At 70.4% G+C, this 55,966-nt stretch carries 52 protein-coding genes and 1 tRNA gene (2 of these 53 only partly in view); 22 read left to right on the forward strand and 31 right to left on the reverse strand.

All coding sequences use genetic code 11. The annotated features are described in order from the left end of the window. The 12 genes from ACFZ8E_RS06505 to coxB all read right to left on the reverse strand — a co-directional run. Positions 1–2,513 carry the 5' portion of an EAL domain-containing protein gene (locus ACFZ8E_RS06505; RefSeq protein ID WP_405042372.1) on the reverse strand. The gene continues 358 nt to the left of window position 1, outside the view, so the window shows 2,513 of its 2,871 coding nt (coding positions 1–2,513); the start codon lies at positions 2,511–2,513; its stop codon lies off the left edge, out of view. A 211-nt stretch (positions 2,514–2,724) separates the two neighbouring features. After that, the gene (locus tag ACFZ8E_RS06510) at positions 2,725–4,020 is read right to left on the reverse strand and encodes a pitrilysin family protein (protein WP_147841369.1); all 1,296 of its coding nucleotides are present in this window, start codon (positions 4,018–4,020) and stop codon (positions 2,725–2,727) included. Further along, positions 4,017–5,429, reverse strand: a complete 1,413-nt coding sequence (gene thrC, locus ACFZ8E_RS06515) for a threonine synthase (RefSeq protein WP_243945789.1) — start codon at positions 5,427–5,429, stop codon at positions 4,017–4,019. The genes ACFZ8E_RS06510 and thrC overlap by 4 nt, the downstream gene beginning before the upstream one ends. Before the next feature lie 69 nt (positions 5,430–5,498). After that, entirely contained in the window at positions 5,499–5,912 is a 414-nt protein-coding gene (locus ACFZ8E_RS06520; protein WP_243945788.1) for a DUF4864 domain-containing protein, read from the reverse strand. A 63-nt stretch (positions 5,913–5,975) separates the two neighbouring features. Next, positions 5,976–6,668: an SURF1 family protein gene (locus tag ACFZ8E_RS06525; protein ID WP_405044332.1), complete on the reverse strand. Its 693-nt coding sequence runs from the start codon at positions 6,666–6,668 to the stop codon at positions 5,976–5,978. A 74-nt stretch (positions 6,669–6,742) separates the two neighbouring features. Continuing rightward, on the reverse strand, positions 6,743–7,114 hold the full coding sequence (locus ACFZ8E_RS06530) for a DUF983 domain-containing protein (protein ID WP_243945786.1): 372 nt from the start codon (positions 7,112–7,114) through the stop codon (positions 6,743–6,745). A gap of 153 nt (positions 7,115–7,267) precedes the next feature. After that, entirely contained in the window at positions 7,268–8,125 is an 858-nt protein-coding gene (locus tag ACFZ8E_RS06535; RefSeq protein ID WP_147725199.1) for a cytochrome c oxidase subunit 3, read from the reverse strand. 166 nt (positions 8,126–8,291) lie between these two features. After that, entirely contained in the window at positions 8,292–8,894 is a 603-nt protein-coding gene (locus ACFZ8E_RS06540; protein WP_405042373.1) for a cytochrome c oxidase assembly protein, read from the reverse strand. Further along, complete coding sequence (locus tag ACFZ8E_RS06545) at positions 8,894–9,037, reverse strand: hypothetical protein (protein WP_243945782.1); 144 nt, start codon at positions 9,035–9,037, stop codon at positions 8,894–8,896. Before ACFZ8E_RS06545 ends, ACFZ8E_RS06540 begins: the two co-directional genes overlap by 1 nt. 35 nt (positions 9,038–9,072) lie before the next feature. Next, a complete protein-coding gene (locus ACFZ8E_RS06550) occupies positions 9,073–10,017 on the reverse strand; it encodes a heme o synthase (protein ID WP_147725226.1) in 945 nt (314 codons plus the stop codon). A gap of 237 nt (positions 10,018–10,254) precedes the next feature. Next, positions 10,255–11,883, reverse strand: coding sequence for a cytochrome c oxidase subunit I (gene ctaD / locus ACFZ8E_RS06555; protein ID WP_147725193.1), 1,629 nt, complete (start codon positions 11,881–11,883; stop codon positions 10,255–10,257). An 82-nt stretch (positions 11,884–11,965) separates the two neighbouring features. Then, positions 11,966–12,802 (reverse strand): cytochrome c oxidase subunit II, encoded by an 837-nt coding sequence (gene coxB / locus ACFZ8E_RS06560; RefSeq protein WP_147725192.1) that lies wholly within the window; start codon positions 12,800–12,802, stop codon positions 11,966–11,968. Between the two features lie 285 nt (positions 12,803–13,087). Here coxB and fdhD point away from each other — a divergent pair, with 285 nt between their 5' ends. Further along, complete coding sequence (fdhD, locus tag ACFZ8E_RS06565; protein WP_243945780.1) at positions 13,088–13,963, forward strand: formate dehydrogenase accessory sulfurtransferase FdhD; 876 nt, start codon at positions 13,088–13,090, stop codon at positions 13,961–13,963. Positions 13,964–13,970: 7 nt separating this feature from the next. On the opposite strand, the gene ACFZ8E_RS06570 is transcribed toward fdhD, so the two are convergent. After that, positions 13,971–14,960, reverse strand: a complete 990-nt coding sequence (locus ACFZ8E_RS06570; RefSeq protein ID WP_405042374.1) for a hypothetical protein — start codon at positions 14,958–14,960, stop codon at positions 13,971–13,973. A gap of 806 nt (positions 14,961–15,766) precedes the next feature. Here ACFZ8E_RS06570 and gltB point away from each other — a divergent pair. From gltB to ACFZ8E_RS06595, 5 genes are all read left to right on the forward strand, one after another. Continuing rightward, positions 15,767–20,467: a glutamate synthase large subunit gene (gene gltB / locus ACFZ8E_RS06575; RefSeq protein WP_405042375.1), complete on the forward strand. Its 4,701-nt coding sequence runs from the start codon at positions 15,767–15,769 to the stop codon at positions 20,465–20,467. 25 nt (positions 20,468–20,492) lie between these two features. Then, positions 20,493–20,762: a BrnT family toxin gene (locus ACFZ8E_RS06580; RefSeq protein WP_243945773.1), complete on the forward strand. Its 270-nt coding sequence runs from the start codon at positions 20,493–20,495 to the stop codon at positions 20,760–20,762. Continuing rightward, positions 20,725–21,015, forward strand: a complete 291-nt coding sequence (locus ACFZ8E_RS06585) for a BrnA antitoxin family protein (RefSeq protein ID WP_147725183.1) — start codon at positions 20,725–20,727, stop codon at positions 21,013–21,015. The genes ACFZ8E_RS06580 and ACFZ8E_RS06585 overlap by 38 nt, the downstream gene beginning before the upstream one ends. A gap of 100 nt (positions 21,016–21,115) precedes the next feature. Continuing rightward, positions 21,116–21,727, forward strand: coding sequence for a glutathione S-transferase family protein (locus ACFZ8E_RS06590; protein ID WP_405044333.1), 612 nt, complete (start codon positions 21,116–21,118; stop codon positions 21,725–21,727). A gap of 48 nt (positions 21,728–21,775) precedes the next feature. Next, entirely contained in the window at positions 21,776–23,209 is a 1,434-nt protein-coding gene (locus ACFZ8E_RS06595; protein WP_147725179.1) for a glutamate synthase subunit beta, read from the forward strand. A gap of 16 nt (positions 23,210–23,225) precedes the next feature. On the opposite strand, the gene ACFZ8E_RS06600 is transcribed toward ACFZ8E_RS06595, so the two are convergent. From ACFZ8E_RS06600 to ACFZ8E_RS06610, 3 genes are all read right to left on the reverse strand, one after another. Further along, positions 23,226–24,623, reverse strand: coding sequence for a DUF459 domain-containing protein (locus tag ACFZ8E_RS06600; RefSeq protein ID WP_405042376.1), 1,398 nt, complete (start codon positions 24,621–24,623; stop codon positions 23,226–23,228). A gap of 82 nt (positions 24,624–24,705) precedes the next feature. Then, positions 24,706–26,058, reverse strand: a complete 1,353-nt coding sequence (locus ACFZ8E_RS06605) for a transposase (protein WP_405041836.1) — start codon at positions 26,056–26,058, stop codon at positions 24,706–24,708. 303 nt (positions 26,059–26,361) lie between these two features. Beyond that, positions 26,362–28,044 (reverse strand): methyl-accepting chemotaxis protein, encoded by a 1,683-nt coding sequence (locus ACFZ8E_RS06610; RefSeq protein ID WP_405042377.1) that lies wholly within the window; start codon positions 28,042–28,044, stop codon positions 26,362–26,364. Between the two features lie 281 nt (positions 28,045–28,325). Between ACFZ8E_RS06610 and ACFZ8E_RS06615 the strand changes: the two genes are divergently transcribed. Continuing rightward, positions 28,326–29,333 (forward strand): PAS domain-containing protein, encoded by a 1,008-nt coding sequence (locus ACFZ8E_RS06615; protein WP_405042378.1) that lies wholly within the window; start codon positions 28,326–28,328, stop codon positions 29,331–29,333. A 347-nt stretch (positions 29,334–29,680) separates the two neighbouring features. On the opposite strand, the gene ACFZ8E_RS06620 is transcribed toward ACFZ8E_RS06615, so the two are convergent. Together ACFZ8E_RS06620 and galE are read right to left on the reverse strand one after the other, a co-directional pair. Beyond that, positions 29,681–30,904, reverse strand: coding sequence for a lytic murein transglycosylase (locus ACFZ8E_RS06620; protein WP_405042379.1), 1,224 nt, complete (start codon positions 30,902–30,904; stop codon positions 29,681–29,683). A gap of 4 nt (positions 30,905–30,908) precedes the next feature. Beyond that, entirely contained in the window at positions 30,909–31,901 is a 993-nt protein-coding gene (gene galE / locus ACFZ8E_RS06625) for a UDP-glucose 4-epimerase GalE (protein ID WP_405042380.1), read from the reverse strand. 161 nt (positions 31,902–32,062) lie between these two features. Between galE and ACFZ8E_RS06630 the strand changes: the two genes are divergently transcribed. Next, a complete protein-coding gene (locus ACFZ8E_RS06630) occupies positions 32,063–32,929 on the forward strand; it encodes a UTP--glucose-1-phosphate uridylyltransferase (protein WP_147727372.1) in 867 nt (288 codons plus the stop codon). A 500-nt stretch (positions 32,930–33,429) separates the two neighbouring features. Here ACFZ8E_RS06630 and ACFZ8E_RS06635 read toward each other — a convergent pair whose 3' ends face one another. After that, positions 33,430–34,332 (reverse strand): N-formylglutamate amidohydrolase, encoded by a 903-nt coding sequence (locus tag ACFZ8E_RS06635; RefSeq protein WP_147841821.1) that lies wholly within the window; start codon positions 34,330–34,332, stop codon positions 33,430–33,432. Between the two features lie 213 nt (positions 34,333–34,545). Between ACFZ8E_RS06635 and cpdR the strand changes: the two genes are divergently transcribed. The 4 genes from cpdR to ACFZ8E_RS06655 all read left to right on the forward strand — a co-directional run bounded on the left by cpdR (position 34,546) and on the right by ACFZ8E_RS06655 (position 36,583). Next, on the forward strand, positions 34,546–34,902 hold the full coding sequence (gene cpdR, locus ACFZ8E_RS06640; RefSeq protein ID WP_147727374.1) for a cell cycle two-component system response regulator CpdR: 357 nt from the start codon (positions 34,546–34,548) through the stop codon (positions 34,900–34,902). A gap of 86 nt (positions 34,903–34,988) precedes the next feature. Continuing rightward, on the forward strand, positions 34,989–35,258 hold the full coding sequence (gene grxC, locus ACFZ8E_RS06645; protein ID WP_147727375.1) for a glutaredoxin 3: 270 nt from the start codon (positions 34,989–34,991) through the stop codon (positions 35,256–35,258). Further along, the gene (locus tag ACFZ8E_RS06650) at positions 35,251–36,108 is read left to right on the forward strand and encodes a carbon-nitrogen hydrolase family protein (protein ID WP_147841822.1); all 858 of its coding nucleotides are present in this window, start codon (positions 35,251–35,253) and stop codon (positions 36,106–36,108) included. The genes grxC and ACFZ8E_RS06650 overlap by 8 nt, the downstream gene beginning before the upstream one ends. 4 nt (positions 36,109–36,112) lie before the next feature. Further along, positions 36,113–36,583 (forward strand): DUF1178 family protein, encoded by a 471-nt coding sequence (locus tag ACFZ8E_RS06655; RefSeq protein ID WP_243949578.1) that lies wholly within the window; start codon positions 36,113–36,115, stop codon positions 36,581–36,583. A 53-nt stretch (positions 36,584–36,636) separates the two neighbouring features. On the opposite strand, the gene ACFZ8E_RS06660 is transcribed toward ACFZ8E_RS06655, so the two are convergent. Both ACFZ8E_RS06660 and ACFZ8E_RS06665 read right to left on the reverse strand, forming a co-directional pair. Further along, positions 36,637–37,125 (reverse strand): disulfide bond formation protein B, encoded by a 489-nt coding sequence (locus ACFZ8E_RS06660; RefSeq protein WP_243949579.1) that lies wholly within the window; start codon positions 37,123–37,125, stop codon positions 36,637–36,639. Then, the gene (locus tag ACFZ8E_RS06665) at positions 37,126–37,707 is read right to left on the reverse strand and encodes a YqaA family protein (protein ID WP_147727379.1); all 582 of its coding nucleotides are present in this window, start codon (positions 37,705–37,707) and stop codon (positions 37,126–37,128) included. A 156-nt stretch (positions 37,708–37,863) separates the two neighbouring features. On the opposite strand from ACFZ8E_RS06665, the gene ACFZ8E_RS06670 reads away from it, so the two are divergent. Then, positions 37,864–37,948: transfer RNA gene (locus ACFZ8E_RS06670), tRNA-Leu, on the forward strand. Positions 37,949–37,954: 6 nt separating this feature from the next. Here the strand turns inward: ACFZ8E_RS06670 and ACFZ8E_RS06675 are convergent. The 3 genes from ACFZ8E_RS06675 to ACFZ8E_RS06685 form a co-directional block, all read right to left on the reverse strand. Beyond that, positions 37,955–38,125 carry a hypothetical protein gene (locus ACFZ8E_RS06675; protein WP_405042381.1) on the reverse strand — a complete coding sequence of 57 codons (171 nt, stop codon included), beginning with the start codon at positions 38,123–38,125 and terminating at the stop codon, positions 37,955–37,957. Then, positions 38,080–38,646 (reverse strand): type 1 glutamine amidotransferase, encoded by a 567-nt coding sequence (locus ACFZ8E_RS06680; RefSeq protein WP_405042382.1) that lies wholly within the window; start codon positions 38,644–38,646, stop codon positions 38,080–38,082. The genes ACFZ8E_RS06675 and ACFZ8E_RS06680 overlap by 46 nt, the downstream gene beginning before the upstream one ends. Positions 38,647–38,710: 64 nt before the next feature. Continuing rightward, positions 38,711–39,892 carry a ceramide glucosyltransferase gene (locus ACFZ8E_RS06685; protein ID WP_405042383.1) on the reverse strand — a complete coding sequence of 394 codons (1,182 nt, stop codon included), beginning with the start codon at positions 39,890–39,892 and terminating at the stop codon, positions 38,711–38,713. 120 nt (positions 39,893–40,012) lie between these two features. Here ACFZ8E_RS06685 and ACFZ8E_RS06690 point away from each other — a divergent pair, with 120 nt between their 5' ends. Beyond that, a complete protein-coding gene (locus tag ACFZ8E_RS06690; RefSeq protein WP_405042384.1) occupies positions 40,013–40,963 on the forward strand; it encodes an NAD(P)/FAD-dependent oxidoreductase in 951 nt (316 codons plus the stop codon). Beyond that, positions 40,960–41,865, forward strand: coding sequence for a histone deacetylase (locus ACFZ8E_RS06695; protein ID WP_405042385.1), 906 nt, complete (start codon positions 40,960–40,962; stop codon positions 41,863–41,865). The genes ACFZ8E_RS06690 and ACFZ8E_RS06695 overlap by 4 nt, the downstream gene beginning before the upstream one ends. Here the strand turns inward: ACFZ8E_RS06695 and ACFZ8E_RS06700 are convergent. Further along, positions 41,859–42,437, reverse strand: a complete 579-nt coding sequence (locus tag ACFZ8E_RS06700) for a TetR/AcrR family transcriptional regulator (RefSeq protein ID WP_405042386.1) — start codon at positions 42,435–42,437, stop codon at positions 41,859–41,861. The two genes, ACFZ8E_RS06695 and ACFZ8E_RS06700, sit on opposite strands and share 7 nt — an antisense overlap. Before the next feature lie 124 nt (positions 42,438–42,561). Here ACFZ8E_RS06700 and ACFZ8E_RS06705 point away from each other — a divergent pair, with 124 nt between their 5' ends. The 3 genes from ACFZ8E_RS06705 (at position 42,562) to ACFZ8E_RS06715 (ending at position 47,848) form a co-directional block, all read left to right on the forward strand. Then, complete coding sequence (locus tag ACFZ8E_RS06705; protein WP_405044334.1) at positions 42,562–43,614, forward strand: efflux RND transporter periplasmic adaptor subunit; 1,053 nt, start codon at positions 42,562–42,564, stop codon at positions 43,612–43,614. 83 nt (positions 43,615–43,697) lie between these two features. Beyond that, positions 43,698–44,780, forward strand: coding sequence for an efflux RND transporter periplasmic adaptor subunit (locus tag ACFZ8E_RS06710; protein WP_405044335.1), 1,083 nt, complete (start codon positions 43,698–43,700; stop codon positions 44,778–44,780). Positions 44,781–44,782: 2 nt separating this feature from the next. Continuing rightward, positions 44,783–47,848 (forward strand): efflux RND transporter permease subunit, encoded by a 3,066-nt coding sequence (locus ACFZ8E_RS06715; RefSeq protein WP_313899104.1) that lies wholly within the window; start codon positions 44,783–44,785, stop codon positions 47,846–47,848. Here the strand turns inward: ACFZ8E_RS06715 and ACFZ8E_RS06720 are convergent. From ACFZ8E_RS06720 to tsaA, 3 genes are all read right to left on the reverse strand, one after another. Further along, positions 47,835–48,374, reverse strand: coding sequence for a MarR family winged helix-turn-helix transcriptional regulator (locus ACFZ8E_RS06720; protein ID WP_210246686.1), 540 nt, complete (start codon positions 48,372–48,374; stop codon positions 47,835–47,837). The two genes, ACFZ8E_RS06715 and ACFZ8E_RS06720, sit on opposite strands and share 14 nt — an antisense overlap. A gap of 200 nt (positions 48,375–48,574) precedes the next feature. Then, positions 48,575–49,276, reverse strand: coding sequence for an SGNH/GDSL hydrolase family protein (locus ACFZ8E_RS06725; protein WP_243949586.1), 702 nt, complete (start codon positions 49,274–49,276; stop codon positions 48,575–48,577). Beyond that, a complete protein-coding gene (gene tsaA / locus ACFZ8E_RS06730) occupies positions 49,273–49,812 on the reverse strand; it encodes a tRNA (N6-threonylcarbamoyladenosine(37)-N6)-methyltransferase TrmO (protein WP_405042387.1) in 540 nt (179 codons plus the stop codon). Before tsaA ends, ACFZ8E_RS06725 begins: the two co-directional genes overlap by 4 nt. 113 nt (positions 49,813–49,925) lie before the next feature. Between tsaA and ACFZ8E_RS06735 the strand changes: the two genes are divergently transcribed. Continuing rightward, the gene (locus tag ACFZ8E_RS06735; protein WP_405042388.1) at positions 49,926–51,419 is read left to right on the forward strand and encodes an AMP nucleosidase; all 1,494 of its coding nucleotides are present in this window, start codon (positions 49,926–49,928) and stop codon (positions 51,417–51,419) included. A gap of 9 nt (positions 51,420–51,428) precedes the next feature. Here the strand turns inward: ACFZ8E_RS06735 and ACFZ8E_RS06740 are convergent, their stop codons facing one another. Beyond that, positions 51,429–52,589, reverse strand: a complete 1,161-nt coding sequence (locus ACFZ8E_RS06740) for an alpha/beta hydrolase (protein WP_244030311.1) — start codon at positions 52,587–52,589, stop codon at positions 51,429–51,431. 362 nt (positions 52,590–52,951) lie between these two features. Then, positions 52,952–53,332: a helix-turn-helix domain-containing protein gene (locus ACFZ8E_RS06745; RefSeq protein ID WP_147841832.1), complete on the reverse strand. Its 381-nt coding sequence runs from the start codon at positions 53,330–53,332 to the stop codon at positions 52,952–52,954. Between the two features lie 159 nt (positions 53,333–53,491). Between ACFZ8E_RS06745 and ACFZ8E_RS06750 the strand changes: the two genes are divergently transcribed. The 3 genes from ACFZ8E_RS06750 (at position 53,492) to ACFZ8E_RS06760 (ending at position 54,960) form a co-directional block, all read left to right on the forward strand. After that, entirely contained in the window at positions 53,492–53,860 is a 369-nt protein-coding gene (locus tag ACFZ8E_RS06750; protein WP_405042389.1) for a DoxX family protein, read from the forward strand. Between the two features lie 80 nt (positions 53,861–53,940). Continuing rightward, entirely contained in the window at positions 53,941–54,321 is a 381-nt protein-coding gene (locus ACFZ8E_RS06755; RefSeq protein ID WP_405042390.1) for a glutathione S-transferase N-terminal domain-containing protein, read from the forward strand. A 63-nt stretch (positions 54,322–54,384) separates the two neighbouring features. Beyond that, positions 54,385–54,960: a hemerythrin domain-containing protein gene (locus ACFZ8E_RS06760; protein ID WP_147728280.1), complete on the forward strand. Its 576-nt coding sequence runs from the start codon at positions 54,385–54,387 to the stop codon at positions 54,958–54,960. An 83-nt stretch (positions 54,961–55,043) separates the two neighbouring features. On the opposite strand, the gene ACFZ8E_RS06765 is transcribed toward ACFZ8E_RS06760, so the two are convergent. Next, positions 55,044–55,966 carry the end of a PBP1A family penicillin-binding protein gene (locus ACFZ8E_RS06765; RefSeq protein WP_405042391.1) on the reverse strand. Its footprint extends 1,540 nt past the window's final position, so only the last 923 of its 2,463 coding nucleotides appear in the window; its start codon lies off the right edge, out of view; the stop codon is at positions 55,044–55,046.

Here is a 55,966-nt window from a genome sequence, read left to right on the forward strand (position 1 = left end):
TCGGGGTTCTCCATCACCAGGCTCTCGGTGAGCTCGAGCTTGAGCGAGCCCGGGATCACGCCGGAGCGGGCGAGCACCGTCTTCACGTCGTGCAGCAGGTCGTGCCGCAGCAGCTGGCGCGACGAGACGTTGACCGAGGCGAAGATCGGCGGGTCGACCTCGAGCGAGCGCTGCCATGCGGCGAGCTCCAGCGCGGTCCGTTCGAGGGCGAAGATCCCGAGGTTGACGACGAACCCGCTCTCTTCCGCGACCGGCATGAAGGTGGCCGGCGGGATGCGCCCGAGCTTGGGGTGATCCCAGCGCAGGATCGCCTCGAAGCCGGCCACCGTGCGGTCCTCCAGGCGGACGACCGGCTGGAACAGCACCTTCATCTCGTTGCGCTCGAGCGAGCGGCGGAGGTCGCTCTCCAGCATCAGCCGGTCCGAGCGCTCGGCGCGCATGTCGGCGCGGAACACCTCGATGCGGTCGCCGCCGCCGCGCTTGGCCTGGACCATCGCGGTCTCGGCGTTCTTGAACACCTCGTCGCGCTTGAGGCTGGCGCCGGTCTCGTGCAGCGCCAGGCCGATCGAGACGGTGAGGAAGATCTCGCGGTCGGCATAGGTGATCGGCGTCGCGATGGCGCGGCGGATCATCTCCGCGAAGGCCAGGATGCGGTCCGAATCGCGTTCCGACAGCAGGATGACCGCGAACTCGTCGCCGGCCACGCGCGCCAGCGTGTCCTGCGGCCGCAGCAGGCGGCCGAGGCGGCGCGACAGGGTGAGCAGGATCGAGTCGCCGGCCGAGAGGCCGATCGCGTCGTTGATGCCCTTGAACCGGTCGATGTCGAGGACGATCACCGTCGGCTTCAGCCGCGGGTCCTGGCTCGCGAAGGCGATCGCGGCATCGAGACGGTCGCCGAACAGCTCGCGGTTCGGCAGGCCGGTGAGGCTGTCGTGCACGGCGTCGTGCAGGAGGCGCTCCTCGGCGGTCTTGATCTCGGTGACGTCGGCGATGGTGCCGACGATGCGGATCACCTCGCCGTCGTTGCCGATCACCGGGCGGGCCTTGAGGCGGTACCAGTAATAGGCCCCGCCCGAGGTGCGCAGGCGAAAATCGTGGACGATGCGGCCGCGCCGCTCCTCGATCATGGTGTCGAGGGTGGCCGAGTAGCGCTCGATGTCGAACGGGTGCAGCAGCCCGAGCCAGTTCGCGGCCGGCCCCTCCAATGCGCCGCGCTTGAGGCCGAGCTGGACCTCGATCTCCTGGCCGGCGAAGACCCGGTCGCCCGGCACGTCCCAGTCGAACACCACGTCGCCGGCGCCGGTGAGCGCCAGCGCCCGCCGCTCGGTGTCGGAGACGAGGGCGTGGGTGAGGCCGCCGCCGGCGAAGGCGTGCTGCATCACCGTGAAGCCGATCAGCATGACGATCAGCACGAGGCCGCCGATCAGCGCCGGCTGGGTCAGCTCGCTGCCGATCTGGCCGGTCACCGCGAAGCCGGCGGCCGTGACCCAGACGACGAGCAGCGTCCAGGTCGGGACGAGCAGGATGGCGCGGTCGTAGCCGTTATGGGCGGCGAGGTAGGCGATCAGCAGCAGCCCGACCCCGGCGACCGCGGCGATCGAGATGCGCGCGACGCCCGCCGCCACCGGCGGATCGAACAGGGCGAGGCCGACGAGCCCTGCCAGGAAGGTCAGCCAGAAGAACGCGACGTGGCTGTAGCGCACGTGCCAGCGCGAGAGGTTGAGGTAGGCGAACAGGAACACCAGCAGCGTCGCGGCCAGCACCGCCTCCGCCGAGGCGCGGTAGACCCGCTCCGCCAGCTCGGTGACCGGGAAGACCCGCTGCAGGAAACCGAAATCGATGCAGGCATAGGCCAGGACCGACCAGGCGAGCGCGGCCGCCGCGGGGAAGATGATCGCGCCCTTGACCACGAAGACGATGGTGAGGAACAGCGCCAGCAGGCCGCTGATGCCGATGATGATGCCCTTGTAGAGCGTCAGGCCGGCGGCCTTCTTGCGGTAGGCGTCCTGATCCCAGAGGTGCACCTGCGGGATGTTCGGGCCGCGCAGCTCGGCGACGTAGGTGATCGTCGTGCCGGGATCGAGGGTGATGACGAACTCGTCGGCTTCCGGGTTCTCGTTGCGCTCGGGCCGGATGCCCTGGCTCGCGGTGATCGCCGCGATGCGCGAGCCGCCGAGATCGGGCCAGACCACGCCGGAATCGACCAGCCGGAAATGCGGCGCGACGAGGATGCGCTCGATCTGCTCGTCGGTGTCGTTGGTGAGCGCGAACACCATCCAGTCGGGCCGCGCGCCGGCATCGCGCGCCTTCACGACGATGCGGCGGACGATGCCGTCCTTGCCCGGTGCCGTCGAGATCTGGATCAGGTCGCCGTCCGAGCGGTAGCGCTCGATCGCCGTCGTCAGGTCGATCACCGGCGCGTCGAGGGTGACCCGCACCGCCTCCACGGCCCGAGCGGAACCGCTGAGCAGAAGGCCGCAGAAGAGTGCCAGATAAAGGGCGGGGATGCGCAACGGGCGAGTGTTCCGGCCGGGTACGGCGGCGAGTACGGCTCAGGTTCCGCGCAGTGGTAGAGGCGGGATTAACCTGGAGCAAGGCGGCAGAGGCCCGGCGGCCGGCGTCACCCACCGCTGGCATACGCGATCGTCCGGGCCGGGGATCGCCCGCTTTTGCGGCCAAAACAAGTTTTCGGTCGCAGCGCGGGCGTGTCGTCCCCAGTCTCGCTCAGGCGGCGCGCAGCACCGCCGTGATCCGGTCGAGGGACGGGAGCTTCTTGATCGGGCCGATGGCGGCGAGCGTCGGCGCCCCGGCGAGGACCGCGAGGCCGGCCGCGCGCACGTGGTCCACCGTGACGGCGTCGACCTTGGCGATCACCTCCTCGGCCGGGATCACGCGGCCCCAGGCGAGGATCTGGCGCGCGTTGCGCTCGATCCGGCCGCCGGGCGTCTCCAGCGCGGAGAGCAGCGAGACCTTCAGCTGCGCCTTGGCGCGGGCGATCTCGACGGTGTCGAGGTCGCGTGCCGCGCGCGCGGTCGCCGACAGCGTCACCTCGACGAGCTCGGGCAGGTCCGCGCCGGAGGTCGCCGCGCCGATGCCGAACAGCCCGCAATCGGAGAACGGCCAGTGAAACGCCTGGATCTCGTAGGCGAGGCCACGGGTCTCGCGCACCTCCTGCCAGAGCCGCGAGGTCAGCCCGCCGCCGAGCACCTGCGAGAACATGTGCAGCGCGTAGTAGGCGTCGTCGCGGAACGACAGGCCGGGCAGGCCGATCACCACGTTGGCCTGCTCGAGCTTCTTCGGCATGCGCCGCTCGCCGCCGGCATAGGTCCCGGGGATCGCCTCGGGCGCGCTCGACCTCGGCATGGCGCCGAAATGGCGCTCGGCCGACGCGACGAAGGCCTCGTGCTCGACGGCGCCGGCGGCGGCGACCACGAAGCGGTCGGGGGTGTATTCGCGGGCGAGGTAGGCGCGGATGCCGGCCTCGTCGAAGCTCCGGATGGTCTCCGGCCGGCCGATGATCGGGCGCCCGATCGGCTGCCCGGGGAAGGCGGCCTCGGTGAAGGCGTCGTAGACCACGTCGTCCGGCGTGTCCTCGATCCCGGCATGTTCCTGCAGGATCACGCCCTTCTCGCGGGCGAGCTCGCCCGCGTCGAACACGGAATCGGTCAGGATGTCGCCGAGCACGTCGAGCGCGGTGCCGACATCCTCGCCGAGCACCCGCGCGGTGTAGCTCGTGCCCTCGGCCGAGGTCGCGGCGTTGATCTCGCCGCCGAGGTTCTCGATGTCCTCGGCGATGGCCCGGGCCGAGCGCGTGCGCGTGCCCTTGAACGCCATGTGCTCGATGAGGTGGCTCAGGCCGTTCTCGTCTGGGCGCTCGTGGCGCGATCCCGCCCCGACCCAGACGCCGAGCGTCGCGGTGGCCACGCCCGGCATCGCTTCGGTCGCGACGGTGACGCCGTTGTCGAGGGTGGTGATGCGCAGGCCCGGAGAGGCGGCGTGGGTGGCGAAGTGCTGGTTCATGCGCCCCTCGTGATGCGCGCGCGGTCGCGGATCAGGGCCTCGACCGCGGCCTGGTCGTTGCCGACCCGCGTCATGCGCTCGGGCCGGTCCATCAGGTCGGCGAGATGCGGGGGGAGGGCGGGGCGAAGGCCGCCGGTGGCGCGGCTCACCGCGTCGGGGAACTTGGCGGCGTGCGCGGTCGCCAGCGCCACCACCGGGGTCGCCGGGTCCTGCCGCAGCAGGCGGCGGGCGGCCCGCACGCCGATGGCGCTGTGGGGATCGAGCACGTGCCCGGTGGCGGCGTGGGTCTGGGCGATCTCGTCCATCACGTCGGGCTCCGACACGGCGGTGGCGTCGAACTCGGCACGCACCTTGGCGAGCACTCCCTCGTCGAGGCTGAAGCCGCCGGACTGCTTGAGCCCGGACATGAGGCGGCCGAGCGAAGCGGTGTCGCGATCGAGCGCCTCGAACAGCAGCCGCTCGAAGTTCGACGAGATCTGGATGTCCATCGAGGGCGAGGTCGTGGCCTGGACGCCGCGCAGCTCGTAGACGCCGTGCTCGAGGGTGCGCGCCAGGATGTCGTTGGCGTTGGTGCCGATCATCAGGCGCTCGATCGGCAGCCCCATGCGCTTGGCGACCCAGCCGGCCAGCACGTCGCCGAAGTTGCCGGTCGGCACCGCGAACGACACCTTGCGGTGCGGCGCGCCGAGCGCGACCGCGCTGGTGAAGTAGTACACGGCCTGCGCCGCGACGCGGGCCCAGTTGATCGAGTTGACGCCCGAGAGCTTCACCGCGTCGGCGAAGTCGGCGTGCTGGAACATGGCCTTCACCATGTTCTGGCAGTCGTCGAAGTTGCCGTCGACCGCGAGCGCGTGGACGTTCGGCGCGTCGACCGAGGTCATCTGCCGGCGCTGCACCTCCGAGACGCGGCCGTGCGGGAACAGGATGAAGATGTCGACCTGGTCGAGCCCGCCGAAGGCCTCGACCGCGGCGCTGCCGGTGTCGCCCGAGGTCGCGCCGACGATGGTGGCGCGGCTGCCGCGGGCGCGGAGCACGTGGTCCATCAGCCGCCCAAGCAGCTGCATCGCCACGTCCTTGAACGCGAGCGTCGGGCCGTGGAAGAGCTCAAGCAGGAACAGGTTGTCGTCGAGCTGGGTCAGCGGGCAGATCGCCGGGTGGCGGAAGGTGGCGTAGGCCTCCTCAATCATCCGGTCGAGGTCGGCATCCGCGATCTCGCCGTCGATCAGGGGGCGCAGCACCAGCTTGGCGGCGTCGGCGTAGCGCTTGCCGGCCAGCCCCGCGATCTCGCTCGCGGACAAGGTCGGCCACGCCTCCGGCACGTAGAGGCCGCCGTCGCGGGCGAGCCCGGCGAGCAGGGCATCGGAGAACGAGAGCGGCGCGGCGGATCCGCGGGTCGAGACGTGCAGCACGGGGGCCTCCGGGGAAGGCGCCCCCTCTACACGATGCGGTCGGGCGTGTCGAAGACCGCCGAGGCGGGTTCAGGCATTCGTGCCCTCGGCCTTGACCAGCCGGCAGCCGCTGATGCGCCACGCTCCGTCGGCGCCGCGCTCGAGGCTGTAGACGGCGGTCCAGTCGACGCCGTCCTCATCCTGGATCGCAACGTCCTGCGAAAGCGCCCCGTCGCCGAGGTCCTGCATCTGCCCGAACACGAAGGTGCGGTGCCGATAGACCGGCCGGTAGTTGTTGCGCACCATGCCGAGGAACACGTCGGCGGTCGGAAACATGCCCTGGATCGCCGGGGCGGCCTGGGCGTAGGCGGTGGCGGCGTCGTCGCGCACCAGCGCCTCGGCCTGCCGGGTGATCGCCGCGCGGGCCGCCTCGCGGGCGCCGTCGTCGGCGGCGTGCGCCGACGTCAACGCGAGGGCGAGGAACAGGGCGAGCCAGCTGCGCATCGGATCACTCCGCCATGGGACGCAGCGAGTGTAGCCGGCGTCGCCGCCGCCGCAAGCCCGGCCTCAGGCGCCGGAAGGCGCGTCCGGCTCGTGCAGGCGCTTCCAGGCAAACACGGAAAAGACGCCGAGCAGGCAGGCGGCGATGCCGAACCAGGTGAAGGCGTATTGCAGATGGTTGTTGGGCAGGTCGACCCGGAGCTGCCCGCCGCGCGGCCAGGTCCGGCTGCCGGGCGCGGCATCCGCCTCGATCAGGTAGGGGGCGGCCTCCGGGAAGCCGCGCGCCGCGGCGATGCCCGGCACGTCGCGGTTGAACCACTCGTTGCGCACCGGATCGGGCGCCGGCACGAACATCGTCCGTGGCTCGCTGCCGCGCATCAGGCCGACGATCGTGGTGTCGCCCTCGACGAGCCCGTCGCGGCGGTCGGCCTGGTTCTTCAGCTCGGTCGGCACGAAGCCGCGGTTGACCAGCACCATCGAGCCGTCGTCGCGCCGGAACGGCGTGATCACATAGTAGCCCTGCTGCGCGCGGCCCGGCGTCTCGCCGGCCGCGAGCCCGTGGACCAGCGTCTCGCGATCGTTGAGGAAGCGGCCGCCGACGCGGACATGCTCGAACTCGTCGTGCGCCGGGTTCCAGTCGGCGGGCGGCGGCACCGGCTCGGCCTGCGAGCGCGAGACGATGCGGGCGATCAGCGCCTCCTTCTCGCCCTTGCGCTCGAGCTGCCACACCCCGAGGCCGAGGAGGATCGCGAGTGCCATCAGCGTCGCGAGCGCCGGCGGGACAAGGTCGCGGATCGCGCCGGGGCGCGTCCGCGAGGCGGTCTCGGCCGCGGTCACGGCTCGAAGCGTCCCTGCTCGGCCTTGTTGGTGTATTGCAGGGCCAGCAGCATGCCCTTCAGCGGGCGGACCAGGATCAGGCTGAGGCCGATCGAGAGCGATCCGGCCACCAGCGCGTGGACCCACATCGGCGGCTGGTAGGTGATCTCCATCCACAGGGCGAGGCCGACCACGAGGATGCCGACGATCGACATCACGAAGAAGGCCGGCCCGTCGCCGGAATCGAACGCGCCGTAGTCGAGGCTGCAGACCTCGCAGGCGGGGGCGACGGTGAGGAACCCCTTGAACATGTGGCCTTCGCCGCAGCGCGGGCAGCGGCCGCGCAGGCCGGTCGAGATCGGTGCTTGTGGCGTGTAGGTCCGGGCCAAGCTCAGGTTCCTTGCATGACGTGAAGCCCCGCAGCGATGCACCACGTGTCGGCTTCACCGAGGATATGGGTGCCCGGACACGAAAAAGGGCGGCCGGAGCCGCCCTTCGACGCATGTCCCCCCTGCGTCACAGGGGATCCTGCCCGATCGCGCTTAGTGCGCCGCGTGCCCGGCGCCCGAGCCCCAGACGTATATCGCCGCGAACAGGAACAGCCACACCACGTCGACGAAGTGCCAGTACCAGGCGGCGAACTCGAACCCGAGATGCTGCTTGACCGTGAACTGGCCGAGATAAGCGCGGTACAGGCAGATCCCAAGGAAGATCGTGCCGATGAGGACGTGCGCGCCGTGGAAGCCCGTCGCCATGAAGAAGGTCGACGAGTAGATGCTGCCGGCGAAGCCGAAATGCGCGTGGCCGTACTCGTAGGCCTGGCAGGCGGTGAACAGCACGCCGAGGATCACGGTCAGCCACAGGCCGTACTTCAGGCCCTTGCGGTCGTCGTGGAGCAGCGCGTGGTGGGCCCAGGTCACGGTGGTGCCGGAGGTCAACAGGATCAGGGTGTTGAGCAGCGGCAGGTGCCAGGGGTCGAACGCCTCGATCCCCTTCGGCGGCCAGACGCCGCCGGTGAAGCCGACGCGCGAGGCCTGGATCGGGTCGGCGGTGTAGAGCGCCGCCTCGAAATAGGCCCAGAACCACGCGACGAAGAACATCACCTCGGAGGCGATGAACATCATCATGCCGTAGCGGTGATGAAGCTGCACCACGCGGGTGTGGTCGCCTTGGTTGGCCTCGTGGACCACGTCCTTCCACCACGAGAACATGGTGTAGAGCACGCCGAGCGAGCCGGCGCCGAAGATGTAGGGGCCGGGGGTGAGCGTGCCGATCTGCAGGCTCTTCATCCAGAACACGGCGCCGAAGGCCATCACGAAGCCGGAGAAGGCGCCGATGAGCGGCCAAGGGCTCGGTGCGAGGATGTGGAAGTCGTGATTCTTGGCGTGCGCCTCGGCCATCTTACCCGTCTCTCCTCGACCCCGTCGGTCCTGCGCCGTCGCCGGCTCGCGGTCCGCTTACCCTGAACGCCGAATTCGGGCCATCCGGCCCGTCCGGTCTACCCGCACCCTTAGCGGAGGCGGGCGCGTGTTGTCACGCTTCGCGCACCGGGAAATCCCGGCGCGGTCAGAAATCCCGCTTGTTTCCGGGTGTGCTCGTGTTGGCGACCGCAGCCGTGACCGGCTCGCCGTTCTTCGAGGCGAAATAGGTGTAGGACAGCGTCATCTCGGAGAGATGCGCGGTGTTCGTATCCTTGCGCATCTCGGGATCGATGTAGAACACCACCGGCACGTCGAGCGTCTCGCCCGGCTGGAGCGTCTGCTCCTTGAAGCAGAAGCACTCGATCTTGACGAAGTAGCTGCCCATCAGCCCGGGCTGCACGTTGAAGGTCGCCACGCCGGTGGACGGCGTCGTGCCGGTGTTCTTGACCTGGAAGAAGACGGTCTTCGTCTCGCCGAGATGCGCCTCGACCCGGCGCGACTCGGCCTTGAACCGCCACGGCAGCGAGGAAGACACGTTGGTGTCGAAGTGGACGACCATGCTGTCGTCGGTGGCGACGCCGGCGGTGAGCGCCGGGCCCTGGCGCGGCGTGCCGTCGTAGCCGGTCGCCTTGCAGAACGCGTCGTAGAGCGGCACCGACGCGAAGGCGAGGCCGATCATGCCCACGGCCATGCCGCCGCAGGCGAAGGCGGTGCGCAGCATCGTCCTGTCGGTGTTCGGTGTGCTCATCAGAGCGGCCGGTTCAGGATCTGCGGCCCGAGCTTGGCGATCGTCAGGACGAAGAACAGCAGCACCATGGCGCCGAGCGCCAGGGCGATCGCGATCGAGCGCTTGCGCCGGCGCGCCTCCTCCTCGGGGGTGAGGGGGCGCATCTCGATTTTGGGAAAGCCGTGCGGATCGTATTCCATCAGGCGAAGACCGGGCGGAACAGGCCGAGGCTCTGCTCGGCGAGCAGCGCCGAGAACAGAACGAAGAGGTAGAGGATCGAGAAGCCGAACATCCCCATGGCGGCCTTCTTCTCGGCCTCGCCCTCGCGGTTGCGATAGACCTGCACGCTGAAGGCCAGCATGCCGAGGCCGCCCAGCACGCCGACCACCGCGTAGAGCAGGCCGGCGAAGCCGAGCCAGACCGGCAAGAGGCCGAGCGGCGCGAGCAGCAGCGTGTAGTAGATGATCTGGCGGCGGGTCGAGGTCGGGCCGGCGGTGTTCGGCATCATCGGGATTCCGGCCTTGGCGTACTCGCCGGCCTTCACCAGGGCCAGCGCCCAGAAGTGCGGCGGCGTCCAGATGAAGATGATCGCGAACAGAACCAGCGATTCGACGCCGACCGAACCGGTCACCACCGCCTGCCCGATCACCGGGGGGAGGGCACCGGCGGCGCCGCCGATGACGATGTTCTGAGCGGTCGCCCGCTTGAGCCACATCGAGTAGATCACCGCGTAGAACACGATGGTGAAGGCGAGCAGCCCGGCCGAGAGCCAGTTCGCGGCGAGCCCGAGCACCATCACCGAGCCGACCGAGAGCACGAGGCCGAAGGCTAGGGCTTCGTTCGGCTGGATGCGGCCGTCGGGGATCGGGCGCTTGGCGGTGCGCGTCATGATCGCGTCGATGTCGGCGTCCCACCACATGTTGAGGCAGCCCGAGGCGCCGGCGCCGATGGCGATCATCAGCAGCGAGATCACCGCGACGGCCGGCGGCACGTGGCCGTGCGACACCACCATGCCGACGAGGGCGGTGAAGATCACCAGCACCATCACCCGCGGTTTCAGCAGGGCGAAGTAGTCGGGCACGTCTCCGCCGACGACCGAGACCGGCGTCGCGCCGGCGGGCAGGCTGTTCGACAGGGTGGTCATGGACACCGCAACCATTCTGCTTTTCGCGCTCGGGCCCGCGCGGCGGGAGCGCTCGATCCGGCACGGGAAGTCGCGAACCGGAACAGTTCCAAACGTCCGGGCGTCGCACGCCCGGAAAAAGGGGGGATCCTGCCGAGCGCCGCTCAGACCGGACCGTCGCACCGCCCTTGCCGGGACCCTTCGCGGGAAGGATCCGGGGAAGGGCGGGGGCCGCGCGATGCGGCCCCCGCGAAGTGGTTAGTGGTGACCCGGCTCGTCGACGATGCGGGGCAGCGTCTCGAACTGGTGGAAGGGCGGCGGCGACGACAGCGTCCACTCCAGGGTGGTCGCGCCGGGACCCCAGGGGTTGTCCGCGGCCCGCTCCTTCGAGCGGAAGGCGAGGATGACGCCGATCACGAACACCATCATGCCGAGGCCGAAGATGTGGCCGCCGTAGGTCGAGACCTTGTGCCAGCCCGCGAACGCCTCCGGGTAGTCGGCGTAGCGACGCGGCATGCCGGCGAGCCCGAGGAAGTGCATCGGGAAGAACAGGATGTTCGCGCCGATGAAGGCCAGCCAGAAGTGCAGCTTGCCGGCCCATTCGGGGATGATGTGGCCGGTCATCTTCGGGAACCAGTAGTAGATGCCGGCGAAGATGATGAACACGGCGCCGAGCGAAAGCACGTAGTGGAAGTGCGCGACGACGTAGTAGGTGTCGTGCAGGTACTTATCGACCGCCGAGTTCGCGAGCACGACGCCGGTGACGCCGCCGACCGTGAACAGGAAGATGAAGCCCACCGCCCAGTGCATCGCCGCGGTGAAGCGGATCGAGCCGCCCCACATCGTCGCGATCCAGGAGAAGATCTTCACGCCGGTCGGCACCGCGATCACCATGGTGGCGAACACGAAGTAGGATTGCGTCTGAAGTGACAGGCCGACGGTGTACATGTGGTGCGCCCACACGACGAAGCCGACGACGCCGATCGCGACCATCGCGTAGGCCATCGCGAGGTAGCCGAAGACCGGCTTGCGCGAGAACGTGGCGATGATGTGCGAGACGATGCCGAAGGCCGGCAGGATCATGATGTACACTTCGGGGTGACCGAAGAACCAGAACAGGTGCTGGTACAGGATCGGGTCGCCGCCGCCGGCCGGGTCGAAGAAGGTCGTGCCGAAGTTGCGGTCGGTGAGCAGCATGGTGATCGCGCCGGCGAGGACCGGGAGCGACAGCAGCAGCAGGAAGGCGGTGACGAGCTCGGCCCAGGCGAAGAGCGGCATCTTGTGCAGCGTCATGCCGGGGGCGCGCATGTTGAGGATGGTCGTGATGAAGTTGATCGCCCCGAGGATCGAGCCGGCGCCGGAGAGGTGCAGCGCGAAGATCGCGAAGTCGACGGCCGGGCCGGGATGGCCGGCGGTGGAGAGCGGCGGGTAGACGGTCCAGCCGGTGCCGGCGCCGGACGCGCCGGGCGCGCCCTCGACGAACAGCGAGCAGATCAGGCTGCAGAAGCCCGCCACCGTCAGCCAGAACGAGATGTTGTTCATGCGCGGGAAGGCCATGTCCGGCGCGCCGATCATCAGCGGCACGAACCAATTGCCGAACCCGCCGATCAGCGCGGGCATCACCATGAAGAATACCATGATGAGGCCGTGGCCGGTGACGAAGACGTTGTAGGTCTGCGGATTGGAGAAGTACTGGAGGCCGGGCGCCTCCATCTCCATCCGGATGCCGAAGGACAGGAACGCACCGATCATGCCCGCGCAGAACGCGAACAGCAGGTAGAGCGTGCCGATGTCCTTGTGGTTCGTCGACAGGAACCAGCGGGCGAAGAACGAGGGTTTGTGGTCGTGGGCCTCGTGGGCCCCTGCATGCGCTGCGGCGGTTGCCATCTGAGCTGAGCCTTGTGCGTGTCTCTCGAGATCTCGGTGGGTCGGGCCGGCGCCGTCGCGGCGCCGGCCCGAGGCGCGCCCGCTACCGGGCGTCGGCGAGCTTGGACCCGTCGTCGATGCGGGCGTACTTGGTCTTGGCCTCGCCGAGCCAGGCTGCGTAGGCCTCGTCGTTCACGACGCGGACGACGATCGGCATGTAGGCGTGGCGCTGGCCGCAGAGCTCGGAGCACTGGCCGTGATAGGTGCCCTCGCGGTCGGCCTTGAACCAGAACTGGTTGAGGCGGCCGGGAACGGCGTCGATCTTGAAGCCGAAGGACGGCATCGCCCAGGAATGCATGACGTCGGCGGCGGTGACCTGGATCTTGACGATCTTGTTCACCGGAACGACCATCTCGTTGTCGGTCTGCAGCAGCCGCGGCTGCTTGTCCTCGTCGATGTTGGCGTCGAACGAGAAGCCGCCGCCCTGGTCGGCGGGGTACTCGTAGGACCAGTACCAGGCGTGGCCGGTGACCTTGATCATCACGTCGGACTTCGGATCCGACAGCTGCACGCGCAGCAGGCGGAACGACGGGATCGCGACGGCGACGAGGATGAGCACCGGGACGATGGTCCAGGCCACCTCGATCAGGGTGTTGTGGGTGGTTTTCGAGGGCGTCGGGTTCCGCTTCTCGCTGAAGCGGTAGATGCACCACAGGATCAGGCCGAGCACGAACACGCAGATGGCCAGCGACAGCCAGTGCACCCACGACTCGAACTGGAGGATGTCGCGGGCGTTCTCGGTCACGGGGACCTGGCGGTCCATCTGCCAGGGCTCGGGCTGGCCGATGCCGGCGGCCAGGGCCTGCGACGACGTCAGGAGCAGCGCGCCGAACGCGGCGAGCCCCCTCATGGAGCGGTGTTTCGTCTGCGCCGTCCGCATGTGCCTCTCGTGGCTCCCCTTGGTCACGTTACGCTCCGTCGACCGCCCGCATCTTGCTTGAACGAGGTTTGCGGTGTCGCTCGACGGAATGGACGCCCCGAAGGCGCGAGGCCCGGGTATCCGATCGCGGTGTCAGACCACAAGGTCGTGAAAGGCGCAACCGCACAAGCGTCGCATCGCACGCTTTCCGGACGCTCCGCTCCGTCACCCGGGCGATCGCCGCAGGGGCGGCTCGGCCCGCGGCCTGCTATAGGGCGTGCTCGGGTCGAGCGGCGGGAACAGCCCATGACGGACGGACGGCGGCCGGTTCAGGCCACTTCGGAGACGGGCCTGCGTGAGACGGCCTTGCAGGAGACGGCCTTGCAGGTGGCGACCCGCGTCGTCGCCTACGCCGCGCCGGAGCCGCGCGACGATCACCGCGCGCTCGCCGTCGAGATGCCGGTGAACCTCGTCTACGGCAGCGTGCCCTATGCGGTGATGATGGCGACGCCGGCCGACCTGGAGGATTTCGCCTACGGCTTCAGCCTGACCGAAGGCATCGTCGCGGCGGCCGACGAGATTCGCGGCGCCGCGGTCGAGCCGGGCGACGGCGGGCTGCGCCTGCTGGTGGATTTGGCGCCCGGGCGCCTGCGCGAGCATCTCGCCCGCAAGCGCGCGATCAGCGGGCGCACCGGCTGCGGCGTCTGCGGGATCGAGGATCTCGCCGCCCTGCCGCGGGCCGAGACCCGGGCCGCGTCGGGCCGCGTGCGCGTCGGGACGGAGGCGATCGCGCGGGCCTTGTTGGATCTCGGCGATTCCCAGGTGCTCGGGCGCGAGACGCGGGCCGTGCACGCCGCCGCCTGGGCGCGCCTCGACGGGAGCCTCGTGGCGGTCCGCGAGGATGTCGGCCGGCACAACGCGCTGGACAAGCTGATCGGGGCGCTGATCCGGACGGGAACCGACCCGGCCGCGGGCTTCCTGGTGATCACCAGCCGGTGCTCGTTCGAGATGGTCGAGAAGGCTGCGCATTTCGGCGCGTCGGTCCTGGTCGCGATCTCGGCCCCGACCTCGCTCGCGATCGAGCGGGCGCGCCTGCACGACATGACGCTCTGCGCCATCGCCCGGGCCGATTCGTTCACGCTGTTCTGCGGGGAAGAGCGCGTGGTCGGCCGCGCAGGGTAGCGGCCGATCAGGGTGTCGGCGCGTCCTTGTCCGGCGCGCCCGGCACGAGGGTCGCGCCACCGATGACGCGGACGTTGCGCTTGGCCTCGGGCGGATTCTTCCAGCTCTGGTCGGCGGGTTTGACCTCCGAGGTCTTCACGTCCGCCGGCTTCGATTCGCCCGGCTTCGATAGGACTGACTTGGCCAAGGTCCTGTCGGCGGGCGGCTGGACCGCTGCCGGAGTCGGCGTGACGCCGGGAACCGGCGCGGCCTTCGGCTGATCCACGGCGGCGACGGGAGCCTCCGGCTTCGCCTCGGGCTTGGCGGCGTCCACCGGGCGGAGCTTGGGCGCCTCGGGAACGGTGCGCGCCTGCGCTTTTCCTTCGATCGCCTTGCCATCGCGCGCCTTCTCGTCGAGCGCTTTGGTCTCGGACAACCGGGGCGGGTTGGCGACTCGGGCGAGCTTGCGCGGCGATTCGGCGGGGCCGCGCCGATCGGGGTTGATGCCCTGCGGGTTCGGGTCCGCGAGCGTGCGCCCCGGCATGCCGTTCGATCCGTCGGGTCGGGTATAATCGGCCTCGGCCGGCGCACGGCGCAGGGGCATTCCGCGCGCCTCGGGCAACGGGATGTCGGCCGGCGGGAGCAGGCGCTCGGCCTGCCGCATCGGCTGGCGCGGCATCTCGTCCTCTTCGGTCCAGCCGTAGCCGGGCGCCGGGCGGGCAAGGGCGTTCGGGCCGTCGTCGAGGCGCTGGCGGCCGAGGATCGCGCCGTCCCGGGCATCGACGAACAGGCGCACGCGGGCACCCATCGGGTTGAAGGCCTCGACGATGTAGGCGCGTCCGTCGAAGCGCGGGCGGCTCATGCCGCTGAAGCCGCGCTCGCTCAGGCGCCATGCGACGGCGCGCGGCGGCATGATCGCCTCGTCGTACGCGTATTGCGCCCGCGCCGCGTCGGCGGCACCGATCAGCAGGGCGCAGGCGGCGAGGCCCGCACGGAGACGACGATAGGATCGGTTCACGGCTGACCTCCCGGTCGCATTCTCAAGATCGCCCGATTCTCCGCAGGCGCTCGCCCCGCGCCGGGGAGTCCCGATCGGGACCTGCCGACGATCCGGCCCGGGCCCCGCGCCGAAGGACCGCGTCCCGCGTGTCCTTCGGCCATTCCGGCAGGGTCGTTGCCCCGCATGCCGCTTGTGCTCGGCGCTCGCCTTTGAGCGGAGGATTTGGGCGCAATTGCGGGAGAAAGCGGGCAGCGAAGGGCCGATCTCGACGCCGATCCACCCGTTCGCATCGCCCCTCGCACGACGGGGAATTGGGTCGCCTGCCGATCCGGCGTGGGGGCGGACGTGGGACCGGACATGGGATCCGTCATGGGATGCGGCATGGGATGCGGCATCGAAACGCCGCTTTTGGTCCCGCGGGGCCCTTGCTGGAATTTTTGAAATCTGCCAGTTTGCAGTGTTAGGACAGTATGACTGTCCCATTTCCGGTGCGCGCGTGCGAACGATGCCGCGCGGTGGGGCCGTTCAGGCCTGGGCAGAGGGTTTCGGGACGTGACCATCGTGACGTCGAAACGAGATCGCGAGCCGGTCGTCGCAGAGGCGATCCGGGCCCACGCCGGCTGACATCGGGCCGGTGCGAGCCCGCGGGTAGCGGGCGCTTCCTCCACCGAGGACCCTCCCGAGACCCGACGAGACAAGATGACTGGCCCGGCCTCGCTTGAGCGCCGGGCATGAAACATGCTCGCCTGTCGGGCATGGGCGTTCGAACGGGTCTGGTCGATCTTTCGGGGATGGTGGGCATGGCGGCTTTCGGGAATGCGGACATGGCCGTAAGCGGGAACCTCAACGCCGACACGGCGCCGGCGGCCCGCGACGGCGTCGCGCCGCTGGTGGTGCGCGATCCGGCGATGCCGGTGGCGCAGGGCGCCTACGATCCCCGCAACGAGCGGGACGGCTGCGGCGTCGGCTTCGTCGCCGACATGCACGACCGGCGCACCCACGCCATCGTCGAACAGGGCCTGAAGATCCTGGAGAACCTCGACCATCGCGGCGCGGTCGGAGCCGACCCGAAGATGGGCGACGGCTGCGGCATCCTCACGCAGATCCCGCACGCCTTCTTCGCCGAGGAATGCTCGCGCCTCGGCTTCGAGCTGCCCCCGGCCGGCGACTACGCCATCGCGCAGCTGTTCATGCCGAAGGCCGACGAGCCGCGCGCGATCATCGAGGCCATCGTCGAGGAAGCGCTCGCGTCGGAAGGGCTGCCCCTGCTCGGCTGGCGCGACGTGCCGGTCGACCCCGAGGACCTCGGCATCGCCGTGAAGGCGACCGAGCCGCATCACCGCCAGCTCTTCATCGGGCGCCCGGCCTCGGCGACCGACGGCGACGCGTTCGAGCGGCGCATCTACGTCGCCCGCAAGGTGATCTCCGGCCGCGTCTACGGCCTGAAGGACCCGCGGGTGATGGAGTTCTACCCCGTCTCCGTGTCGAGCCGGACCATCGTCTACAAGGGCATGGTCCTGGTGAACCAGCTCGGGAACTACTTCCTCGACCTGAAGGATCAGCGCTTCGTCTCGGCAATCGCGCTGGTGCACCAGCGCTTCGCCACCAACACCTTCCCGACCTGGCGCCTGTCGCACCCCTACCGGATGGTGGCGCATAACGGCGAGATCAACACGCTGCGCGGCAACGTGAACTGGATGTCGGCCCGCCAGGCGAGCGTCGATTCGGAGCTGTTCGGCAACGACATCTCGAAGATCTGGCCGATCTCCTACGAGGGCCAGTCCGACACCGCGTGCTTCGACAACGCGCTCGAGTTCCTCGTGATGGGCGGCTACCCGCTGGCCCACGCGATGATGATGCTCATCCCCGAGGCCTGGGCCGGCAACCCGTTGATGGGCGAAGATCGGCGCTCGTTCTACGAGTACCATGCCGCGCTGATGGAGCCGTGGGACGGGCCCGCCGCCGTCGCCTTCACCGACGGCCGGCAGATCGGCGCGACCCTCGACCGCAACGGCCTCCGCCCCGCCCGCTACGTCGTCACCGACGACGGCCTCGTCGTGCTCGCCTCGGAGATGGGCGTTCTGCCGATCCCGGACGAGAAGATCGTCCAGTCCTGGCGCCTGCAGCCGGGCCGGATGCTGCTGATCGACCTCGAGAAGGGCCGCATCGTCGACGACGAGGAGATCAAGGGCGAGCTCGCCGCCGCGCACCCCTACGCGGAGTGGGTGAAGAACACCCAGATCGTGCTCGAGGACCTCAAGCCGGTCACCGCCCGCGAGAGCCGCACCGACGTGTCGCTGCTCGATCGGCAGCAGGCCTTCGGCTACAGCCAGGAAGACCTCAAGCTGCTTATGGCGCCGATGGCCGTGACCGGCCAGGAGGCGGTCGGCTCGATGGGCACCGACACGCCGCTCTCCGCTCTGTCCGACAAGTCGAAGTCACTCTACACCTACTTCAAGCAGAACTTCGCGCAGGTCACCAACCCGCCGATCGACCCGATCCGCGAGGAGGCCGTGATGAGCCTCGTCTCGTTCATCGGCCCGCGCCCGAACCTGCTCGACATGGAAGGTGCCTCGCGCCGCAAGCGCCTGGAAGTCCGCCAGCCGATCCTGACCAACACGGATCTCGAGAAGATCCGCTCGATCGGCCATTTCGAGGACCGCTTCGACACCAAGACGCTGGACATCACCTACCCGGCCGAGACCGGCGCGGCGGCGATGAACGGCGCGCTCGACCGGCTCTGCGACCGCGCGGAAGTCGCGGTGCGCGGCGGCTACAACATCATCGTCCTGTCCGACCGCGCGGTCGGCCCCGACCGCATCCCGATCCCGGCGCTGCTGGCCACGGCGGCCGTGCACAACTACCTGATCCGCAAGGGGCTGCGCACCTCGGTCGGGCTCGTGGTCGAATCGGGCGAGCCGCGCGAGATCCATCACTTCGCGTGCCTGGCCGGCTACGGCGCCGAGGCGATCAACCCGTATCTCGCCTTCGAGACGCTGGTGGCGATGAAGCACGAGTTCCCGCCGGACCTCGTCGACGAGGAGATCATCTACCGCTACATCAAGTCGATCGATAAGGGCCTGCTGAAGGTCATGTCGAAGATGGGCATCTCGACCTACCAGTCCTATTGCGGCGCGCAGATCTTCGACGCGATCGGGCTGAACTCGGCCTTCGTCGCGCGCGACTTCTTCGGCACCGCGACGATGGTCGAGGGCGTCGGCATGGCCGAGATCGCCGAGGAGACCGTGCGCCGCCACGCCGACGCGTTCGGCGACGCGCCGATCTATCGCAACGCCCTCGATGTCGGCGGCGAGTACGCCTACCGGCTCCGCGGCGAGGCCCATACCTGGACCCCGGACACCGTTGCGACGCTGCAGCATGCGGTGCGCCTCGGCGTGCCCGAGCGCTACCGCGAATACGCCAAGCTGGTGAACGACCAGGAGCAGCAGCTCAAGACCCTGCGCGGCCTGTTCCGGATCAAGCTCGCCGGCGAGATCGGGCGCGAGCCGGTGCCCGTGGAGAGCGTCGAGCCGGCCGCCGACATCGTCAAGCGCTTCGCCACCGGCGCGATGTCCTACGGCTCGATCTCGAAGGAGGCGCACGAGACCCTGGCGATCGCCCTGAACTCCTTCGGCGGTCGCTCGAACTCGGGCGAGGGCGGCGAGGAGGTCGAGCGCTTCAAGCCGCTGCCGGACGGTCGCTCGCGCCGCTCGTCGATCAAGCAGGTCGCGTCCGGCCGCTTCGGCGTCACGACCGAGTACCTCGTCAACGCCGACATGATGCAGATCAAGGTCGCGCAGGGCGCCAAGCCCGGCGAGGGCGGACAGCTGCCCGGCCACAAGGTCGACGCCAAGATCGCCAAGGTCCGCTATGCCACGCCCGGCGTCGGCCTGATCTCGCCGCCGCCGCACCACGACATCTACTCGATCGAGGATCTGGCGCAGCTGATCTTCGACCTGAAGAACGTGAACCCGGCGGCCGACGTCTCGGTCAAGCTCGTCTCCGAGGTCGGTGTCGGCACGGTCGCGACCGGCGTCGCCAAGGCGCGGGCCGACCACATCACCATCTCGGGCTTCGACGGCGGCACCGGCGCGGCGCCGCTGACCTCGCTCAAGCATGCCGGCGGCCCGTGGGAGACCGGCCTCGCCGAGACGCAGCAGACGCTGGTGATGAACCACCTGCGCGGCCGCGTCGCGCTGCAGGCCGACGGCGGCATCCGCACCGGCCGCGACGTGCTGATCGCGGCCCTGCTCGGCGCCGACCAGTTCGGCTTCTCGACCGCGCCGCTGATCGCGGCCGGCTGCATCATGATGCGCAAGTGCCACCTCAACACCTGCCCGGTCGGCGTCGCGACCCAGGACCCGGTGCTGCGCAAGCGCTTCAAGGGCACCCCCGAGCACGTGGTGAACTACTTCTTCTACGTCGCCGAGGAGCTGCGCGAGCTGATCGCGACGATGGGCTTCACCAAGCTCGAGGACCTCGTCGGGCGTTCCGACTTCCTCGACAAGGTCGAGGCGATCCAGCACTGGAAGGCGCGCGGGCTCGACTTCTCGAAGCTGTTCCACCGTCCCGACGTCGGGCCGGAGGTCGCCATCCGCTGGGTCGAGACGCAGAAGCACCCGATCGACCACGTCCTCGACCGGCGCCTGATCGCCGGCGCGCAGAACGCGATCGACACCGGCGAGCCGGTGGTGCTCCACGACGTGATCCGCAATTCCGACCGCACCGCGGGCGCGATGCTCTCGGGCGCCGTCGCCAAGGCGCACGGTCACGAGGGCCTGCCCGACGACACCATCGTGGTGAAGCTCTCCGGCACGGCCGGCCAGAGCTTCGGCGCCTGGGTCGCGGCCGGCGTGACGATCGAGCTCACCGGCCACGGCAACGACTACGTCGGCAAGGGCCTGTCGGGCGGCAAGCTGATCATCCGGCCGAGCGACGCGCTGAAGGCGCCCGCCGACAGGACCATCATGGTCGGCAACACCGTGCTCTACGGCGCCATCGCCGGCGAGTGCTACGTCCGCGGCTCGGCCGGCGAGCGCTTCGCCGTGCGCAACTCCGGTGCGATCACCGTCGTCGAGGGCATGGGCGACCATGGCTGCGAGTACATGACCGGCGGCGTGGTCGTGTCGATCGGCGAGACCGGGCGGAACTTCGCCGCCGGCATGTCCGGCGGCATCGCCTACGTGCTCGACGAGGACGGCTCGTTCTCGGCGCGCTGCAACCTCTCGATGGTCGATCTCGAGCCGGTCGAGGAGGAGGACGACCTGATGCGCCGCTTCCACCAGGACGGCGACCTGGAGACCAAGGGCCGCGTCGACATCCTCGCCGACATGTCCGGCCACGACGAGGAGCGCCTGTCGCAGCTCATCACCAATCACCTGAAATACACGGGCAGCCCGCGTGCCAAGGCGATCCTCGACGACTGGGCGGGCTACCGCACCAAGTTCGTCAAGGTGATGCCGGTGGAGTACCGCCGGGCGTTGCGCGAGATGGAGATGGCACGGATGCCGGTGGCGGCCGAGTAGGCGCGCGCCGGCCTCAAGCCGGTCGATGGAGATCACGTTCGATCCCGCGAAGCGTCTGGTGACGTTGCGCAAGAGGGGCCTCGATTTCGCACGCACCCCTGAAGTCTTCGCCGCCGCGGTGACGACCTTCCGGGACGAGCGAATGGACTACCGCGAAGCGCGATCGATCACGGTGGGAATGCTCGACGGACGGATGGTGGTCGTCGTTTGGACCGAACGGGATCATACTCGCCGGATCATCAGCATGAGGAAGGCCAATGACCGAGAGCAAGCGCGCTATCGCGAACGCGGCTGACCGACCGCTGAACCCCGACGAGATCGGCTGGGACCCGGACGACGCGCCGGAACTGGACGAGGCTTGGTTCGAGAAGGCCGATCGTTTCGTCGGCGGCCGCCTTATCGAGCGCGGGCACCGTCCCGGCGAGACTGAACGGTTGGTGCTTCCCACCGATCTCGTCGAGCGGTTCAGAGCCGGAGGGCCAGGCTGGCAGATACGGATCGAGACCGCGCTCAAGGAATGGTTGCGCGAGCATTCCGACCGGCTCTGAGCCGGCCGACGGACGGCCCGGACGAAACACGCGAGCGATGGCGGACATTGCGAGGGGGGACGACATGACGGCGACGCTTGCGACGATCCCACCTGCCGCCATGCGGATCTACGGCGATCTCACCTCGGGCAATTGCCTGAAGATCAAGATCGTCGCCGATCGGCTCGGCCTCGCCTACGAATGGGTGCCGGTCGACGCGCTGAAGGGCGAGAGCCGGACGCCCGCCTACCTCGGCCTGTTTCCGGCAGGCCAGATCCCGGGCGTGGCGTTCGCGGACGGGCGTCGGCTCGCGCAGTCAAACGCGATCATCCGCTACCTCGCCCGCGGCAGCGCGTTGCTGCCGGACGATGCCTTCGCGGCGGCGACGGTCGACCAGTGGCTGTTCTGGGAGCAGTACAGCCACGAGCCGGCGGTCGCGGTCTGCCGGGCGGAGATGAAGTTCCGCGGCGTGCCGCGCGAGGCCCGCGATCCCGCCAGGGTCGCGCGCGGCGAGGCGGCGCTCGACCTGATGGAGCGGCATCTCGCCGGAACGGGCTGGTTCGTGGGCGACGACGCGACCATCGCCGACGTCGCCCTGTTCGCCTACACCCAGTGGGCCGACGAGGGTGGATTCGATCTGGCCGCGAGGCCCGCGATTCGGGATTGGCTCGACCGATGCAAGGTCGCGTTCCGGATCGAACCCGACGCTATCGCCACCGCCGCCGGTCGCTGACCCGATCGCGGCACCACCGATTTTTCGCTACCGACGCTGAGCATCCCGATGGGCAAGATCACCGGCTTCCTCGAATTCGACCGGCAGGACCAGAAGTACCAGCTAGCGGCCGACCGCGTGCGGCACTTCCGCGAGTTCACCCTGCCGCTCGACGAGCACGACCTGAAGAAGCAGGCCGCCCGCTGCATGGATTGCGGCATTCCGTTCTGCCACGGGCCGACCGGCTGCCCGGTGCACAACCAGATCCCGGACTGGAACGACCTCGTGTTCCAGTCGGATTGGGAAGAAGCCGCCCGCAACCTGCACTCCACCAACAACTTCCCGGAATTCACCGGCCGCATCTGCCCGGCGCCGTGCGAGGAAGCCTGCACGCTGAACCTCGAGAACCAGCCGGTCGCGATCAAGACGATCGAGCAGGCCATCGCCGACCGCGCCTGGAACATGGGCTGGGTCAAGCCCGAGCCGTCGTCGATCCGCACCGGCAAGAAGGTCGCGGTGATCGGGTCGGGCCCGGCCGGCCTCGCGGCGGCGCAGCAGCTCGCCCGGGTCGGGCACGCGGTGCACGTCTACGAGCGCGAGCCGAAGGCCGGCGGCCTGCTCCGCTACGGCATTCCCGACTTCAAGATGGAGAAGCGCCACATCGACCGACGCGTGAAGCAGATGGAAGCCGAGGGCGTGGTCTTCCACTACAACCAGAACGTCGGCGTGACGAAGCCGGTCGAGGAGCTGACCGCGGAGTTCGACGCGGTGCTGTTCTCCGGCGGCGCCGAGGACCCGCGCAACCCGCAGCTGCCGGGGCAGGAGATGGAGGGCGTGCACTACGCGATGCCCTACCTGATCCAGTCGAACCGCCGCGTCGGCGCCGAGCCGATGCGCGGCAACGGCGAGGCGCCGATCCTGGCATCGGGCAAGAACGTGGTGGTGATCGGCGGCGGCGACACCGCGTCCGATTGCGTAGGAACCGCCTTCCGGCAGGGCGCCCTGTCGGTGACGCAGCTCGACATCCGGCCGCGGCCCCCCGAGCGCGAGGACAAGCTCTCGGTCTGGCCGTACTGGCCGACCAAGATGCGGACCTCGTCGAGCCAGGCCGAGGGCGCCGAGCGCGAGTTCCAGGCGGCGACGCTCCGGCTCGAAGGCAACAAGAAGGGCCGGCTCACCGGCGTCGTCTGCGCGCGCGTCGACGCCAAGCGCCAGCCGATCGAGGGCAGCGAGTTCGTGCTGCCGGCCGACCTGGTCTTCATGGCGATCGGCTTCGCCGGCTCGATCCAGAAGGGTCTGCTCGAGCAGTCCGGCATCACGGTTGACAAGCGCGGCAACGTCACCGCCAACGAGGAGGATTACCGCACCTCCGACCCGAAGATCTGGGCGGCCGGCGACATGCGGCGCGGCCAGTCCCTCGTCGTCTGGGCGATCCGCGAGGGCCGTCAGGCCGCCCGCTCGATCGACGAGACGCTGATGGGTGCCTCGATCCTCCCGCGCTGAGGTTTTCGCCGGGCGTTCAGCCCGGCGGCCAGCGGAAATCGTCGGCGCGGCCGGGCTGCGGCAGCGGTGCCGCCCCGCGCTGGAGCGCGCGCTCAACCGTGCCGGTGGCGTCGCCGTCGCGCGGTCGACCGCTGACCAGGACGCCGCCGGGCGACAGCTCGATCCGGCCGAGCGGGACGACCGGCCCCGCCGCCGGCTTGACGGGGAGGGCCGGGACGCCGGGCGGCTCGGGCAGGCTCGGCAGCATCGCCGTGATCTGCCTGTCGATCGCGGTGACGTCGTCGAGGGTCGTCGCCGGTGCCCCGTCGAGCGGCGTCGCGGGCAGGGCCGAGACGGCGGCGGCCGGCTGCTCGGGCGCGGTGGGCGCCGTCGCACCCATCAGGCGCTTCAGCTCCACGTCGGCGAAATGCGCGAGCTTGCGGGCGCCGGCATGGGTGAAGTGCACGCCGTCGGCGGTGCGGAGCTTGGCGCTCTGCCCGTCGAGGTCCGGTCCCGTGGCGGTGTAGTGGTTGCGGTCGTCGGAGAAGCCCGGCCCGACATCGACGTAGGTGCCCCCCGCCTTGGTCACGGCATCCCGGACGATCTCGTTGAGGCTGCCGAGGTCGCGCGTCAGGCTCTCGCTGCGCATCGGCGGGGCGCCGACCCAGACGAGCGGAATCTTCCGGTCGGTGAAGACCTTCACCAGTGCGTCCACGCGGGTGCGGTAGACCTCGCGCCAGCGGTCAGAGAGCGGATCGAGGGTCTGGTCCCCGTCGCGCATCGGCTGGCGATCGTTGGCGCCGAGCATGACCACGGCATAGCCGACCTTAGGGTTCGCCTTCAGGTAGTCCTCGGCGGCCTTCGGCCAATCGACGACGTCCCTGCGCACGAGGCCGCTGTCGGCCTTGGCGCGGTCGATCACCGCGACGTCGGCGGTGTCCTCGAACACGTCGTCCAGCCCGCGGCTGAGATGGTCGGCCAGCGAATCGCCGAACACCGCGATCTGGACCTTCGCCTCGGTCTTCTTCACGGCCGGCGCCGGCGCCGCGACCGTGGGCGCCGGCCGGGTCTGCGGACGCCGAAGCTGGCGGCCGGTCTCCGCGCTGGCGGGCGGCCGCACGCGAGGCGGGCGATAGGTCGGGGCCGCCTGCCGCGGCTCCGGCGGGCTCGGCCGGTCTTCCCACGGCCAGTAGAATTGGCGCTGCTCGGGCTCCAGCGCGGCGCGGCGCGGCGCGCGGGCATAGCCGTCGTCCTCGCGGTAATAGGCGTCGCGGCCGCGTCGGCGCGGCTGGTCGTAGCTGTCGCCCCACTGCGCCTCGGCCGGCGACGGCGGCAGGAGGACGAGCGGAAGCGCGAGGCCGGCCCCGAGCGCCAGAACGAGGCGGCGCGCCTTGGCGGCTGCCGCGTCGGCTCGGTTTGTCGCGTCGCGTCTCATGCGCCCTCCGGTGCCGCGGGTCTCGACCCGCAGGCGACCATAGCGGAGCGGCCGCGCCGCGTCTAAGCTCGACTTTGGCCACTCATGCGGCGTGGCAGAGGGCATAGGCCCAGGGCGCTGGCAAACGGAAGCCGGGTTTTGTTCGGGCGCGTCGGCGCGGTGATGTTGCCAAAGTCCGCTCGCGCCAGATCGCATAGCGCACGGCGGCCAGAGCATCGGCGAAGGTCGGGCGCGGTTTGGGGTACCACGCGGCGGCCGCGATCCGTTGCCGTTGGCGGACTGGGAGCCGTGCAGCCAGCAGCGTGACGATCGAGAACAGGGCGAGCAGGCAGGGCGTGGTGCGGGCGATGGCCTTGTCCGACCACTGCCGCTGCGTCTCGACACCGAGATGGGCGCGCGCTTCCTGGAAGGTGACCTCAACGGTCCAGCGCCGCACGAACCACCCCACGATCTGCGCGGGCTCGCGCACCGGTTCGGTGCAGAGCAGGGCCTGCGGTGCAAAGCGGCTCTCGGGATCGCGCACCAGCACCCATCGGATCGGCACGACCGGCAGACCGCCGTGCCGCCACACGGCGGTCCCGGAGGCGATCTCAAGGGTGCGCTCGCCCGCCCCGTACCAGCCGGGCACCACGACCGCGTGCCAGCGCGTGTCCTTGGCCGCGAGGATCGCGGCGAGCGTCGGCAGCCGCGCGCCTTTGGTCCGCGGGCGTCCAATCGTGCCGGGCGGCCGAGGTGGGGCCGGCTCGTAGAGAGCAGCATCCAGCCGCAGGCGGGTGATCGCCGTGATGCGAGCGCGGCGCATCGCGTCGAGGAACAGCAAGGCCGAGAAGCCGCTGTCGCCCACCACAACGAGGTCGCGTGCGCGCAGCCAGCGGCGAGCCTGGAGAGCGAGTTGGCGTCCGACGTCGAGCAGAGGCTTGTGCCGACGGCCCCGTTCGCGACAGGCGCGCTCTGACGGCACCAACGCGGTTAGGAACGGCAGCGCCCAGACGCGCCCCGCCCAGGGGATCGGGGCGAGCACCATGAGGCTCATCCAGCGCAGCCCGCTCGCCTTGACGAAATGGCTGTCGGAGGAGCGAACTGGATCACGGTAGATGCCCTTGGCCGCGATCCGCTTGCCGCGGCGGCGCTCGATCGTATCGTCCAGTCCCAGGACCACGGGGCCGCGTTGCGCGAACGCATCGACGAGGAGCCCGAGCAGGATACGGCTGCCGGAGCGCGGGCACCACGCCGCTCGGTTGAGGATACGGTGGACGTTCACGAACCGCCGCTCCTGCGCGCGGCCGATGATGCGCAGGACGCTCGTCACCGTGCGCCGCCCCGGCGTCAGGATCGCGCCGATCAGCAACAGCTGAGCATGGCGCCAGGAGCGGTGGACGAACAGCGGCGCGAACGCCAGGATGATCCCGGCAAAGCGGGTGGGCAGGGGCAGCATGGCGGTGTCTCTTGGCGGGGACGCCACCAGCCTATCCCTCACGCCCGCTTCGTCACCTCCGCCCACTCCACGCGCCGCAAATGGCCAAAGTCGAGCTTAGAGCCTCCCGCAAAACCTCCCGAGCGCCGGCGGTCTCCAGTGCCAGGCATGGCGCGACGGCGGTCCTGCGACGGATGACGGGCGGCCATTCGACCCTGAAAGCGTCGGTCTTCCGACGATCGTTCGTCCCCCTCATCCTTCGCAGCCGCCGAAGCGGCACCGCGAGGATGAGGGAAACGGGCCGACGAACGCGTCGACGGGGTTTCAGGCGGCGCGGACGGTGGCCAGGAAGTGCGCGACCTCTGCGCCGAGGCGTTCGGATTGGCGCGACAGCTCGGAACTCGACGCCAGGACCTGGGTCGCGGCAGCGCCCGTGTCCTCCGACGCGCGCGCCACGCCCGCGATGTGGGCCGTGACCTCGCTCGCACCGGCCGAGGCCTGCGCAACGTTGCGCACGATCTCCTGGGTCGCCGCTCCCTGCTCCTCGACGGCCGCCGCGATCGTCGCGGCCACCGCGTTGATCTCGCGGATCCGGGTCGTGATGCCGCCGATCGCGCTCACGGCCTGATCGGTCACGTGTTGCACGTGCCCGATGCGCTGGCTGATCTCCTCGGTGGCCTTGGCCGTCTGGCCGGCCAACTCCTTCACCTCCGTCGCGACGACCGCGAAGCCGCGGCCAGCCTCACCGGCACGCGCGGCCTCGATCGTGGCGTTCAGAGCGAGCAGGTTGGTCTGCGAGGCGATGTTGGAGATCATCCCGACCATGGCCCCGATCTGCCCGGCGGCGTGGCTGAGCTCCTGCACAAGCCGCGCCGTCTGATCGGCGTCCACCACGGCGGCTCGCGCCAGCTCGGACGAGCTGGACATCTGCCGTCCGATCTCCTGCACCGAGGATCCGAGTTGCTCGGCAGCGATGACTACCGTGCTCACGTTGTCCGCCGCCTGCGTGGCCGCCGCTGCCACGGTGCCCGACTGCGCTGCCGTGTCGCCGGCGGTCGCGGTGATCTGCTGGGCCGTCGCCTGCAACTCGGTGGCCGCCGACGAGACCTGCCCGACGATGCCGCCGACGGCCGCTTCAAAGGCGTCGGCCATCTGCCGCATCCCGGCTTGGCGCTGCCGCTCCGCCGCCAGCCGCCCCTGGGACATCTCCTCCTCCAAGGCCTCCGTGCGGATCAAGTTCTCCTTGAACACCTGCACCGAGACGGCCATCGCCCCCAGCTCGTCGCCGCGCCGGGTCGCGGGCACCTCGGTCGCCGTGTCGCCCCGCGCGATGGCGCTCACGCAGGCGGCGAGCTGGCGGATCGGGCGGCCGATCATGAGGGCCGAGAACACGGCCGAGCCGATCAGGACGAGGATGACGGTGCCGCCGATGGCGAGCCCGATCCGGTTGGCGGACTCGGCGGTCGCGACCGTGTTCCGCCGCGCCTCGTCCGCGAAGCGCTGGGCATTGGCGACCGATTCCGTTCCCGCCTCGTTCAACAGCGTGTTCACGCGCTGCTGCTCGGCGACGATCCGCGACAGCCTGTTCCCGTCGACGGACCGCGCGCCATTCTCGAAGCGGATGACGTCGGCCAGCGATGCCGCGAGGTCGGCATAGGTGACGAGATTCGTCCGAAGGTCCTGAAGAACGCCCGGGATCAGCGCGATCCGGATCGGCTCGTCGAGCGCCGCTGCGCCGGTAGCCTTGCCGGCGCGGATGCGCTCGGCGACGCGGGCGACCTGCTCGGCGGTTTCCGCGGTGCGGATGTCGCCGACCGCCGCTTGAAGCTCTGCGTGCGAGAGGCGGGTCTGCTGGATGCCTGCAAGGATGATCTGCTCGCGTCCGGCCGCGGCGTTGGCGTCGATGATATACTGGGCGCTGATCCACTGGTTCATGACGAGGGCCGTGGCGAGCAGGACTCCGATCACGCCCGAAGCACCAAGTTTCTTTCCGATCGTCCAACGCATGATGACAAATCCCCCGAATTCTTGAGAACATCAACAATCCGGACGACAGACCTACGACGCGACATCGCGACGACCATCACGGACGTCTCGGAAGATAGGAGAGTTTCATGGATGCATGATTGACCACACGTCTCACAATGCGCGTTTCCGGCTTGCGAACGACACCGTCCGAGAGCGCAAACCGCTCGGTTCGACTTCGAGCGATGAATAAAAGAGCGATCTGCACTCTTTCGCCCCGGCTCGACGTTGCGTTCCGACGGAGCGTCTGGCCAAGTCGGGCGATGCCCGCCCGACGCCATGCATCCTCCTACCAGTTGCTCAACCTTCTCGAGGCGACCGGCCAGGTCGGCGTCTGGTCCCTCAACCTGCGGACCGGCGAAATGAGCGGCTCGCTGGGTCTCGCCCACATCACCGGCCTGCCTTCGGACGAGAGCCTCCTCGGCCTGCTCGACCGACTTCTCCACCCGGACGATCGCGAAGCCCTCGGCGAGCTGTTCGACATGCTCTACAGCGGCCGGGCGATCGACCGCACGGTCCGGCTTGTGCGTCCCGACCACACCGTGCGCTGGGTTTCGGTCAAGGCCCAGATCGTTCTCGACGACGCCCATCGGCCGATGCGTGCCGAGGGCATCGCCTTCGACGTGACCGGCCCGCACGAGGCGCGTCTGCTCGCCGAGCAGAGCACCGCACGCTATCGCGGCCTCGTTCATGCCATCGCGGCCGTGGTCTGGACGACGGCTCCGGACGGGAAGGCGCGGCCAAGCCCGACATGGCAGGTCCTGACCGGGCAGACGGGCCCGGAGATGCAGGGCGACGGTTGGCTCGCCGCGATCCACCCGGAGGATCGGGCACGGATCGAGACGGCATGGCGAACGGCGATGGAGCACGGCACGCCTTACGAGGCGGATCACCGCGTTCTCTGCGCGGACGGCACGGTCCATTGGTACAGCAACCACACCATACCCCTCCACGATGCCGATGGTTCGGTGCGCGAGTGGATCGGGATCATGCAGAAGATGCCGCCCAGCGGTCGATTCTCGTCGCCTGAGATCACCGGGACGCTCGTGCGCGGAGCCCGCGCGATGCTGCGCTGGTCCGTCGTGGATCTGGCTCGGGCCGCCGGCGTCTCGGTCTCGAGCATCCGGCGCCTGGAGGAGGAGGTCGGGACGGTGCAGCCGCGAACCCGCTTGGCGATGCGTCGAGCCCTGGAAGGCGCCGGCATCGATTTCATCGGGACCCTCGACGGCATGACGGGGGTGATCTTGACCAGGGATCGGCGTGGCGCCTGATCGTGTGGATCTCGAGCCGACGCGCCGTCGGGGCCGGCGATCGATGATGCCGCGCCCTTGGCGGCCGGCATCGCCGGACGGTTCGACGTCATGCCCGCTCGGATCGGACGTGTCTTGAGAGCGCCTTCAGGCGAGGTGGATGCCGGCTCGCGCGAAGCGCGGTCGACGATGCAACACGCGGGCGCCCCTCATAAAACGCCCGATCATCGGAGCCTCCTCCTGTGTCCAGGACGGCGCTACGGACGTTTAGTACGGCTGTCATGCCGGATCGCATAGACCGGAATCCCTGAGGCCCGGCGGAACGCCGCCGCCGTGCGGCGCGAGGTCCGTGCCTCGACGGGTCGGCCTCAGCGCGGCCTGGCGTCGATCCGGCCCGCGAGACGGTCGCGCAGGGCGGGCGTGGCGTAGCCGTCGGCGGTCAGGCCTTCGCGGATCTGGTAGCGCCGGATCGCCTCGCGCAGCTTCGGCCCGGCGCGGCCGTCGGCCTCGCCGGCATAGAGGCCCTGCGCGGCGAGGCCCGTCTGCAAGGCCTGAAGGCCGGCCTTGTCGAGGCGGGACGCCGCGCTCGGCCAGGGTGCGACGAGGGGCGGCCCGCCGGCCAGGCGGTCGGCGAGATGGCCGACCGCCAGCGCGTAGGAATCCGAGGTGTTGTAGCCGCGGATCACCTCGAAGTTGTCGGTGATCAGGAAGGCCGGCCCGCCGGCGCCGCCGGGCAGGAACACGGACGCTCCGCCCTTGTCCGGCAACGGGCCACCATCGATCCGGCTGACGCCGCGGCGCGAGAATTCAGGCAGGTCAGCGGCGTAGCGCGTCAGGTCGAAGCCCTCGGGCAGGCGGACGGCGTAGCCCCACGCGATCGCGGGATTCCAGCCGAGGTCCTTGAGGTAGGCGGCGATCGAGGCGAGGGAATCGGCGTCGCTCGCCCAGATGTCGCTGCGGCCGTCCCCGTCGAAGTCGACCGCGTGCGCCAGGAACGTCGAGGGCAGGAACTGCACCTGTCCCATCGCGCCGGCCCAGCTGCCCAGCATCCGGTCCGGCGCGACGTCGCCGCGCTGCTGGATCGCGAGGGCGGCGAGCAACTCGTCGCGAAACAGCGTGCCGCGGTGCCGGGCGGCGGCGAGCGTCGCCAGCGCGCGGATCGTCGGCACCGAACCGCCGCTCGCGCCGAAATCCGACTCGATGCCCCAGATCGCGAGGAGCACCGAGGCCGGAACGCCGTAGCGCGCCTCGATCGCCGGGAGGGTCGGCCCGAGCGCCGCTCCACGGGCCCGGCCGCGGGCGATCCGCGCCGGCGAGACCGCCCCGACGAGATAGTCCCACACCGGCCGCCCGAACTCGCTCTGCCCCTTGATGCGGGCGAGCAGCGCGGGGTCGGGCACGACGCCGCGGAACGCCGCATCGAAGGTCGCCGGCGCGATGCCCTTCGCGAGCGCATCCGTGCGGAGAGCCGCGACGAAGCCGGGGAACGCGTCCGCCCGGCCGGCTTGCCCGACGGCGGCAGGCTCGGCGAGGGAGCCGCCCGGAGCGGCGGAGAGGCAGAGGGCCAGGAGCGCGGCGCGGATCGGGCGCACGGCCTCAGTGCCGGTTGCGCTTGGGCAGGGCGTCTTCCCAGTCGAGCGCCTGGCGCACGATCGCGTCGAGGTCGTCGTGCTTCGGGCGCCAGCCGAGCTGCTCGCGGATCCGCGACGCCTCGGCGACGATCCGCGCCGGATCGCCGGGGCGGCGGGGCGAGACGCGCACCGGGAAGTCGCGACCGGAGACGCGCTTCACCGTGTCGATCACCTCGAGCACCGAATAGCCGGTGCCGTAGCCGCAATTCAGCGTCAGGCTCTCGCCGCCGGCGCGCAGGTGGTCGAGGGCGACACGGTGCGCCTCGGCGAGGTCGGAGACCTGAATGTAGTCGCGCAGGCACGATCCGTCCGGCGTCGGGTAGTCGGTGCCGAACACCTCGAGATGCGGGCGCTGGCCGAGGGCCGCCTGCGTCGCGACTTTGATCAGGTGGGTGGCGTTCGGCGTGGACTGCCCGGTGCGACCGCGCGGGTCGGCACCGGCGACATTGAAGTAGCGCAGGATGACGTAGCTGAAGCCGTGCGCGGCCGCCGCGTCGCGGATCATCCACTCGCTCATCAGCTTCGAGCGGCCGTAGGGGTTGATCGGGTTGGTCGCGAGGTCCTCCGGCACCGGCACGGTCTCCGGCTCGCCGTAGACCGCGGCGGTCGAGGAGAAGATGATGTGCTTCACGCCGGTGCGCACCGCGGTCTCGATCAGCGCGCGCGTCTTCACCGTGTTGGCGAGATAGTAGTGCAGCGGGTCGGCGACCGAGTCCGGCACGACGATGCGGGCGGCGAAATGGGCGATCGCGTCGACGCGGTTCTGCAGAATCGTCTCGGTGACGAGGCCGGGGTCGCCGACGTCGCCGCGCACGAGCTTCACCTCCGGCGGCAGGGCCCAGTCGAACCCGGTGGAGAGGTCGTCGAGGACGACCGTCTCCTCCCGCCCGGCATCCTGCAGGGCGAGAACCATGTGACTGCCGATATAACCGGCACCACCCGTGACCAGAACCGCCATCGTTGCCCCTGAAAGAAACCGCGCCAACCAGCAAGCGGAAGCTTGCTTTTAACCGATAATGCTCAATCGTGCCGCGCAACGGCGCGAAGCCGTCCGCTTGCCGTGCTAGTGTTGCCCGGAACGCCCGGCCCGTCCAACTCCCACGTTTGGGTTTTTGCTCGATGAAACCGATCCGAAAGGCCGTCCTCCCCGTCGCGGGCCTCGGCACCCGCTTCCTGCCGGCCACCAAGGCCGTCCCGAAAGAGATGCTGACGGTGGTCGACCGGCCGGTCGTCCAGCACGTGGTCGACGAGGCGCGGGAAGCCGGCATCGAGCACTTCATCTTCGTCACCGGCCGCGGCAAGGCGGTGATCGAGGACCATTTCGACATCGCGTTCGAGCTCGACCGGATGCTGCAGGAGCGCGGCAAGTCCGCGGCCTACGAGGAGCTGAAGCGCGACCTGCCGGCCGCCGGCCAGACCAGCTTCACCCGTCAGCAGGCGCCGCTCGGCCTCGGCCACGCGGTGTGGTGCGCCCGCGAGATCGTCGGCGACGAGCCCTTCGCCGTGCTGCTGCCGGACATGCTCAGCCGCGGCTGCATGGGCCAGATGCTCGCTGCCTACGAGCGCCACGGCGGCAACGTCGTCGCCGTCGAGGAGGTCGCGCCGGAGGAGACGCATCAGTACGGCATCGTCAGCGTCGGCGAGACCTTCGGCCAGACCTTCGAGGTCACCGGCATGGTCGAGAAGCCGAAGCAGGGCACCGCGCCTTCGAACTTCATCATCTCGGGCCGCTACATCCTCCAGCCGGAGATCTTCGGCATCCTCGAGCATGGCGAGAAGGGCGCGGGCGGCGAGATCCAGCTCACCGACGCGATGATCAAGCTGATGGCCGAGCAGGACTTCTTCGGCATGCACTACGAAGGCCGCACCTACGACACCGGCTCCAAGCTCGGCTTCCTCACCGCCAACATCGCCTACGCGCTCGACCGCAAGGATCTGGCCGGCCCGCTCAAGGCCGAGATCGCGAAGCTCCTGGCCGACGGTTAGGCGGCTGCGGACGTGCAGCCGGAGCGGGCGGGGTATGCGCAACCGGTAGGGGTATTCCGCTTGCGTTTTGTGCGTCGCAATTTACTTTGTGCATTGCGGGATCGCGATGGCGTCGCGGTCCGGCAGCCCTTCTTGGGCGTTTCCTCCCTAGACTTCGGGCCGCTCCTTCGGGGGTGGCCTTTTTTCTTGGTCGCAGGACTGCCCGACGTGTGTGGTCGGGCCCGGGGTCATCAGTTTCACGCAACCACGGTTCTGCACGCTCCTCGTCATCCCGAGGCGCCGAAGGCGGATCCGGGGATCCGGGGATCCGGAACCGCAGGCCGTACTCGATCCTGCCGTCGTCGGCTCTGGATCCCGGGTTCCGCTGCGCGGCCCCGTGACGACGGGGAGGGGCTGATCGGTCATGCCCGCTCGCGGGCGAGGATTGCCGGAGAACGACAGGCAACCTCGGAAGGACCTGCGACGCCCTGCGCCCGATCCGACGAGGAGCCGTTATCAACCTATTCGGCGGCGATGCCGATCGGCGTCTCCGAGCCGAGGTCGTCGGCGACCTCGACGATCGCCTCGCCGAGCGTCTTGGCCAAGTCGAAGAAGCCGGGCGTGATCGCGAGGCTCGCCTCGTTCATGTAGAGGGCCCGGTTGATCTCGATCTGCAGCGCGTGCCGGCCGATGTTCGGCTCGCCGTAATGCTCGGTGATGAAGCCCCCGGCATAGGGCTTGTTGCGTACCACCTTGTAGCCGCGGGCGCGGAAGGCCGCCTCGAAGGCGTCGATCAGCGCCGGGTCGCAGGCGGTGCCGAAGCGGTCGCCAAGCACGAAGTCCGCTCGCGCATCGTGATCGCGCCCCAGGCTCGACGACGGCATCGAGTGGCAGTCGATCAGCATGCAGCGCCCGAATTCCCGCACGGTGCGCAGGATCAAGCCGCGCAAAGCCCGATGATACGGCTTGTACAGCCCGTCGATGCGCGCCACCGCCTCGTCCACCGGCATGCGCGCAGCATAGATCTCCTGCCCGTCCGAGACGACGCGCGGCACCGTGCCGAGGCCGCCGGCGACGCGCATCGAGCGCGTGTTGGCGAAGGGCGGCAGGCGGCCCTCGAACATCCGCGGGTCGAGCTCGTAGGGCTCGCGGTTCACGTCGAGATAGGCGCGCGGGAAATTGCAGCGCAGCAGCGGCGCGCCGAGCTCGACCACCTGGGCGAACAGCCGGTCGACATGCGCGTCCTCCGACCGGCGCAGCGATAGCGCGTCGAGCCGCGAAGCCTTCAGGAAGCTGTCCGGGTAGACCGACCCGGAATGGCCGGTGTTGAACACGAACGGCAGCGTGTGCCGCGTCGGCTCGTCCACGGCGAAGGCGGGCGAGAAGCCGAAGGCGTCTGTCTGATGCGGAAAGGGGAGCGTCATCGGCGGGGAGGCGCACCGTCGGGAATGGGAACGGCCAACGTCAGGGCCGCACTGTGGGGCGGCGGCGGCGGCCTGTCCACCGTGCCGGCGGGCTCCGGCATGGCCGCGCGGTGCGGCCTGTCACCTCGCAGGGGCGGCAAATCCTAACGTCTTGTTTACCGTTGGCTCCCTTTATGAAAAGAACGTTGCGATTCGAGGGTCCGGAACCGTCCGATGAAAATTCTCTTGGCGGAAGACGACAACGACATGCGCCGGTTCCTGGCCAAGGCGTTGCAGAATGCCGGCTTCGACGTGCTGTCGTTCGACAACGGCCTGTCGGCCTACAATCGCCTGCGCGAAGAGCCGTTCGAGCTGCTGCTGACCGACATCGTGATGCCTGAGATGGACGGGATCGAGCTCGCCCGCCGGGCGACCGAGCTCGACCCGGACATCAAGGTGATGTTCATCACGGGCTTCGCCGCCGTGGCGCTCAACCCGGATTCGAAGGCTCCCAAGGACGCGAAGGTCCTGTCGAAGCCGTTCCACCTGCGCGATTTGGTCAACGAGGTTGAGAAGCTGCTCGCCGCTTGAGGCGGCCGGCGTGACGTTCCGGCCATAGGCGATCGGGACCGCCGACCCCTATATGGTCGTGTCATCCGCGGGACGCGAACACGCCCATGAATCCGGTTACGATCTACACGACGGCGTGGTGCCCCTACTGCTCGGCGGCCAAGAGCCTGCTCAAGGAGAAGGGCGTCGCATTCCGTGAAATCGACGTCGAGAAGACGCCCCCCGAACGCGCCACCATGATGGCGCGCGCGGGCGGACGCACCAGCGTGCCGCAGATCTTCATCGGCGAGACCCATGTCGGCGGCTGCGACGACCTCTACGCCCTCGACAAGGCCGGCAAGCTCGATGCGCTGCTGAAGGCCTCCGCGAATGCCTGAGACCCGCTTCGTCGCCGCCTGCGTGCAGATGCGCTCGGGTCGCGACCCGGGCGCGAACCGCGACGCGGCGGTGGCCGGCGTGCGGGAGGCGGCATCGCGCGGCGCGCAGTTCGTCCAGACCCCGGAGATGACCTCGCTGGTCGAGCGCGACCGCGCACGGCTCTTCGCGGTGGTGCGCGGCCAGGACGAGGACGAGACGCTGGCCGCGCTCCGCGACGCGGCACGCGAGACCGGGACGGTGGTGCAGATCGGCTCCCTCGCGATCCGCGCCGGCGAGAAGATCGCCAACCGCGCCTTCCTGATCGGCGCGGACGGCGCGATCGTCGCGGCCTACGACAAGCTGCACCTGTTCGACGTCGACCTGCCGAGCGGCGAGCGCTGGCGGGAATCCTCGACCTATACCGGCGGCGCCTGCGCCGTCGTCGCGCCGACGCCGTGGGCCGAGATCGGGCTCGGCATCTGCTACGACATCCGCTTCCCCGCCCTCTACCGGGCGCTCGCCGAGGCCGGCGCCTCGGTGCTGACGGCGCCGGCGTGCTTTACCCGGCAGACCGGCGAGGCGCATTGGCACGTGCTGCATCGGGCACGCGCGATCGAGACCGGATCGTTCATGATCTCGGCCGCCCAGGGCGGGACGCACGAGGACGGTCGCGAGACCTACGGGCACTCGCTCATCGTCGATCCGTGGGGCCGGGTGCTGGCCGATGCCGGCGGCGCCGAACCCGGCGTGATCCTGGCCGAGATCGACCTTTCCGCGGTCGCGGATGCGCGCGCGCGAATCCCCTCGCTGCAACATGGGCGCCCGTTCACGGTCGAGCGGGTCGGCTCCCCAGGAACCGCCCCGTCGTGACGGCATGATCCGGTACAGTCTCGTCTGCGAGGCCGGGCACGGCTTCGAGAGCTGGTTTCCCTCGTCCGAGTCCTTCGACGCTCAGGCGGCGCGCGGCCTCGTGACCTGCCCGGTCTGCGACACGTCGCGGGTGGTGAAGGGCCTGATGGCGCCGAGCCTCGCCCGCACCGACCGCGGGCGCCCCGTGGGCGGCGCGGACGCGGATCTGCCCGTGCCCGTCGCACCCGCCCCGGTGCCGATGATCGCCGAGCCGGAGCGGCGCATCCGCGAGATGCTGCGGAGCCTGCGCGAGCACGTCGTCGCATCGGCCGAGCATGTCGGGACGCGGTTCCCGGAGGAAGCGCGCAAGATCCATTACGGCGAGACGCGGGAGCGCGCGATCTACGGGCAGGCCAGCCCGGACGAGGCCCGCGCCCTGATCGACGAGGGCATCGACGTCGCGCCCTTGCCGCCGATGCCCGACGATCGCAACTGATCGATCGCGCGGTCGAAGCGGCCGGGCGTTCGTAAGCGATCGCGTCGGATCGCTCAGGGCTTCGCTGCGGCCGTGCCGGCGATGCCGGCGAGCACGAAGGCGATGACCGCGTTCCAACCGGCGAGCGAGACGCCGAGCACCCGCATCGCCGCGGTCGAGCAGTCGACGACCTTCGTCGTCTGCAACGCGTTCAGAAAATCGCCGACGGCCGCCGGGTTCGCGCCCGTGCCGCCGCCGCAATCGGTCGGGCCCGGCCAGAACCCCCACTCCGCGCCGGCGTGGTAGGCGCCGAGCCCGGCGCCGTAGAGCAGGCCGGCCGCGGCCAGCCCGAGGGCGAGGCGCGAGAGCCGCTCGGGCAGGAACAGCGCGAGGACGGCGAGCGGCACCGCCGCGTAGTAGGGCAAGCGCTCGGTCAGGCAGAGCTTGCACGGTGCGTAGCCGTAGCCGAACTGCAGCACCAGGGCGGCGCCGACCGTGAGGATCGAGCCGATCAGGACGGCGAGCGCGGCGCGGCGCAGGCGCAGCAGGGCGGCGTAGCTCATCTAGAGGATCACCTTGAATAGGACGAAGCCGAGGACGATCACCGCGACCGAGATCGCGACGACCGCGTTGAGATGGCGGTCGAGCACGCCGCGGATCTGGACGCCGTAGCGGCCGAGCAGCCCGGCGAGGATGAAGAAACGCGCGCCTCGGGTGACGATCGACAGCAGCGTGAACCAGAACAGGCTGTAATGGGCGAAGCCCGAGGTGATGGTCACGAGCTTGTAGGGGATCGGCGTCAGCCCCTTGAGCAGGATCACCCAGTGCCCGTACTCGGCATAGGATTGCTGGAAGGTCGCCGCCTTGTCCTGCAGGCCGTAGAGCCGGATCAGCCAGGTTCCGAGCGAATCGAACAGCAGCGCGCCGATGGCGTAGCCGACGAGGCCGCCGAGCACCGAGCCGACCGTGGCGATCAGCGCGTAGAACCACACCCGGTCGGGCCGGCTCACCGCCATCGGCACCAGCATCGCATCGGGCGGGACCGGGAAGAAGGAGCTCTCGGCGAACGCCACGGCGCCCAGGACGTAGGGCGCGGAGGGCTTGCCCGAAAGTGCGAGTATCCACTCGTAGAGGCGGCGGATCATCGGGCCTGTCTGTGCATCGGGTTCCTCGGGGCAGGGCGCCCTTTGAGCACAGCCGGCCCGACCGCACCAGCGTGCCGGCGATCCGCCGCACGCCGTGCGCGACCCCGGGAAAGGGCTTGGCCCGGCCACGGGACCTGTGCGAAAAGGCTCCCCGTCGCGGGTATGGTGGAACTGGTAGACGCGGGCGACTCAAAATCGCCAGCCGCAAGGCGTGGGGGTTCGATTCCCTCTACCCGCACCAACCTTCTCATCCCTGCTCCAGGAATCGTCGGATCCAGCCCGCCACCCGGTGCCGGTCGTCCGGTGCGTCGAGCGAGGCGAGCGCCGCTTGCGCCCGCTCCGGATCATCCTGCGCATCGGCATGGCCGGCGATCAGGGCGCGGGTGTAGTCGGGCTCGAATTCCGGGTGGAACTGCACCGACAGCGCGGCGCGGTCCCGGTATTCCAGCATCGCATGGGCGTGAAGGCGCTCGCCGCGAGCACGCGGGTCGCGGGCGGGGCCACGACGACCTGATCCTGATGGAACGCCGCCACCGCGATCCGTGTCGCGTCGTCCGTGAACGGCGCCCGCTCCGTCACCGCGTAGCCGTGCAGGCCGAGGGCGCGCCCCTTCTCCGAACGGATCGCGCGGCCGCCATAGGCCTCCGCCATCACCTGATGCCCGAAGCAGATGCCGACGAGGCGCTTCTCCGGCGGGAGCGCGCGCAGGGCCGCGATCAGCGGCGCGATCCACGGCAGCGGATCGTAGACGCCGGCCGCCGAGCCGGTGACGGCGTAGCCGTCGAACGCCTGCCAATCGGAGGGCATCCGTCCTGCGCGGACATCGAAGATCGTGCTGTCGTGCGCCGGCCCGATCATCCGAGCCGTCATCGCGCCGTAGGAGGGGAAGCGGTCGAGCCGCGCCGGCGGCGATCCGGCTTCGAGGATGGCGATGCGCACGTGACCGACCGCTGCTGATGATCCGCGACCGGCATCGCGCCGTTCGCGCCGCGATGCAACCGGGTCAGGCGGGGCGCGCCGTCCGCCCGACCCGTCGCGGCCGGACGACGGGCTTGAGGCGGATGTCCATGGCGTTGCCGCGCCAGACGATCGCGCGATGGGTCCAGGCCGCGCACCAGACCAGCGGGATCAGCGCGTCGCGCAGAACGAAGGCGAGGAGCAGGCGGGGGGCGTGGAACCAGCCGGCGCGCGTCGCCAGCCGGAGCTCGGCGGCGTAGCCCAGAGCTGCGAGAGCGGCGAGGCCGGCCGCCGCCGTCCAGGTTCCGGCCAGGAGCCCTGCGAGCAGGAACGGCAGCAGCGTGCCGCTGGCGATCTCGGGCGCGAAGAACAGCGGGAACGTCACCCGGCGCAGGCGCGCCCAGCGGATCTGGCGGGACCAGACCTCGGACGCCCTGCGGCGCCCCAGCGGCTGCTCGTACGGCGCCGCGACGAGGTGGACGCGGCGGCCGGCCGCGCGCACCAGCTTCGTCGCCGCCGCGTCCTCGGCGATCTCGGCGGCCAGCGCCCGGATGCCGCCCTGCGCCTCCAGGAACGGGCGATGCCAGAGCATGCTCTTGCCCTGCGCGAAGCCGAGCCCCACCGCCTCGCCGGCATATTGCCAGCGCGCCTGGAGGGTGTTGAGGAAGGCGCACTCGACCGCGGCCCAGATCCCGTCCGGCCGTGCGCCGATCGGCGTCGAGCAGACGAGGCCGGTGTCGGCGCGCCACGCCGCCTGCATCCGCTGCAGGTAGTCCGCCGGCATCAGCACGTTTGAATCGGCGATGACGATCCAATCGTGTCGCGCCGCCTCCCAGCCCCGCACGCAGTTGTTGAGCTTCGGGTTGTCGCTGATGCGCTCGTCGCCGATCAGGATGCGGGCCGGAACCTGCGGATGTGCCGCGACCAGGCGGCGGACCAGCGGCAGCACCGGATCGGCGGCATCGGCGACGCAGAACAGGATCTCATAGGCCGGGTGGTCGAGCGCGAAGCCGCGGGCGAGGGTCTCTTCGCTGAAGGTCTCGAGGCCGCAGACCGGGCGCACCAGGGAGATCGGTGCGCCGGCGGGGAACGTGGTCTCGCCGGGCGAACGGCCGATCCGCCGACCCGCCACGATCAGGCTCGCGAGGTGGACGATCGTCAGGAGCGCGCACGGCGCGAGGGCGAGCGCGGTGCCGTCGAGGGCCGGTAAGGTGCTGGCGAGACCCATGCGGCACGCATCTCCGAACCGGCCTGTCCCGCGGCGTGCGGCCGCGCCGGCGGACTGCCCCTAACAGGGTGCGCATTTCAGCCGTATGACAGCCTCGGGCGCACCCAGGGGAGCGAAGCTTTGGCCGAAGGCGGAACCGTCGCGATCCTCGGAGCCGGCATGGCGGGCGGCGCCGCCGCCCAACGCCTCGCCCAAGCCGGCATCGCCGTCCGCATCTTCGACAAGGGCCGCGGCATCGGCGGGCGCATGGCGACGCGGCGCACCAGGACGGGCCAGCGCTTCGACCACGGCGCGCAGTTCTTCCGCGCCAAGGGCGACGCGTTCCGCGCGCAGTGCGCAACCTGGATCGCGTCCGGCGTCGCTGCGTCCTGGGGCGAGGACGGCCGCACCGTCGGCCTGCCTGGCATGCCGGCGCCGGTCCGCGCCCTGCTCGACGGCTTTCCGGTCTCGCTCGAGACCACGATCATCCGCATCGCGCGCTCGGAGGCCGGCTGGATGCTGACGGATGCGGACGGCGTCGCCAGCGGTCCCTTCGCCGCCGTTGGTCTGACCTTCCCGGCGCCGCAGGTCGTGGCGTTGATTGCGGCGAGCGGTCTCGTCCTGGCCGGGCCGGACCGGGCGACCTACGCGCCGTGCTGGTCGCTGCTCCTTGACCTCGACGAGCACCCCGGCTTCTCGAAGGCGCATCTGGCGTTCGCCGACGGTCCGATCGCGCTGATCGTGCGCGAGGAGACCAAGCCAGGCCGCGCGGCCGGTCACGCCCTGGTGGCGCATGCCGCGCCGGACTGGTCCCGCACGCATCTGGAGGATCCGCGCGAGGCGGTCCGGGCCGCGCTGATCGGCGCGCTCGAAGCCCGTCTTGGCCGGGCGGTCCGCCCGGCCTACGCCGCCGTCCATCGCTGGCGCTACGCCATGGTCGAGACGGCGCTCGGCGAGCCCTGCCTCTACGATCCGGCGCAGCGGCTGGGCGCGGCCGGCGATTGGTGCCTCGGCCCGCGGATCGAGGCGGCCTTCGACAGCGGCCGGGCGCTGGGCGAGCGCATCGTCGCGGACCTGAAGGGCGCGCGGTGATCCCGCCGATCGTGTTTCACCCGGCCTACGAGGCGAGCCTGCCGGCCGGGCACCGGTTCCCGATGCGCAAGTACGGGCGGCTCGCCGAAGTCCTGACGGAGCGCGGGCTGGCGCCGCGCGGGTTCGTGACGCCGGAGCCGGCCTCGCCCGAGCTGCTGCGGTTCGCCCACGATGCGGCTTACGTCGAGGCCGTCCTCGCTCTTTCGGTCCCGCGGGCGATCGAGCGGGCGATCGGCCTGCCGGTGGACGCGAGCGTCGTCCGCCGCTCGCGCGCCTCGGTCGGCGGCACGTTGCTCGCGGCGCGCCTCGCCCTCGCGCAGGGTCTCGCCGGAAGCGCTGCAGGCGGGAGCCATCATGCCCGGCGCGAGCAGGGGGCGGGGTTCTGCGTCTTCAACGACGTCGCGGTCGCCGCCCGCGCCCTGCAGGCCGAGGGCGCGATCCGGCGGGCGCTCGTGGTCGATTGCGACGTGCACCAGGGCGACGGCACCGCCGACTGCCTCGCGCGCTCGCCGGACCTCTTCACCCTCTCGATCCACTGCGAGAAGAACTACCCGACCGCCAAGATCGCCGGCGACCTCGACATCGGCCTGCCCGACGGGCTCGACGATGCCGGCTACCTCGCCGTGCTCGAGGCGCGGCTTCCGCCCCTCCTCGACGCGCTGGCGCCCGACCTCGTGTTCTACAATGCCGGCGTCGACCCGCATCGCGACGACCGCCTCGGCCGGCTCGCGCTCAGCGACGACGGGCTGCTTGCCCGCGACCGCTTCGTCGTCGGGCAGGCGCGCGCCCGCGGCATCCCGCTCGTCGCGGTGATCGGCGGCGGCTACACGCACGATGTCGACGCGCTCGCGGGCCGCCACGCCCTGGTGTTCCAGGCGCTGGCGGCCAACGCCCTCTACTGATCCGCGGGCAGCGCCCGCGCCTGGGTCTCGAGGGCGTCGAACAGGCAATTCAGCGCCGCGCCGTCGAGGCGGTGGAAGTCGAGCGAGCGGCTCAGCATCAGGCCGAGGATCGAGAAGGTCAGCGCCGCACCCTGGCCCGCGCGCCCCTCGATCGAGCCCATCGCCGCGAGCTGCTCGGCCAGGAAGTCGGAGAAGGCCGCCACGGCCTCGGGGTTGTCAGCCGACGCGATCAGCAGGGCATCCGGAAACCCGCATTCCTCGGCGTACATCTCACGGGCATGGGCGATCACCGCCAGCGGCAGCGCGGCGGGCCCTCGCGGGCCGGCGGCGAGGCAGGCGGCGATGCCGGCGCGAAGCCGGCCGACCTTGCGGACCGCCAGCGCGGTCACCAGCGCATCCTTCGAGGCGTAGTGGTGCAGCACGCCGCCCTTGCTCAGCCCGGCTTCCACCGCGACGGCGTCGATCGTCAGCGTGCGGCTGCCGGAGCGCCGCAGCAGGGCTTCGGCCGCGTCGAGGATCACCTCGGCGCGATCCTGTCGCCGGCTGCGCGTCTTCGCCGTCCCATCGTCCATCGATACCGCCCGTAAAAACCGTCTGGACGGTCGGTAAGATAGCGGATAAGTTCCGGCCGCGATAGATCGAGTCGGGACCATGCGCGCGGTGAACCGAGGTTTTTCCATCGTCCTCGCGTCGACGATGCTGGCGGCGACCGCCGTCCGTGCCGATCCGGTGCCGCTGATGGCGCAGACCCTGGTGCGCACGGTGATCGCGGCGGAAAGCCCGATCGCCGGCGACGTCGTCTTCACCGGCGACGTCCAGGCGCAGGGGCAGACCAGCGTCTCGTTCCGCACCGCCGGCAAGATCGAGACCCGCCTCGTCGAGGTCGGCGACCATGTCGCGGCCGATCAGGTCCTGGCCCGGCTCGACCCGCGCGAGCAACGCTCGAACCTCGCCAACGCGCAGGCGGCGCTCGCCTCGGCCGAGGCGCTGTCGACCCAGGCCAAGCTCGGGTTCAAGCGCCAGGAAGCGCTGATGGCGAGCGGCTACACCACGCGGCCCTCCTACGACAACGCCGAGCAGCAGCTGCGCACGACCCAGGCCGCGGTCGATTCGGCCAAGGCGGCCCTCGGCACGGCACAGGAACAGCTGTCCTACACCGAGCTGAGGTCGGGCGTGGCCGGCATCGTACTCAGCCGCTCCCTGGAGACCGGGCAGGTGGTGCAGGCCGGCCAGTCGGTCCTGACGCTGGCGCAGGACGGGCCGCGCGATGCGGTCTTCAACGTCTACGAGGCCTTGCTGGCGTCCCCTCCGCAATCCGGCACCGTCGACGTGACGCTCCAGGGCGACCCGTCGGTGACCGCCATCGGCAGCGTCCGCGAGATTTCGCCCAGCGTCGATCCGGCCTCCGGCACCGTCCGCGTCAAGGTCGGTCTCAAGCAGACGCCGCCCGCGATGAGCCTCGGCGCGGTGGTGATCGGCCGCGGCCGGTTCCAGAGCCACGCGGCGATCGTGCTGCCGTGGTCGGCGCTCTACCGGTGGGAGGACAAGCCCGCGGTCTGGGTACGCGATCCCGCCGGCGGCACGGTGGCGCCCCGCATCGTGACGATCGACCGCTACGGCCCCGACAGCATCGCGCTGTCGAGCGGGGTCGCGTCGGGCGAGGAGGTCGTCATCGCCGGCATCCAGTTCCTTCGCCCCGGCCAGACCGTGACGGTGGCCCAGCAGGTCGCGACGGGAGCCGCGAAGTGATGGTGTTCAAGCGTTTCTTTGCCGCCGCCTTCCCTTCCTCCTCCCGCGCAGGGGGGAGAGGCGGGCGGTTTCGGGCCCCTTCCATCCTCGTCGGAACGTCGCTGCTCGCGCTCGCCGCCTGCAAGCCCGCCGAGGAGGCGAAGGCGCCGCCGGTGCGGCCGGTCCTGTACGCTGTCGCCAAGCCGATCGCGTCGGTGCGGTTCGGGCCGTTCGCCGGCACGGTCGAGCCGCGCTACCAGTCGCAGCTCGGGTTCCAGATCGCCGGCCGGGTGGTCGCGCGCGACGTCACCGTCGGCGACCTCGTGAAGAAGGGGCAGCGGCTCGCCGCCCTCGACACCGTGGTGCCGCGCTTCGCGATGACCCGAGCCGAGGCCGACGTGGCGGATGCCAAGGCGCAATCCGAGAACGCCGCCGCCACCGAGGCGCGGACCCGGCGCCTGATGGAAGGCGGCAACGTCACCCAGGCGCAGCTCGACAGCACCGTCGCCAACCGCGACACCGCGCAGGCGCGGCTGACCCAGGCGCAGGCGAGCCTGGAAAAGGCCCGCGACCAGATGGGCTACACCGAGCTCCAGGCCGACTTCGACGGCGTCGTCACCCAGCGCAACGCCGAGATCGGGCAGGACCTCACCGCCGGGCAGACGGTGGTGACCGTGGCGCGGCCCGAGGTGCGCGAGGCGGTGGTCGACATCCCCGACGACCTCGTCGCGGCCATGCCGAAGGACGGCCGCTTCACCGTGGCGCTGCAGAGCGCCCCCGAGATCACCGCCGTCGGCACCGTGCGCGAGACCGCGCCCTTTGCCGATGCGAGCACCCGCACCCGGCGTATCCGGATGTCGCTCGACAACCCGCCGCGCGCGTTCCGGCTCGGGGCGACGATCACCGTGTCGCTGGTGCGCAGGATCGCGCCGCGCTTCGTGCTGCCCGCCACCGCCATCCTCGGCGCCGACGGGCGAGATTCCGTGTGGATCGTCAACGCCGCCGGCGACGCGGCGAAGCGGTCCCCGGTCACGGTCTCGGACCGGAAGGGCGACTATGTCGGCGTCGCGAGCGGGCTGGCGGCGGGCGACCGCGTCGTCGTCGCCGGCGTCCACTCCCTCGCCGACGGCCAGACGATCCGCCTCGCGGATGCGCCCATCGTCGTTCCCGGCACGCAGGACTTCTGATCGTGGGTAGCTTCAACGCATCGGAATGGGCGCTCTCGCACCGCTCGTTCGTGTGGTTCCTCATGGCGATCTGCCTGGTGGCCGGCACGCTCGCCTATCGCGGGCTCGGCCGCGAGGAGGACCCGCCCTTCGCGATCAAGACGATGGTGGTTCAGGCGGTATGGCCGGGCGCCACCATCGGCGACACGCTCGAGCAGGTCACCGACCGGATCGAGAAGGAGCTGCAGCAGGTCGCGACCCTGGACTACGTCCGCAGCTACACCACGCCGGGCAACGCGACGGTATTCGTGCAGCTGCGCGACACCACGAAGGCGTCCGAGATCCAGCCGTCGTTCTACCAGGTCCGCAAGCGCCTCGGCGACATCCAGGGCACCTTCCCGCAGGGGATGCAGGGGCCGTTCTTCAACGACGAGTTCGGCGACGTCTACGGCAACGTCTACGGCTTCACCGCCGACGGCCTGAGCCACCGCCAGCTGCGCGACTACGTCGAGGGCGTGCGCACCGAGATCCTGAAGGTACCCAACATCGGCAAGACGCTGCTGCTCGGCACGCAGAAGGAGACGATCTTCCTCGACTTCTCGACGCGCAAGCTCGCCGGCTACGGCATCGACATCCAGTCGCTGATCAAGACGCTGCAGAGCCAGAACGCGATCTCGCCCTCGGGCGTCGTCCAGGCCGGGCCGGAGCGGGTCTCGGTGCGGGTGAGCGGGCAGTTCTCGTCCGAGACCTCGCTGGAGACCATCAACCTGCGGGTCAACGACCGCTTCTTCCGCCTGTCGGACGTCGCCGAGATCAGCCGCGGCTACGAGGACCCGCCGGCCGCGCTGTTCCGCGTCGACGGCAAGCCGGCGATCGGGCTGGCGATCGCCATGCGGCCGAACGCCAACCTGCTGCATTTCGGCGAGGACCTGAAGGCGCGCATGCGCCTGATCGAGGCGAAGCTGCCGATCGGCGTCGGCATCCACCTCGTCTCGGACCAGCCGCGGATCGTCGAGGAGGCGGTCGGTGGCTTCACCCAGGCGCTTCTCGAGGCGGTGGTGATCGTGCTCGCGGTCAGCTTCCTCAGCCTCGGCATCCGCGCCGGCCTCGTGGTCTCGATCTCGATCCCGCTGGTGTTGGCCATCGTCTTCGTCGTGATGCAGATCATGGGCGTCACCCTGCAGCGCATCTCGCTCGGTGCGCTGATCATCGCGCTGGGCCTGCTCGTCGACGACGCGATGATCACCGTCGAGATGATGGTCGCGCGGCTCGAGCTCGGCGATTCGCTGAAGAAGGCCGCGACCTTCGCCTACACCTCGACCGCCTTCCCGATGCTGACCGGCACCCTGGTGACGGTGGCCGGCTTCCTGCCGATCGGCTTCAACGGCTCGTCGGCCGGCGAGTACACCTACTCGCTGTTCGTGGTGATCGCCGCCTCGCTCCTGGTCTCGTGGGTGGTGGCCGTGCTGTTCGCGCCGCTGATCGGCGTGACGCTGCTGCCCAAGACCATGAAGAAGCACAGCCACGAGCCCGGCCGGATGGGGCGGTTGTTCCTGCGCGCGCTCGTCGCCGCGATGCGCTTCCGCTGGCTCACCGTCGCGGGCTGCGTCGCGCTGCTCGGCCTGTCGATGTACGGCATGACCTTCGTGCAGCAGCAGTTCTTCCCTGCCTCCGACCGCACCGAAATCCTGGTCGACTTCACCCTGCCGCAGAACGCGACGGTTACCGAGACGCAGGCCCAGATGGACCGTTTCGAGGCGACCCTGACGGGCAACCCCGACGTCGAGCGCTGGTCGTCCTATGTCGGCCAGGGGGCGGTGCGCTTCTACCTGCCTCTCGACCAGCAGCTCGCCAACAGCTTCTTCGGGCAGGTCGTCGTGGTGACGAAGTCGCTGGAGGCGCGCGACCGCCTGTTCCCCAAGCTCGAGGAGCGGGCGAAGCGCGACTTCGTCGGCACCGACGTGTTCGTGAACCCGCTCTCGCTCGGCCCCCCGGTCGGCCGGCCGATCCAGTACCGCTTGAGCGGGCCCGACCTCCAGGTGGTCCGCGCAAAGGCGCTCGCGCTCGCCGATATCGTTGCCAAGAGCCCGCATGTCGGCGTGCCGACCTTCGACTGGAACGAGCCCGGCAAGGTGCTGCGGGTCGAGATCCTGCAGGACAAGGCACGTCAGCTCGGCGTCACCAGCCAGGACATCGCCGGCATCCTCAACGGCGTCGTCGGCGGCACGGCGATCACGCAGGTGCGCGACTCGATCTACCTCGTCAACGTGATCGGGCGGGCGCAGGCGGCGGAACGGACCTCGCTCGACACCCTGCAGAGCCTGCAGGTGACGCTCGCCAACGGCTCGGTGGTGCCGTTGCTCGCCTTCGCGCGGATCGCCTACGACCTGGAGCAGCCGATCGTCTGGCGCCGCGACCGGGTCGCGACGCTGACGGTGCGCGCCCCGATCATCGACGCGACGCAGCCGCCGACCATCGTGGCGGCGCTCGCCGCCGACATCGACGCGTTCGCCGCGGCCCTGCCGGAGGGTTACGCGCTCGCCACCGGCGGCGCGGTCGAGGAGGCGGCCAAGGGCCAGGGCCCGATCGCCGCGGTGGTGCCGGTGATGCTGCTGACGATGGCGGTGTTCCTGATGATCCAGCTGCAGAGCGTGCAGAAGCTGTTCCTGGTGTCGAGCGTGGCCCCGCTCGGGCTCATCGGCGTCGTCGCGGCGCTGCTGCCCTCGGGCAAGCCGATGGGCTTCGTCGCGATCCTCGGCATCCTGGCGCTGATCGGCATCATCATCCGCAACGCGGTGATCCTGGTGAGCCAGATCGAGGAATGCGAGGCCGACGGCCTCGGGCCCTGGGACGCGGTGGTGGAGGCGACCCGCCACCGCATGCGCCCGATCCTGCTGACGGCCGCGGCGGCGAGCCTCGGCATGGTCCCGATCGCCCGCGAGGTGTTCTGGGGGCCGATGGCCTACGCGATGATCGGCGGCATCATCGCGGCGACCTTCCTGACGCTGTTCTTCCTGCCGGCACTCTACGTCGGCTGGTACCGGATCCGGCCGCCGGCCCCGAGCCGCCCGCCCGCTACCGCGGCTTGATCGGCCGGCGCGGCGAGGTCGGCGGCGCGGTCTCGTCGGGGGCGACCGCCTCGGGCGGGATCGCCACCGGCTTCGAGAACGCACCGAGGTTGTCGACCAGCTTCGTCAGCAGGCGGATCGTCTCGGCGACCTCGTCCGCGCTGAGCGCGGCGAGGAAGTTGCGCTCGCGCTCCAGCGCCACGACGGTGATGCGGTTGTGCAGGTCGAGGCCGGCGGGCGACAGCGCCAGCAGGCGGCGGCGGGCGTCCTTCGCGTCGCCCTGGATCAGCACCAGGCCGCGGCTCTCCATCCAGGCGATGCTGCGGCTCACCACGGCCTTGTCGAGGGCCGACAGCTCGCAGATCCGGTGTGCGGTGATCCACGGCTCGGAGGCGAGCCGGTACATGATCCGCCAGTCGGTCAGGCCGACCCCGAAATGCTGCCGGTAGAAGATCGAGGCGTTGTTGGTCAGCGTGTTCGACAGGTGCGTCAGCAGTGCCGGCACGTAGACGTCGGGATCGACGATGGCGGGCTCGTCCCGGCTCACCGCGGGGGATTCCTGTGCGCCGGCGATCGATCCACCCATTGACCATGCCCCGCCGAGACGTGCTCCTCCGTGCATCCGCTCGCGCGTTGCCGGATCGTCCCAGTATCCGGAATACTTAGACCCGATCGCACCCGTCGCGCACCTGCCGGCTGGAAACTTGTCTCCGCCGACACAACCTTTTCGGCCGTGCGGGGATCCGATCAGGGCGGCGCAGGGTCGCACAGGGCCGGCGCGAGCGCGCCGAGCACGGGCCGGTAGGCCGCAAGGTGGAGCCCGTCGCGCATCGTGCCGGGCTTGGCGAAGCCCGTCGCCCCGTCGCGGATCGCGGCGAAGGGATCGGCGAAGCGGCAGCCGAGCCGCGCGCACAGGGTTTTGAGCCGACCTGAGTAATCCGCGACCGCGAGTGGGTCGAGGCGCCCGTCGAGCGCGCGACCGATCGGCGGCAGCGCCGTCACGACGAGGCGATCCGTGTTCGTCGTCAGCTGTTGGATGATCCGCGTCGCCGCCGCCTCGTAGCGCGCCGCCGCCGCGGCCTCGCGCGGGTGGTTCTTGGCCAGGATGTCGTTGGTGCCGATCGTCAGCACCGCCGCCCGCGGCCGGACCGGAAACCGCAGGGTCGCGACGAGGTCGGCGTAGACCGGCGCGCTGGCGCCGCTGACGCCGCCGTTCACGAGTTCCAGGCCGCAGGGCCGCTGTGCCGGCGTTTCCAACTCGGCGTGGGAATCGCCGGCCAGGAAGACGTAGTCGGCGGGCGCCTCGTCGAGATGGACCTGCACCGCGGTGAGCCGGCCCTGCGCGTAGGCGCGGACGTTGACCGGCGCGACCGCGAGCATCCGCCCGAGCAGGATGCCGGTGCCGACGAGGGCGAGACCGGCGAGGCCGGCGACGATGCGGCGCCTCATGCGCGGGCGGTTCCGGCCCGGTCCACCGTCGCGTCGGGCCGGGAATCGGTCGTCGCGTAGTAGGGCTTGATGTCGAGGAGCGGGGTGCCGTCGAGGCAGTCGAGACCGCGCACCGTCAGGGTCGCGCCGTCGCGTCCGAGCAGCTCCACCACCGAGAGCGCGATCGGGTTCGGCCGCGCCGGCGAGCGCAGCGAGAACGTGCCGCGGCTGCCGTCGGCGTGGCGCGGGCGCTGCACCAGCAGGCCGCGCTCGGCCCGGTCCATCCAGTACAGCAGGATCAGGTGGCTCGCGCCCTCGACGTTCTGCAGGCCCGGCGCGTAGCGCGGATCGACCGCGACGGTGCAGGCCGCGTCGGTCTGCAGCCCGTTCTTCGGGCAGTCTCCGCGAACCGTCCACGGCGTGTGGATGCGGCCGATGAAGTGGAGCCCGGCATCGGCGCGATCGGGGAGGGCGACGGCCTCCTCGCCCGCGCGGCGCGCGAACGCGTCGCCGGCGGCGTCCATGCTGGTCGCGTTCTTAGCATCCCGATCGGTCATCCGCCGGCTTTCGGGCAACGCGACGCCGACCGCAAGCCCCGCCTCGCGCGCACGGGCGCCGGGGTGTAGAGCCGGGTGGGACGGGCGAGGCAGGATCTGAACGGGGAACGCGCGTGATTGAGAACGAACTGCGCCCGATGGAGGCGGTGGCCGACGTCGCGACGGCCGTCGACCGGCTGGTCGAGCTGCATGCCGGCGCGACCCAGGCCCTGCGCACCGCGCTGACCCGCACGCTGGACGGCGGCAAGCCGCCGGACGCCGCCGAGCGGCTGCAGTTCCGCTACCCGGAGCTTCGCGTGACCTACCGGCCCGCCGGCCCGGTCCCGCGCATCAGCCGCGCGACCGCCAAGATGCAGGCGCCGGGCACCTACAGCACCACCGTCACCAGCCCCGCCGACTTTCGCGCCTACCTGACGGCGCAGCTCGAGCCGCTGGTGGCCGATTACGGGGTCGGGCTCGAGGTCGGCCTGAGCGCGCAGGAGATCCCGTATTCCTACGTGCTCGAGCCCGGCACCGACCTCGGCGCGGGACGCGTCAGCCCGGCCGAGCTCGCGACCTGGTTCCCGGTCCCGCTGCTCTCGCTCGTCGGCGACGAGATCGCCGACGGGACCTGGCAGCCGATGGCCGACGAGCCGCGCCCGCTCGCCCTGTTCGACGCCGTGCGGGTCGATTACTCGCTCCGTCGCCTCGTGCACTACACCGGCTGCGACTGGCGCGAGGTCCAGCCCTGGATCCTGCTGACCAACTACCACCGCTACGTCGACCAGTTCGTCCGCCACGGGCTGGAGCGCCTCGCCTCCGGCGCGGAGGGCATCACCAAGCTGGTCATGCCGGGGGGCATCACCGTGACGCGTGGCGAGGCCGCCTCCGCCGACCCGGCGGCGCTGATGGCCGCCTCGCCCTGGCACCGCTTCCAGATGCCGGCCTACCACCTCGCGTCCGAAGGTGCCGACGGCACCGCGCAGGGCACGACGCTGGTCAATATCGGCGTCGGCCCCTCGAACGCGAAGACGATCACCGATCACCTCGCGGTGCTGCGCCCGCATTGCTGGCTGATGGTCGGGCATTGCGGCGGCCTGCGGCAATCGCAGACCATCGGCGACTACGTGCTCGCCCACGGCTACATGCGCCGCGACCGCATCCTCGACGAGCTGGTGCCGCCGGACGTTCCGGTGCCAGCGCTCGCCGAGGTGCAGCTCGCGCTCCAGGCCGCGGCCGCGCAGGTCACGGGGGAGAAGGCCGACGCGCTGAAGCGGCGCCTGCGCACCGGCACGGTCGTCACCTACGACGACCGCAACTGGGAGCTGCGCTTCAGCCAGGAACGCCGCCGGATCAACCTCAGCCGCGCCATCGGCGTCGACATGGAGAGCGGGACGATCGCCGCGCAGGGCTACCGCCTGCGGGTGCCCTACGGCACGCTGCTCTGCGTCTCCGACAAGCCGCTGCACGGCGAGATCAAGCTGCCGGGCGCGGCCAACGCGTTCTACGAGCGAGCGGTGGCCGAGCACTTGCTGATCGGGCTAGCCGCCCTCGACATCCTGCGCGGCGACCGCCACGGCCTGCACTCGCGCAAGCTGCGCAGCTTCGACGAGCCGCCGTTCCGGTAGGCCGCGCCGCTACTTCAGCCTGCCGGCGATCCATCCGATGATCGCGTCGGCGACCTCGCCGTTGTTGGTCTCAAGCATCATCATGTGGCCGTTGCCGTGGATGCCGTGCTCGGCCAGCGCCAAGCGGTCGGGCTTAGCGCCCGCCTGCTCGAGGAAGGCGCCGGTGCAGTCGTCCATCGTCGCGCGGAACGAGGCCTCGGCCGTCACGATCACGGCCGGTACGCGGGCGAGATTCGGCAGCTTGCGTGCCGGCTCGGCCTGGAGCCAGCAGCGGATCTGGCCGGGACGGAGCGGCGCCTCGGACTGCGCTACGACGAGGTCGGTCGGGGTCGAGACCGGCGGATCGAAGGTGAGTGGCACGCGGGTGATGCCGTAGGGCCGGGCACGCGCCTCGCCGACCTTCTCGTACCAGGCCGCTCCCCCCTTGAAGCGGATGTCGTAGAAGGTCGGCCCGTTCGGCTCGACCGCGACATGCGCCTTCACCAGGTCGGGGCGCCGGTCCGACACCGCCCATCCGAACACGCCGGCCTGCGAATGCGTCAGCAGGACGGACGGCCCGATCTTCTCGAGCAGCGCGATCAGCGCGGGGTCGACGAGCTCCTCGCTGCGCAGGGCGCTGGCGATGAACGGCACCTGCGAGAAGTAGAACTGGTCGAACGCCGCGTTGCCCCTCACGCCGGCCCCGCCGGGCCAGCGGGTGTGAAGCTTGGCCTGCGGAAACAGGTCGAAGCGCTCCTGCCCGGTGAAGATCGTCTCCAGGTCGTTCGGCGCGAGCCGCGCATAGGGGCCGTAGGCGTCCGGATCGTCGCCGGACCGGCCGCGGCCGACCTGGTCGACGACGTAGACGGCAAACCCCTTCTCGACGAACCGATCGACCCAGCCGGGACGCCCGTCCGGCGTGCCGAGGAAGTTCACGCCGGTCTGCGCCGTGCCGTGCACCATCACCACGGGATAGGGCTGCGCAACCTCGACCGGCGCGTGATACTGCACGAACATCTGCCCGACGGCGGCACCCTTGCCCGCGACCGTCTCGTAGGCGCCGCCGACGAAAAAGTAGCCCTCGCGCTGCGCCGGCTTGAAGGTCGCCGGATGGTCGGGCGCAGGCTCGGCCAGAGCCGGTGACCCGAAGCTCAGCAGCGCCCAGGCGAGACCCAGGACGGGTTTCCGCATCGTGACCTCCCGCAGACGTTCTTGTTCGCGTCGGATCGGACGCTAGCAGCCGCCGGCGACCGCGTCAGGCCGTTTGGCTCGCGGACCGATAGGGCGACGGTCGTCTGTCGCCGAACCCGACCCTCGAAGGCTTGGGCGCCACCGGACGAGAGAATCAACGCGGCGGGGTCGCCGCCGCCGATGCGGCAGCGGGGGGCCTTCCGTTTCCGCTCGCATCAGGGTCCCTCGGCATCCTGCGCGGCGACCGCCACAGCACGCCCCGCATGTTCCGGCGCCGTCCGATCATGCCGCAGGGGACGCCGTCGAGCGCTGACGGCGCCCGTCACCGACGCCAGTGGATCCACGGGTGCGATGGGGTGGCGTCAGGCCGCCTCCGCGCGCGCATCGTACGATGCCTGTGCCGCGTCGATCCGGGCGAGGTTGTCGAACGCCCATCGCCCGAGCGCTTGGATCGGCTCCGCGAGGGAATGCCCGATCTCCGTGAGTTCGTAGTCGACGCGCGGCGGGATGGTCGGCGTCACCGTCCGGGTCACCAGACCGTCCCGCTCGAGATGGCGCAGCGTGAGGGTCAGCATTCGCTGCGAAATCCCGTCGACGCCGCGCTTGAGTTCGCTGAAACGGCACGCGCGCTCACGCAACAGCATGATCACGAGCACGGTCCACTTGTCGCCGATGCGCGACAGCAGTTGCGAGACGCGCAGGCACTCGGGCGAGTGCTTCGCCTGGGACGCGGTCACATCCATGTAACCTCGGTATCCGGTTTGTGCCGTCTTGCGACGGCTCCGCGAATTCATATCATGACCCGGTCACTAATCGAAACCGAGGCACGAGACGGAACCCCGCGCATCGGCGCGCGCGACCGGCGATCGCTCAGGCTTCACCGTCCAGCAAGGAGATCGCGCATGTCGCAGACCCTCGTCGCTCCCGCAGCTGCGCCCGCGCGCGCTCGCGACATCACCGTCCGGATCCTGACGGCGTTGCTCGTCGTCGCCTGCCTGGGGGCCGGCGGCGCCAAGCGCGCCGGCGTTCCGATCATGATCCAGCCCTTCGATCAGATCGGCCTCGGGCAATGGCTCAGGATCGTCACGGGCGTGATCGAGGTCGTCGGGGAGGCGACCCTCCTGGCGCCGGGCTACGGGTTCTTCGGTGCCGTCTGGCTGGCGGCGACGATGACAGGCGCGATCCTCGCCCACCTCCTGGCGCTGCCGTCCTCGCCTGCGCCGGCGATCCCGCTGCTGGTCGTGAGCCTCGCCGTCGCCCGGCTGCGCTGATCCCTCGCAGGACAGCGGCGGACGTCGTTTGCTCCGGCCGCATCGACCTTTCGAGCCCGCATCGAACAGGAAACCCGACGATGACCGATACCCCGTTCAAGCCCGTCATCTACCTGATGGCCGGCTGCCCGTTCTGCTTCAAGGTCCGCCTGTTCCTCCTGGAAACCGGGCAGCTCGACCACGTGACCTTGCGGGAGTTCGTCCAAGGCACGAAGGAGCAGAAGGCGATCGGCAGCCTTCTCGCACGAACCGGAACCCGGGTCGCCTATCCGACGGCCGAGCTGACGCCCGGCGTCCTCACCGCCGAGTCCGATGCCATCGTCGCGCATTTCGCGACACGCGCGGGCGTCGCCGCAGACACCCTGCCGACCTACGCGTCGTATCTCGCCGGAGTCTTCGAGAGCCTCCAATTGCTCTACCGCGAGAACATGGAGCTGAAGAGGCGCCAACCGGCGGGCTGACGCGGAGGCGCGAACCCGGTCCCTCGCCCTTCCCACGAGTTCCGAAGCGAAAGCCTGCCCGCCATGACGGTCGAACCCATCCTGACCCTGGAAGGGATCCCCTTCCTGGACGACGCGACCCGGCCCAGGGCACCGGCCATCCCCGGCGTCACCCCGATGCAACGCGCCCGAGGGCGGCGCCTGGGCCTGTATCACCGGCACCACCTCGCCGAGCTTGCCGCCGTCCGCGCTGCGCTCGACCGGTTCCGGTCGGGGACCGGCACCGTCGAGGCCGTGTCCGAGGGCGTCGCGTCCCTGTCGATGGTCGCGAACTTCCGCGCGTTCGGCAACCTGTGCGGGCAACAATGCCAGATGCTCCAGATGCATCACGACATCGAGGAAGGCAGCGTCTTTCCGGCCATCAGGCAGGACGCAAGCATGAGCCCGGTCCTCGACCGCCTCGGCGCGGAGCACCGGACCGTTCACGCCCTGCTCGAACGCATCCTGCAGATCGCGCGCGCCATCGCCGTGGATCCGCGCCGGGACTACGCCCTCGCCCTGGGCAGGATCTACGAGACCTTCGAGCAGATCGTGATCTCGCATTTCGGCTACGAGGAGCGCGAGCTCGAGGAGGCGATCGGGTTCTACAACGCGTTATGAACGGCCGCCTCCAACCGGAGCGCTTCGTCGATCGCCGCGGGCCCGGATCGCATGCAAGGCCCCGGGTAAGCCGGCACGTTTCCTCAGCGGCGCCCGCCCCACATCCCGGTGCGTTCCGACCGCGCCTGCTCCTCCGCCGCGAGCAAGTCGGGCGGCGCGTCCTCGCTGGCGCGGGCGCCGCCGGCCGAGAGGATCAGCGCGGCGAGGTCGTCGCCGTCGATGCGGCAGCGGGTGCCTTGGGTTCCGCCGGCATCGGGCGCGCACACCACCTCGCGGCGGCGCAGGTAGCGCGCGAGCTGGCGGGCGAGGTGGCCGCCCTGGCCGTCGACGCCGGCGAGCCGCACGGTGCGGCCGCGGAACGACAGGGTCCCGGTGTCGATCACCTCGGGCACGCCGCGCGCCTCAGGGCCGGCGGCCGGCGCGGCGGCTGCGGGCGCGGGCGGCGCCGCTTCGGCCGGCTGCGGCTCGGCCTTGACCGCGGAGGGGCGCTTGCGGCCCTTGGCCATCTGCGCCGAGGCCCGCTGCACGAAATCGCGGAAGATCGAGGCCGGGACGTCGCCTCCGCCGACGCGGTTCATCGCGGAATTGTCGTCGTTGCCGACCCAGACGCCGACGACCATGTCGGGCGTCATCCCGATGAACCAGGCGTCGCGGTAATCCTGCGTCGTCCCGGTCTTGCCGCCGACGGCCAAGCCGGACACGCGCGCGCCCTTGCCGGTTCCGCCGTCGACCACCGCCTGCAGCGAATCGAGCATCATCGTGCGGCTGTCGCCCGGCAGGCCGGCGGCGGGCTTGGCGTCGGGGCGCAGATATAGCGGGGCCGGCGCTCCGCCGCGGATCGCGTGGATGTCGAAGCTCTCCACCGGCGTGCGGTTGGCCAGAACGCCGGCATAGGCGCGTGTCATCTCCAGCAGCGTGACCTCGGCCGAGCCGAGCGCGAGGCTCGGCACGTTCGGCAGCTCGGACTGCACCCCGAGGGATTTCGCCGTCGCGATCACGGCCGGGA

The organism is Methylobacterium sp. HMF5984, assembly GCF_045033435.1.
In the GTDB taxonomy this organism is placed as follows: domain Bacteria; phylum Pseudomonadota; class Alphaproteobacteria; order Rhizobiales; family Beijerinckiaceae; genus Methylobacterium.

Bases quoted from the DNA above. Each gene is read 5' to 3' on its own strand.
- ACFZ8E_RS06510 (WP_147841369.1), bottom strand. From the start codon at position 4,020: ATGAACCAGCACTTCGCCACCCACGCCGCCTCTCCGGGCCTGCGCATC.
- ACFZ8E_RS06520 (WP_243945788.1), bottom strand. From the start codon at position 5,912: ATGCGCAGCTGGCTCGCCCTGTTCCTCGCCCTCGCGTTGACGTCGGCG.
- ACFZ8E_RS06525 (WP_405044332.1), bottom strand. From the start codon at position 6,668: ATGGCACTCGCGATCCTCCTCGGCCTCGGGGTGTGGCAGCTCGAGCGC.
- ACFZ8E_RS06535 (WP_147725199.1), bottom strand. From the start codon at position 8,125: ATGGCCGAGGCGCACGCCAAGAATCACGACTTCCACATCCTCGCACCG.
- ACFZ8E_RS06540 (WP_405042373.1), bottom strand. From the start codon at position 8,894: ATGAGCACACCGAACACCGACAGGACGATGCTGCGCACCGCCTTCGCC.
- ACFZ8E_RS06545 (WP_243945782.1), bottom strand. From the start codon at position 9,037: ATGCGCCCCCTCACCCCCGAGGAGGAGGCGCGCCGGCGCAAGCGCTCG.
- ACFZ8E_RS06550 (WP_147725226.1), bottom strand. From the start codon at position 10,017: ATGACCACCCTGTCGAACAGCCTGCCCGCCGGCGCGACGCCGGTCTCG.
- ctaD (WP_147725193.1), bottom strand. From the start codon at position 11,883: ATGGCAACCGCCGCAGCGCATGCAGGGGCCCACGAGGCCCACGACCAC.
- coxB (WP_147725192.1), bottom strand. From the start codon at position 12,802: ATGCGGACGGCGCAGACGAAACACCGCTCCATGAGGGGGCTCGCCGCG.
- fdhD (WP_243945780.1), top strand. From the start codon at position 13,088: ATGACGGACGGACGGCGGCCGGTTCAGGCCACTTCGGAGACGGGCCTG.
- gltB (WP_405042375.1), top strand. From the start codon at position 15,767: ATGGCCGTAAGCGGGAACCTCAACGCCGACACGGCGCCGGCGGCCCGC.
- ACFZ8E_RS06580 (WP_243945773.1), top strand. From the start codon at position 20,493: ATGGAGATCACGTTCGATCCCGCGAAGCGTCTGGTGACGTTGCGCAAG.
- ACFZ8E_RS06585 (WP_147725183.1), top strand. From the start codon at position 20,725: ATGACCGAGAGCAAGCGCGCTATCGCGAACGCGGCTGACCGACCGCTG.
- ACFZ8E_RS06590 (WP_405044333.1), top strand. From the start codon at position 21,116: ATGCGGATCTACGGCGATCTCACCTCGGGCAATTGCCTGAAGATCAAG.
- ACFZ8E_RS06595 (WP_147725179.1), top strand. From the start codon at position 21,776: ATGGGCAAGATCACCGGCTTCCTCGAATTCGACCGGCAGGACCAGAAG.
- ACFZ8E_RS06600 (WP_405042376.1), bottom strand. From the start codon at position 24,623: ATGAGACGCGACGCGACAAACCGAGCCGACGCGGCAGCCGCCAAGGCG.
- ACFZ8E_RS06605 (WP_405041836.1), bottom strand. From the start codon at position 26,058: ATGCTGCCCCTGCCCACCCGCTTTGCCGGGATCATCCTGGCGTTCGCG.
- ACFZ8E_RS06610 (WP_405042377.1), bottom strand. From the start codon at position 28,044: ATGCGTTGGACGATCGGAAAGAAACTTGGTGCTTCGGGCGTGATCGGA.
- ACFZ8E_RS06615 (WP_405042378.1), top strand. From the start codon at position 28,326: ATGCCCGCCCGACGCCATGCATCCTCCTACCAGTTGCTCAACCTTCTC.
- galE (WP_405042380.1), bottom strand. From the start codon at position 31,901: ATGGCGGTTCTGGTCACGGGTGGTGCCGGTTATATCGGCAGTCACATG.
- ACFZ8E_RS06630 (WP_147727372.1), top strand. From the start codon at position 32,063: ATGAAACCGATCCGAAAGGCCGTCCTCCCCGTCGCGGGCCTCGGCACC.
- ACFZ8E_RS06635 (WP_147841821.1), bottom strand. From the start codon at position 34,332: ATGACGCTCCCCTTTCCGCATCAGACAGACGCCTTCGGCTTCTCGCCC.
- cpdR (WP_147727374.1), top strand. From the start codon at position 34,546: ATGAAAATTCTCTTGGCGGAAGACGACAACGACATGCGCCGGTTCCTG.
- grxC (WP_147727375.1), top strand. From the start codon at position 34,989: ATGAATCCGGTTACGATCTACACGACGGCGTGGTGCCCCTACTGCTCG.
- ACFZ8E_RS06650 (WP_147841822.1), top strand. From the start codon at position 35,251: ATGCCTGAGACCCGCTTCGTCGCCGCCTGCGTGCAGATGCGCTCGGGT.
- ACFZ8E_RS06655 (WP_243949578.1), top strand. From the start codon at position 36,113: ATGATCCGGTACAGTCTCGTCTGCGAGGCCGGGCACGGCTTCGAGAGC.
- ACFZ8E_RS06660 (WP_243949579.1), bottom strand. From the start codon at position 37,125: ATGAGCTACGCCGCCCTGCTGCGCCTGCGCCGCGCCGCGCTCGCCGTC.
- ACFZ8E_RS06665 (WP_147727379.1), bottom strand. From the start codon at position 37,707: ATGATCCGCCGCCTCTACGAGTGGATACTCGCACTTTCGGGCAAGCCC.
- ACFZ8E_RS06685 (WP_405042383.1), bottom strand. From the start codon at position 39,892: ATGGGTCTCGCCAGCACCTTACCGGCCCTCGACGGCACCGCGCTCGCC.
- ACFZ8E_RS06700 (WP_405042386.1), bottom strand. From the start codon at position 42,437: ATGGACGATGGGACGGCGAAGACGCGCAGCCGGCGACAGGATCGCGCC.
- ACFZ8E_RS06705 (WP_405044334.1), top strand. From the start codon at position 42,562: ATGCTGGCGGCGACCGCCGTCCGTGCCGATCCGGTGCCGCTGATGGCG.
- ACFZ8E_RS06725 (WP_243949586.1), bottom strand. From the start codon at position 49,276: ATGAGGCGCCGCATCGTCGCCGGCCTCGCCGGTCTCGCCCTCGTCGGC.
- tsaA (WP_405042387.1), bottom strand. From the start codon at position 49,812: ATGACCGATCGGGATGCTAAGAACGCGACCAGCATGGACGCCGCCGGC.
- ACFZ8E_RS06740 (WP_244030311.1), bottom strand. From the start codon at position 52,589: ATGCGGAAACCCGTCCTGGGTCTCGCCTGGGCGCTGCTGAGCTTCGGG.
- ACFZ8E_RS06745 (WP_147841832.1), bottom strand. From the start codon at position 53,332: ATGGATGTGACCGCGTCCCAGGCGAAGCACTCGCCCGAGTGCCTGCGC.
- ACFZ8E_RS06750 (WP_405042389.1), top strand. From the start codon at position 53,492: ATGTCGCAGACCCTCGTCGCTCCCGCAGCTGCGCCCGCGCGCGCTCGC.
- ACFZ8E_RS06755 (WP_405042390.1), top strand. From the start codon at position 53,941: ATGACCGATACCCCGTTCAAGCCCGTCATCTACCTGATGGCCGGCTGC.
- ACFZ8E_RS06760 (WP_147728280.1), top strand. From the start codon at position 54,385: ATGACGGTCGAACCCATCCTGACCCTGGAAGGGATCCCCTTCCTGGAC.